A 56,787-nucleotide genomic window follows, 5' to 3' on the forward strand; every position below is an offset into this window, starting at 1 on the left:
CAAATGCCTCTGATTTCAGTTCAGGCAACGTCAGCATGACAGCAGATGCGGTCAATTTCTGTCCTCATTTCGAATTACACTGTGTGGGTGGAACATCCCCCATCCGCCAGGCTTCTGAAACTCCTCGCCCTGCTGCAACAGCACCGGGTGTGCCCTGGCCCTCTGCTCTCAGAGGAACTGCACGTCAGCAGGCGCACCCTCAGGCGGGACGTGGAAAAATTGCGCCAGCTTGGTTACGGCATCGAGGCCAACCCCGGACCGCTCGGCGGGTACCGGATGGTTTCCCGGGACCACCTGCCTCCACTGCTCTTTGAGGAAGACGAAGCAGTGGTGATCGCGGTGGCCTTGCTGGGCACCCTGATGTCTGGTGGAGACCTGTCCGACGCCTCCCTCAGGGCCTGGTCGAAACTTCACCCCCTGCTGCCCGAAGAAACGAAACGTAAAGTGTCCGCCGTGCTGGAGAGCACCCTCACCTGGCGTGACACCCCGGCCCTGCAGACCCACCTGGGCACCCTGGGGGTGCTGGGGGCGGCCTGTCGGAGGGCGGAAGTGGTCCGCTTCGGGTACCACAAACCAGAAGGCAGTGTTGCTTCCCGGCGTGCCGAACCTTTCAGGCTGGTTCACCTGTACGACCACTGGTACCTGGTGGCATTTGACACAGAGCGGGACGGGTGGAGGATCTTCCGGGTGGACCGCATCCGTGACGTGGTGGTCACCCGGCAGCGGTTTGAAGCACACAAAAGGCCTTTTGAGGACCCGGTGTCCTTTGTGCTTCAGTCCCTGCAGCAGGCCCCTCAACCTTACCAGGGGGAAGTCATCATCAAGGCGTCCCTGGAAACCATCAGAGCAAGGCTCCAGGGGGTCTTGCCTGGACGACTGGAACCGCTGGGGGAACACCGGTGTCGCCTGACGTACTCCAGCCCTTCTTTGCAGGGTGTGCTTCACATGCTGGTTTCACTGGACGCAGATTTTGACCTCGAAGGTCCTGAAGAGCTTCTCTGGGCCGTGTCCCAGCTGGGCTTGCGATTCACTGCCGGAAGTCAGCCATCCCCCTGACCTGTGTGGGACGCTGTGAGCAATGGTTCATGGCGGGCAGGGTCACAAGGGCAGATCGATGTGTTGCCTCAGACCCAGCATGCTCAGCACTGCAGGGTTGCCGTTGTCCTGCCAGACCAGCTGGTATGTGGTCTGTGCGTTTTGAATGGGCAAAACCTTTGTTCCCAGTGTGGACCTCTGACCCATCCCTGCAGTCACGATGGCCACCCCGATTCCGGCTTCAACGAGGCTGAGGGCAGCCTGTTCGGACATCACCACCTGCCTGAGGTCCTGCTGGCGGTGTCCAGCCGGGACCACCTCATCAATGAAGGTCACCAGTTCCGGGCAGTGCTCGGGATCAAACCCGATGATCGGTTCAGAAAGCAGGTCAGATGTCTGAAGATGGCCTTTTTCAGCGAAAGGATGGTCCGCTGGAAAGACGGCCACCAGAGGCTCATGCTTCACCAGGATGTGTTCTGTGGGCGCAGGGAAAGACAGCCCCACAAGAATTCCAGCATCAATTTGCTGGTTGTTCAGGGCTTCAAGTTGCTCCAGCGCAGTCATTTCCCTGAGGTGAAGCCTCAGGTCCGGGAATTCCCGGTTGCAGATGCGCAGCAGGGCAGGGAGCACACTGGCCGTTGCACCCGGCACGTACCCCACCCGCATGGCCCCGGCCCCCCCCTGGGACACCCGCTGGGTGAGCAAAATGGTCTCTTCAAGCTGGGTGAGCATCGCCTGAGTGCGGGTGTAGAACACCTGTCCTGCCGGAGTGAGTTCCACTTTTCTGGAGGTGCGGTGAAAAAGTTGCACGCCGAGCTGGTCCTCCAGCCGCTTGATGGCCTGACTGAGGGGCTGTGGAGCAAGGTGAAGTTCTTCTGCGGCACGCGCAAAATGCAGTTTTTCAGCCACGGTCACGAAGTAGCGCAGCAGGCGGGTCTCGATCATCATGTAGATGATACGTGATGATGCTTCAGGAAAATAGTGATGGACATGCATGATGATGCTGTGTACTGTGGAGTCACTGAAGAAGCGAGGAAAAATCCCTTCCAGAAAGGACGACACCATGACCTCTCACCTCCCCCTGATCGTTGTGGGCTCAGGTCCCGCAGGCCTCACGGCAGCCCTTTACGCAGCCCGGGCCAGGCTGAACCCTCTGGTGGTTCGTGGCCCCCTCCCAGGAGGGCTGGTCACCACCACAGAGCAAATTGACAATTTCCCTGGTTTCCCCGATGGCATCAGCGGCTTTGACCTCGCCATGCAGATGGAAAAACAGGCAGAAAAACACGGCACCAGGTACCTCAATGCTTATGTCACGCAGGCAGACCTGTCTGTGCGTCCATACAGGCTTTCCACAGACGATGGACAGACTTTCACCTGTGACGCCCTGATCATTGCCACCGGAAGCACCCCCAGAATGCTCGGGGTTCCTGGTGAACTCGAATTCCAGAATGCTGGCGTGGAGCACTGCGCCACCTGTGACGGTCCCCTTTATGCCGGACAGACCGTGGTGGTCGTTGGAGGAGGCAACACCGCACTCACCGATGCCCTGCAACTCTCCAGATACGCTGAAACGGTGCTGCTCATCCACAGGTCCGGGACTTTCCGGGCAGAACAGGTGCTTCAGGAACACGTCAAAGCCACCCCGAACATCCACATCCTGTACCACACCCGCATTCTGGAGATTCTGGGGGCAGATCAGGTGGAAGGGATTGTGATCGAGCATCTCTCCACCGGAAGAAAAGAAAGGCTGGAAACTTCGGGCGTTTTTGTGTGCATTGGCTCTTTGCCCAACACCCAGCTTTTTGCAGGACAGCTTGACCTGACCTCCAGCGGTCACATCGCCACCGATCCACGCAAACGCACCAGCAAACCCGACATTTACGCTGTTGGAGACGTCACCGACAGCCCCTACCGTCAGGCCATCATCAGTGCCGCAGAAGGGGCACAGGCCGCACTTGAGATCATTCACACCCTGAAGTTGCACAAGGAGACCACCCCATGACCCAGATTGCCCAGCAGACCGCACCCACCTTCGAACTCCAGTCCAGCCACGGTCCCGTGAAACTGGTGGATCACCGGGGCAAAACAAAAGTTCTCCTGTACTTCATGCGGGAATTCAACTGCCCCCTGTGCATGCGCAACGTGCTGGCCCTCAGTCGGATGCAGGACACCCTGAAACAAAAAGGGGTGCAGGTGATCATCATCGGTGGAGGAGATGAAAAGTCTGCCAGTGCTGTGGCACAACGGTTCCAGTTGCCCTTCCCGGTTGCCGCTGACCCGGAGCGCAGCGTCTACCGCTCATACAACCTGGAAAAGACCCTCGGGTTTCTGCAGTGGAATGGCACCATCCTGATCGACCCTCAGGGGAAGATCATCTACCGCAAAGTCTCCCAGAGGCCCGGGGGAAGCTTCGACCAGCAGGAACTTCAAGCATTGTTGTGAAATTCCGATGCCACTTACAGAATGGGAGGCGTCGTCCAGCAGTTCATCCCAGTGTCACAAAGGGTCAGGCCACGGGTGAGCGGTCCCAGTATGGGTCTGGGTCACTATCGCAGTGACCTGAGCCTCAACCGCACGTTTTTCACTTCGTCCTCGGTCAACTCCACCTGCCTGAGGCTTTTCAGGCGTGGCCCGAAACTCTCCCAGGTCATGAGTTTCACCCCAATAAAAGTCCATTCTCTGGGGTGGTTGTGGTCGGTGAAACCGTCTCTGGCTTCATCGGCATCCACCAGTTGACGGTGCAGCATGATCCCGGTGACCTTGCAACCCACAACCCGACCAAGGTTCTGGGTGGTTTTCAAAATGGCCTCGGCGACCCGGCTGAGGTTCTCTCCTTCGATCACCAGACGGTAACGGTAATGGTCCACCACCCCGTAGTGGCTTTGCGGGAACACCACGAACACCCCATGCACCGACAAAAATGCATACAGGCCTGTGAAGTGCCCAAGTTGCACCCCCTCAATCACCTCCCATTCGTCTCCAAGAGAATAAAGGGCTTCTTCGAACCTGGAGGTGCGGGGCAGGTTCTGGGCACTCAGCAGGGGATGGCGTTCGGCGTCACTTCCAGGCATGGGGGGCTCCTTGACGGGGGCAGTTGAGGCTTGTGAGGCAAGACAGAAAAGACCCGGAAATGGCAGACACACGGTCAGGTGAGCTGCCCTTGCCGGGCGCAGGAAAGGGGGAGAAGGAAGAGGAGAAGGTGTTCAGTTCAGCACAGGGCTGTCAGAACCAGCAATAAGGTCAGGGTGGGTTTCAGGCCCCGACCAGATCGGAAGCGAGGTATTCGGCTCCGGTGGCGTACTTCATGATGTTGTCCTGGGTGATCTCCTTGCCGCTGACCTCACCGACAATTTCGCCTTCGCGCATCACCAGCACCCGGTCCGAGAGGCCAATCACCTCGGGGAGTTCACTGCTGATGCAGATCACAGCCACCCCTTTTTCAGCGAGTTCTCCCATCATGCGGTAGATTTCGCTCTTGGCCCCCACGTCCACCCCACGGGTGGGTTCGTCGAGGATCAGCACTTTGGGCTGAATTTCCATCCAGCGGGCGAGAAGCAGTTTCTGCTGGTTTCCACCGGACAGGTCCATCGCCAGGGATGCAGGACTGCTGACTTTGAGGGCCATCGACTGGATGGCGTCGCGGGTGAGTTTCTCCAGAGCTGCGAAATTCAGCAGGCCAAAGTGGCTGTGTTTGTCGAGCACGTTCATGCCGATGTTTTCCAGGGCGCTCATCTGCAGGAAAAGCCCCTGCGATTTGCGGTCCTCGGGGAGGTAGCCGATTCCGGCCCTCACAGCGTCCTGTGGGGAACGGATGTTCAGTTTTTTGTCGTTCAGCCAGATTTCCCCGCCACTTTTGGGGTCTGCCCCGAACAAAAGCCGCATCAGTTCGGTGCGTCCTGCGCCGACCAGCCCTGCCAGGCCCAGGATTTCACCAGATCGCACTTCGAAGGTGCTGGGTTGCACCACCCCTTTGCGAGAGAGGTTCTTCACCTTGAGGACCACCTCGCCAGGACGATGGTTTTTGTTTCGCTGGTAGAAGTCACTGAGTTCCCGACCCACCATCATGCGCACAATGCGGTCCGGGTCGATTTCGTGTCGCTGGAGGGTGCCCACGTAGGTTCCGTCGCGGATCACCGTCACCCGGTCTGCAAGTTCGTACACCTCGGGCATGCGGTGGGAGATGTAGATGATGGCAATGCCCTCAGAGCGCAGTTGCCGGATCAGGGCGAACAGCCGCTCGGTCTCCCGGTCCGAGAGGGTGGCGGTGGGCTCGTCCATGATCAGCACCTTGCTCTTGTGAATCAGGGCGCGGGCAATTTCCACGAGTTGCTGCTCGGCAATGGAGAGCTCACTGGCCATGGTGTGGGACGTGAAGCGCGCACCGAGGCGCTCGAGCACCTTCTGGGTTTCGGTGTGCATCAGCGCGAAATCCACGAAGCCCAGGCTGTTTCTGGGTTGTGAGCCCATGAAGACGTTTTCGGCGACATTCAGGTGGATCGCGATGGACAGTTCCTGGTAAATCAGGTTGATGCCTTCCTTGCGGGCCTGCACCGGGTTCCGGACGTGCACTTCCCGCCCGTCGATTTTGATGCTGCCGGTGTCGCTGGAGTACACCCCGGCGAGGATTTTCATCAGGGTGCTTTTCCCTGCGCCGTTCTCACCCATCAGGGCGAGCACCTCACCGGCGTAGGCCTGCAGCTGCACCCCTTTCAGGGCATAAAAGTTGCCGAAGCGTTTGGAGACATCAAACATGTCCAGTGTGGGTTGGGGTTTCATCAGGGGGTCCTTTGATCTGACGGCTTTTTGATTCCAGAAGCGGCTTCTGAAACCGTGAAGGCGTGAGAGGGTGAAGGGGGATGACGGGCAGAGGAAAGTGCAGGGTCCGGCCTTTCAGGGCGACCTGCATGCTGGGTTGTGGGAGGTGAGGCTCAGACTGTGCTTGTGCTGCCATTGTGGCACACCTGCTGCAAGATGGCAAGATCTTGTCTGCAAATTTGCAGAAAATTGCAGAAAATCTTTCATTGCAACAACTGACCGGAGCCCCTCAATCCAGCAAAAACCCCCTCTGGAGGCCAGAAGGGGTCAGAAAGGCACTGTTTGAGTGCAAAAAATCAGCGGGCGCGGTCGGTGGACCCCCGCACAATCAGCTGTGTGGGAAGTCGGATGTTCAGGGGGGGCAGCACAAATTCCCGTTGCAGGTTCTGCATCAGGATGCCGCACGCCACCCTTCCCATCTCGTAAGGGGACTGGGCCACCACCGTGAGGGGAGGATTCATCACCTTCGCCCACGGGGGATCATCAAATCCCACCAGCGACACATCACCCGGAACCTTCAGTTTCAGGTCCTGCAGGGCAGAAAGCGTCCCGATCATCATGTCGGAATTCCCAACAAAAACCGCAGTGGGACGGGCATCCTTTGGCAGGCTCATCAGTTTGCGGGTCACTTCATTTGCGCCAGATTCCAGCCCGTACCCATAAGTGACCCACCTGGGGTCCCTGGGAAGACCCGCGAGGGCGAGCGCCTGCTGGTAGCCTTCAAGGCGCTCGGTGGTGCTGCTCATCTCAGGAGGCCCCCCGATGAAAGCAATGCGCCGGTGACCCAGAGAAATCAGGTGATCAATGGCCAGCACCGTCCCACGCACGTTTTCCGCCTGCACCTGCCCCACACCCGAGAATCCAGATGCACAATCAAGTTCCACCACCGGCAGGTCTCCCATTTCCCGCAGGTGCGTGAGGGTCCCCCGGGTGGGCACAATCAAGAGCCCCTGGATTTTCTGCTGCAAGGCGAGTTTCAGGAAGCGTTCCTCTTTCAGTTCATCTTCCTCGGTGTCGTACAGCAGCACATTGCACCCGTGTTGATCGGCCACCGCCTGCACCCCCTTGGCGAGGGTCGCATAAAAAGGATTCTCAAGGTCCGTGACCAGCAGGGCAATGGGGGTGGCTGCCTGCTGCTTGACCTGCCGGGCCTGCTGGATGGCCTGATAACCAAGCTGGTGGGCGATGGCCAGAATGCGGTCGCGGGTGTCCTGAGAAACCATGTCCGGACGACTGAGTGCCCTGGACACGGTGCTGGGGGACACGCCAGCTTCTTTTGCCACATCTTCAATCGTCGCCATAACGCCTACTTTCAGATTCTAACCGATATTTTGTCGATGTGAAGGGGGTTTTTGGGGGTTGGGGTGGGACAAGGCCGAGGGCCGAGGGCCAAGGGCCAGGGGCATTTGAAGATGATGGAATGAGATCAGGCAAGTTTTCCAGGAAGGTTTTTTGACGCCTGAGCGTTGAAGTTTGTCTCAAAAAGGATTGGGAGTGAGGAGGTGGAGGCATTTCGATGGTTTTGTGTGGTTCTGGAAAAATCTGCTTTGAGCAGGGTGTTTGTGCAATGCCCTCGGGCTTGCAGGGATATGACAACCTACCCGTAGGACTGCACTTTTTGCCCTCAGCCCTGTCTTGACCCTGATACGCGCTTGCAGGACGGCCTGCTTCTTGACGCAAAGATGTGCTTGCGGGGCGGAAGGCCAAGCACACTGTCGCTTTGCACTGGTCGCTCGGCCCTCGGCCCTCGGCATTCCTTCTCACAGCTGGTGCCTCTTCTTCCAGTCTTCTGCCGTGAAGGCTTTGAGTCCGGTGGCGAACTCCATGATGTGCTCGTGGGTGAGGCTTTCTCCCCGTGCAGGATCGATTTCACCGACGAGTTCCCCTTCCCTGAGGACCAGCACCCGGTCCGCGATCTGCACCAGTTCGGGGGTTTCGGAGGTGATGTAGAGGATGGTCATGCCTTCACTGGCAAGCCTGCTCAGCGTCCGGTACAGGTCCAGTTTGGCTGAGACGTCAATTCCGGTGGTGGGTTCATCCAGCAGAAGCACTTTTGGTTTCAGGCTCAGGTAGCGGGCCAGCAAGAGTTTCTGCTGGTTTCCGCCTGAGAGTTTTTCCACTGCGGTTCCCAGGGTGGAGAGTTTGATGTTCAGGTGGGTGACGGTGTTTTTCACCTGTCGGGCCACCTCGGGGAAATTGAGGAGCCCCAGGCGGGTGTGTTTGTCCAGCACCCCGATGGCGATGTTCTCTGCCACAGTCATGCGGGTGAAAAGGCCTTCTGAGACGCGGTCTTCTGGCACATAGACCATGCCTGCCCGAACCCCGTCTCTGGGGCTGTGGAGATCCAGCAATTGTCCGTCCAGAAACACCTTCCCTGCTTTCAGGGGCTGTACACCAGCAATGAGTCTGGCAAGCTCGGTGCGGCCCGAGCCCACCAGTCCCGCCAGGCCCACGATTTCCCCCTGCCTCAGGGACAGGGAGGTGGGCTTGATTTTTTTGCCGTCGGTCACCCCAAGCAGTTCCAGCACCACCGGACGGTGCGCGGGTGGTGGAGGGGCTTTCTGGAAGTCCTGCAGGGACTGCCCGAGCATCATCTGCACGAGTTTTTCCGCGTTGATGCCTGCCCTGCGGGGGTCCACCGGGGAACGGCTGGGATCTTCCGGTCCGCGCTGCAGGGTGCCGATCAGTACACCATTTCTAAGCACACTCACCCGGTCCGCCAGGGCGTACACCTCGGACATGCGGTGGGAGATGTAGACGATGCCAATCCCCTGCTGGCGCAGGATTTTGATGATCTCAAAGAGGCGCTGGCTTTCGGTTTCACTCAGGGCAGAAGTGGGTTCGTCCAGCACCAGCACACGCGGTTTGAAGGCGAGCGCACGGGCGATTTCCACCAGTTGACCTTCTGCACGGGAGAGGTTTCGCACCAGGGTTTCCGGTCCAAAAGTTGCCCCCACCTCCTGCAGGACCCTCAGGGTGGTTTTGCGCATCTCTGAGGCGTTGAGCAAACCCCACTGGGTTTTTTCTGCACCCAGGAAGATGTTCTCCTGCACGCTCATGTGCTGGGCGAGGTTCGGTTCCTGGTAGATCAGGTGGATGCCCAGGGCCCGGGCGGCACGGGGGTCTTTCATGCGCACCTGCTGCCCATCGATGAAAATCTGGCCTTCAGAGGGCTGGTAGGCCCCGACCAGCACTTTCATCAGGGTGGATTTCCCTGCGCCGTTTTCCCCCATCAGGGCGAGCACCTCGCCGGGGTACAGCACCAGGTTCACCTGATGGAGGGCCTGCACGCCAGGGAAGTGTTTGCTGATGGCTCGCATTTCAAGAAGAGGAGGCTGGACCTTGGTCATGGGGTTCTGCCCCATTATGGCAGAACTGCAGCAACCTGCAGCAACAGAAAAAAGGAGGTGTAAGGAATGTGCTTTGCCTCCTATTGTACCCTGAGGACATGATTTCAGAAGCGCTTCCAGTCTTGCAGAAGAAGAAAAAACCACCAGTGGCGTGCTCGATACAACCTCATGCCAGCTGATGGGGCAGCTGGTTTTGCTGGAGTTCGATTTCCGGAATGGGGCGTCGCTCCAGAAGTGTTTGATCGATTTCCCTATAAACAATCAGTCTGGTGGAAGCTTTTCCGTGCAGAAATTTCAGCCATTGCAAGGAGGTTTCTGCAAATTGCAAGGTGACTTTGCAGTCAAAACTTGCAAAAAGGTTCTGCAAACTTGCTGCAAGGAGATTGACCTGTGGCCATTCATCCTGTAAAGTCCAGATCAGGACCGCAACAACTTCAAACACAAGCCGTGCAAAAGACCTGCACACCTTGCCGGGTGTGAACGGTTCGTTGTGCGGTCCCCAGGAGAGGAAAAAACCATGAACATCAAACGTCTGTCTGCCCTGTCTGTTCTCATGACCGCCACTGTTGCTTTCGCTGCCGACCAGCCCATCATTGGCCTGATCACCAAAACCGAAACCAACCCCTTCTTTGTGAAGATGAAAGAAGGTGCACAGAAAGCGGCAACCGCCAAAGGTGCCAAACTCCTCACCGGCGCTGGCAAAGCCGACGGGGACAACGCCGGACAGGTGACCGCACTCGAAAACATGGTGGCTGCTGGAGCCAAAGCCATCCTGATCACCCCCAACAACGCCCAGGCCATCATCCCCGCCATTGAGAAAGCCCGCAAGCAGGGCGTGATGGTGATTGCGCTCGACAGCCCCACCGATCCCCAGAGTGCCGTGGACGCCCTGTTCGCCACCAACAACTACAAAGCCGGACAGCTGATCGGCAAGTACGCCAAGGCCGCTTTTGGCAAGAAACCCGTGAAAATCGCCACCCTGGACCTGTTCCCCGGTCACCCCGTGGGCATTGACCGCCACAATGGCTTCCTGAATGGCTTCGGCATTTCCAGCGACAAGGACGCCCGCGTGGTCTGCATGCAGGACTCCTACGGGGACCAGGCCAAAGGCCAGACCGCCATGGAAAACTGCCTGCAGAAAGACCCTGAAATCAACCTGGTCTACACCATCAACGAACCCGCAGCTGCAGGTGCCTATCAGGCCCTCAAAGCCATTGGCCGCGAGAAAGACGTGATGATTGTCTCTGTCGACGGGGGTTGCACCGGTGTGAAAAACGTGGCTGCAGGCATGATTGCCGCCACCTCCCAGCAGTACCCCCTGAAGATGGCTTCTCTGGGTGTGGAAGCCGGAGTAAAATACATCAAGACCGGCAAAAAAGTCTCAGGCTACACCGACACGGGCGTCACCCTCATCACCGACAAGAAGATGAAAGGTGTGACCAGCAAGGACACCAAATTCGGCCTCGACAACTGCTGGGGCGTCAAGTAAGCCTCGGTCCACAGGACAGACGTTATCGTCAGGAAAAGAGGCTCAGGTGAAACCGCTTTTGACTGACAACCAAGCCCACCAACACAGGGGAGAGGGTCACAGACCTTCTCCCTGGAAAGGCCTTTCACCATGACCGTACAGAACCCCGCCAATGCCCGGACCCGCGAGGCCAATTCGCTCCTCAAGCGCCTGAACAGCACCAACCTGCTCGGGCCCATCATCGCCCTGATTCTCGCCAGTGCTTTTTTTGCCACCCAGTCCGAACGTTTTCTGACCGGTCAGAACTTCTCCCTGATCCTGCAACAGGTGATGGTGGTCGGGGTGATGGCCATTGGCCAGACGTTGATCATCCTCACTGCAGGGATTGACCTGTCGTGCGGGATGGTGATGGTGCTCGGCACCATGGTGATGACCAAGCTCGCCGTGGAATCCGGCATGAATCCTTTTGTTGCCATTCTGGCAGGCACCCTGGTCTCCACCGCTGTGGGATTTTTAAACGGCCTGCTGGTCACAAAAATCAAACTGCCTCCTTTTATCGTTACGCTGGGCACCTACAACATTGCTTTCGCCATCACCCAGATTTACTCCAACGCCCAGACCCAGACCGGTCTGCCTGAAGCCCTCACCTTTTTCGGGAACACCTTTCACATCGGGAACACCGCCATCACCTACGGCACTGTGCTGATGCTCCTGATGTACGTTTTGATCTGGGTGTTTCTGACCCGCACCGCACCGGGCCGCCACATTTACGCGGTGGGCAACAACCCTGAAGCAGCAAGGCTCACCGGCATTCCCACCAACAAGGTGCTCCTGTTTGTGTACACCTTCGCTGGATTCATTTACAGCATTGCTGGCCTGTTGCTCGTTGCCCGCACCGGAGTGGGCGACCCCAACGCCGGAGCCACCGACAACCTGGACACCATCACCGCAGTGGTGCTGGGCGGAACGAGCCTCTTTGGTGGGCGCGGCCTGATTTACGGCACCCTGCTTGGTGCTCTGATCGTGGGTGTATTCCGCAACGGCCTCACCCTGACGGGGGTGCCCTCGGTGTACCAGATCCTGATCACTGGCATCCTGGTGATTCTGGCGGTGGCTGCAGACCAGCTCACCCGCAAGAAGGCCTGAGGTGCTGAGAGGCATCGACCCCCTGCTCTCGCCAGAGCTTCTCAAGATCCTCTGCGAGATGGGGCACGGAGATGAACTGTATGTGGTGGATGCGAACTTTACCGCATCCACCCTCGCCAGAGGCCGCCCGATTGTGCGTCTGGACGGGATTTCCCTGCAGAGGGCCTGTGAAGCCATCCTGTCGGTGTTTCCCCTTGATCCCGCAGAGCGACCTGTGGGCTACATGAAGGTGTGCAACACGCCAGAAGGCCACCTGAACGGGGCGCAGCAGGATGTGCTGAACGTGCTTGCCAGACTGGACATCCAGCCAGAGCACTGTGAACCCACCGAGCGTTTCGCGTTTTATGAGCGCACCCAGCGTGCCTACGCTTTTGTGGTGACCGGGGAACTGCGCACCTATGCCAACTTCTGCTTCAAAAAAGCCGTGGTGAGCTTCCCTGCCCAGCCTGAGCGTGAACAGGCACCCGTCTGAGGTGTTCTGGAGGGCCTGGAGACCTGCGGGGCAACGCCTGAAAACAGGATTGCTTATGCAATTCCTTGCATAATAGACCAGATCTATAACAATGCGTCCACAGAATACTGCTCTGAATAGGGCCTGAATGTCAGGCTGCATTTCGGAGCAGTGAATTTTTATGAAGAATTTTGAATTTTTATGCTTGACAGTTCTGCCTCAACAGACTATGCTCAGGTCACACCCTTCAAAACCACCCTGAACAGTCCCCGTCCAGCGGCCTGCCTCCCTGTCCTTTGTCTGGAACAGGTCAACCCTGCAGGTCTGTGGTCTCTTATTGAACATGGTGGCTGGTGCAAGAAAGGAACCCCTGATGACCCCCAGAACCCTGAAGTCCTGTCTGCTGCTTTCCCTGGGCTTAACCCTCAGTGCCTGCTCCTCGGTGACCGTCCCCCCACCGGGAGGCTTTCAACCCCCCTCCGCCCGCTACAAAGAACAGTGGCGACCCCAGTTGCACTACACCCCGGCGCGCAACTGGATGAACGACCCCAACGGCATGGTCTACCACGACGGCGAATATCACCTGTTCTACCAGTACAATCCTTTTGGCATCAAATGGGGACACATGAGCTGGGGACATGCGGTGTCCAGGGACCTCGTTCACTGGGAAGAGCTGCCTGTCGCCATTCCTGAAGCTGAAGACATCGCCATCTTTTCGGGTTCAGTGGTGGTGGACAAGAACAACACCAGCGGCTTTGGCACCACCACCAGCCCTCCACTGGTGGCCCTTTTCACCGGAGCAAGGCATTCGGATGGCAACCAGTCCCAGTACCTGGCCTACTCGCTCGACAGGGGACGCACCTGGACGAGGTACGGCACGGCTCCGGTGCTGGACATCGGCAGCAAAGAGTCCCGCGACCCCAAAGTCTTCTGGCATGCTCCCACCAGCAAATGGATCATGGTCTTTGCCCGGGCAACCGACCACAAAGTGGCTTTTTACGGCTCCACCAACCTCAAAAACTGGACGTACCTCAGTGACTTTGGCCCCCTGGGGGCAGGCACAGGCCCGGGTGACCTCTGGGAGGTCCCGGACCTGATTCAACTTCCGGTGGACGGCAACACCGCAAACCAGAAGTGGGTGATGCTGCTGAGCATCAACGGAGGCACCCTGTGGGGTGGATCGGGGATGCAGTACTACACAGGGTCTTTCAACGGGACCACCTTCACCCCTGATCCCCTGCCAGCGGTCAACGAACCCACCGGAACCCTCTACGCAGACTTTGAAGGCAGCACTTACGGTTCCTGGACCGTCACAGGAACAGCCTTTGGTTCAGGCCCAGCCAGGGGAACCCTCGCAAACCAGCAAACGGTTACCGGCTACAGGGGCACGGGTCTGGTCAACTCCTACCTGGGAGGGGATGTGAGCACCGGAACCCTCACCAGTCCAGACTTTGTGATCACCAAGCCCTACATCAGCTTTCTGATCGGTGGAGGAGACCACCCCGGTGAAACCGCCCTGAACCTGATCGTGGACGGCAAAGTGGTGCGCAGTGCCACTGGCCGCAACGAAGAGCAACTTCGCTGGAGTGCTTTTGATGTCACGGCCCTGCAGGGCAAGACGGCCAGACTTCAGGTCAAAGACAGCCATACCGGGCAGTGGGGCCACATCAACGTGGACCAGATCCTGCAAAGCGACAATGCCTTCACTGAGCAGGACAACAGGGTGTTGTGGGCGGATTTCGGGCGGGACTTCTACGCCGCGTCCACCTTCGACAACCACCCCACCGGAGACAAAGTGTGGATTGGCTGGATGAGCAACTGGCAGTACGCCAACAATGTCCCCACCTATCCCTGGCGCAGTGCCATGTCTCTTGTGCGCAAACTCTCTCTGAAATCCACCCCAGAAGGGGTGCGTCTGGCCCAGGAACCTGTGGCTGCGCTGGGCACCAAAAGGGCTGCCACGGTGAGATTCAGCAACCTTCCCCTCTCCCAGGTCCGGCAGGGCCTGATCAATGCCGGGGTCAGGGGCAAAACCCTGGATGTGGTGCTGGAAGTGGACACCTCCGGCACGGGCAGTGTGGGCCTCAAATTCCACCAGGGAGGTCCAGAAGAAACCGTTTTGCAGTACAACCCCATCACCCAGAAGCTGTCTCTGGACCGCATCCGCTCGGGGGATTCCAGTTTCGATGCTGGCCTGTCGGAAGTGCATGTGGCGACGTTGCGCAACACCGGAACCCTGAAACTCCGGGTGGTGCTGGACACCTCCTCCATCGAGGTTTTCGCGCAGGACGGAAAACTGGTCTTCACGGACATCCTGCTTTCCAGCCCTGGCAGCGATGGCATGGAGATTTACAGCAGCAGTGGTGATCCCCTGGTCAAGACTTTTGAAGTGCACGAACTCAAATCCATCTGGAACCCCTGATGCCTTTACAAGAGAGGAAAACCATGTTCCATTTTCACAAGACCCTCCTGGCCTTTGCCGCACTTTCCCTGATGTCCTGCGCCCAGTTGATTCCTCCCCAGACCCTGCAGGAAAACCCCCTCGGGATTGACAACGCGGCCATCCAGATGGGCAATGGAGGCACCATCGATTACACCGCTCCAGCCTTTGGAGATTTTGTCCCACAGGGGGCCGCGCCAGATGAGGTGGAGGTGTCCATCGTGATCAGCAAAATCACCGTGAACGCCTCCTGCCTGACTTTGCCAGACACCTTCACCGTGACCCTGAAAGACATGCGGGTCAAGGTGTGGGACCGCCAGGACACCTTTGCCCTGAAGGCCACCGAACGGGGCACCACCGAGAATCCCATCACGGGCACCGTCTCTGCTCGGGTGCTGCGTCCAGAGCTTGCAGTCTACGCTTACAGGCTTCCTGCCCCGAAAACCATCCGGCTGGTTTTTGACCGTCAGCTTTACAACCTGGTGACTTCAGGAGGGGACAACCTGGCCCGCCTGACTGGCGTGATGGAGGTCTCGGATGCAAAACTGCTGGGCTGCCGGGTGGGGGCACTGGTGGACAGCAACTCCGTCACCCTGCGGAAATTCAACTGAAAGAAGAAGCACAAACAGCCCCACACCACCCCAGATCAGGCCCCTTTGTGGGGTCTGGTCGAGTGCTGTCCTTTGGAAGGGAGAGTTGAAAATCATGCAAAAAATTGCATAAAAGTTCAATCTTGGATCTGAACTTGGTATAAATAAAATAAAAATCTGCGAACTGAAAAGAAAACAACACAACCAGCTGTTTGCATTAAAATTCGAGAATCTTGCATGGTCTGGTTGACAAGCTGCGACCCTCTGCATAAGCTCAGATCAGGCCACCACAGCCCAACCTTCCAGAAACCTCAGGGCACTTCTGACACATGCAACTTCTGCGTGTGAAGCTGCTGTTCTGCTGGATTTCTGGCCCTGAAAGGACACCCCATGCAAAGCACGCGAACCTTGCTCCTCACCCTTGGCCTCTCTGCCGCCCTGTTCAGTTGTGCCACCACCAGTGTCACCCCACCCCCTGGTTTTCCCCTCCCCAGGGCCACCTATGACGAACAGTGGCGTCCACAGGTGCACTTCACCCCACAGCGCAACTGGATGAACGACCCCAACGGTCTGGTTTACCTGGATGGGGAGTACCACCTGTTTTACCAGCACAACCCTTTTGGCAACACCTGGGGACACATGAGCTGGGGGCATGCGGTCTCAAAAGACCTCGTGCACTGGGAAGAACTCCCGGTGGCCATTCCAGAAGCTGAGGACATCGCCATTTTTTCAGGTGCTGCAGTGTATGACAAAAACAACACCTCTGGACTGGGCACGGCAGCAAACCCTCCACTGGTGGCGATTTTCACCGGGTGGAACAAGAGCACGAACAACCAGTCCCAGTACATTGCCTCATCCACCGACAAGGGGCGCACCTGGACCAGGTACGGCACGGCTCCCGTGCTGGACATTGGCAGCACCGAATCCCGCGATCCCAAGGTGTTCTGGCATGAACCCGGCAAGCAGTGGATCATGGTCTTTGCCAAGGCCAAAGAACACAAAGTGGCGATCTACGGCTCAAAGGATCTGAAAAACTGGAACCACCTGAGTGACTTCGGTCCTTATGGCAGTGAGGGGGATGTGTGGGAGGTCCCGGACCTGATTCAACTCCCGGTGGATGGGGACCCCACAAAGAAAAAATGGGTGATGATCGTCAGCGTGAATGGCGGCTCCCTGTATGGTGGGTCAGGCATCCAGTACTTCCCCGGTGAATTCAATGGCACCACCTTCACCCCTGATCCCCTCCCTGTGGTCTCAGAGCCTACAGGAGTGGTTTTCGCAGATTTTGAGGGTCCCACGTACGGGGACTGGGTGGCCACTGGTGACGCTTTTGGCACTGGACCTGCACAGGGTGCCCTCCCTGGACAGAGTCCTGTCACGGGATTCAAAGGCAAGGGTCTGGTGAACACCTTCCTGAATTTCGACCAGGGCACCGGAACCCTCACCAGTCCAGAATTTTTGATCAACAAGCCCTTCATCACCTTCCTGATGGGCGGTGGAAACCATCCTGGTGAAACCGCAATGAACCTCCTGGTGGATGGCAAAGTGGTGCGCAGTGCCACTGGACAGGACTCTGAAGCCCTCAGGGCAAAGTTCTTCGATGTGGCAGACCTGAAAGGCAAGAAAGCCAAATTGCAGATTCTGGACACCCACACCGGAGGCTGGGGTCACATCAACGTGGACCACATCATGTTCACGGATGCGGTGGTCAATGAGATGGAATTCAAAACCTTGTGGGCTGATTTTGGCAAGGACTTCTACGCTGGAGTGACTTACGACAACCTGCCGACCGATGAAAAGATCTGGATTGGCTGGATGAGCAACTGGCAATATGCGGGTGCCCTGCCCACCTACCCCTGGCGGAACGCCCAGTCCATTCCCAGAAAGCTCTCCCTGAAAACCACCCCGGAAGGCTTGCGTCTGGCCCAGGAACCCATTCAGGCCCTCAAAACCCAACGTGGGGTGAATTTCAGTGCAGGCAACCTGCCGGTTTCCCAGGTCAATGAACGCCTGAAAGCTGCAGGCGTCAGGGGCAAGACCCTGGAGGTGCTGCTGGAAATCGATGCAAAGGATGCAGAAGCCCTGGGCCTGAAGCTTCACAAATCCAGCGCTGAACAGACGGTGATCACCTACAACCGGGCAGCAGAGCGCATTTCTGTGGACCGCACGCAGGCAGGGGAGGGGAGTTTCTCAAATGGCTTCCCGGAAGTGCACGCTGCACCCCTGAAAAACGTGGGCGACACCCTCACCTTGCACGTCATTCTGGACACCTCCTCCATTGAGGTCTTTGCCGAAGATGGGCGGGTGGTGTTCAGCGATCTGACCCTCTCCAGCCCGAGCAGCGATGGCATTGAGCTTTTCAGCACCGGAGGAGATCCGGTGGTGCGCAAGCTGGAGGTGTTCGAGCTGAAATCCATCTGGAAGAAGTGAGCATGAACCTCTGGGCCTTTCCCTGCAAACTGCTGGTTTGTGGGGATTTTGTGTCCAGAGGCAAACCTCAGGGTCAGATGTTGGAAGGAGTGGGTCGTGAATGGGAGGTCCTGCAAAACCAGCGTCTGGCATCAAGGTTTCATGCATTGATGCAAAAAATTGCATAAATTATACTCAGATTAAAAAGAAAAAGTCAGTCCAGAACGGTAAAAAGCCTCATGAAAGTCTTGACATGTTTTGCATAACTCGGTATGATGAAACCACTTCAAAAGGAGCAAAGCATCCATGACCAAGCGGGCCACCCTGGCTGACATCGCCAGAAAAGTGGGGGTCTCAGAGTCCACGGTCTCCAGAGCCCTTGCCGGAAGCGATCTCATCTCAGACGACACCAAAATCAGAATTTCCCGGGTGGCAGAACAGCTGGGATACCAGTTGCCCGCACTGGCCAGGGCGATCAGAGGGTCCAGGACCCAGGTGGTCCTTCACCTCACCGAAAGCCCCACGCTGGACTTTCATGCAAGACTTGCACAGGGCCTGCATGAGGCCTCCCTGCGAAACAACCACCTGCTCGTTACCCACCAGTCGTTTCTGGACCACTTCACCGAAGAGCAGTACCTGCAGATCCTTGCCCCTCTGGCCCCTGCTGGTGTGGTGGTGACCCCCACTTCCAGCAACCTGCCCCTGCTTCGTGCCATCGCTGAAAAGTACCCCCTGATCACCCTGGACCGGGATGTGGAAGTGGGCCTGCATGCGGTCCTGCTCGACAACAAGCAGGCCATGCGGCAGGGCATCGAACACCTCGTGGAACTCGGACACACCCGCATTGCCCTGCTGGTCGGCAAGGACCCCATGACCGTGGGTTTTGAGCGCCGCCAGGGCTACCTGGATTCCCTGCGTGCCCTGCATGTGCCCATTGACCCCTCCCTGATGGTGCGTGAAGACTTCACCGAGGCCGGAGGATACCGCGCTGCCAGAGACCTGCTGGACCACCGAACGGAACACCACTTCACCGCCATGATGGCCACCAACGGAGACATGACCATCGGCATGCTGCGGGCCATCCGGGACGTGGGCCTGAAAGTCCCCCAGGACCTCTCGGTGATCGGGTTTGACGATTCCCGCTACCACACCCTGATGGACCCGCCCCTCACGGTGATCACCCAGCCAGCATTCGAGATGGGGGAGTACGCGGCAAACCTGCTCTTTGAGCACCTGGAGCACCCCACCGAGACCTCCTCACGGGTGAGGCGCATGCCTGCTTCATTGCTTCTTCGCCGCTCCACCACTTTCCTCAGATAATCCTGCCCCATGTTTTCACCCCTGATCGAGAAAGATCAGGAGGCTTCACACACCCGAAAACCCCCTGAATTCAGCCCTCACGTTCAAAGGAGAGAGACATGAACAAGAAGATCCTGACCGCCCTGCTCGTTTTGACTGTACCCGTAAGCGCTTACGCAGATCCGATCACCATCAACATGTGGCGACATGAAACCGGTGACGATGAAGTGAACGCCAACCGGGCCGCCATTGAGCGGTTCAACAAAAGCCAGGACAGGTACCGGGTGGTGTACGAGAGCCTGCCCAAAGGCTCCTACACCCAGGCGATCACTGCAGCCGCCCTCGCAGGCACCCTGCCCTGCATCTTTGACATGGACCAGCCCACCGTGCCCAACTTCGCATGGTCAGGCTACATCCGGCCCCTGGACACCCACCTGGACGCAAAACTGCGGAAAACCATCAATGCAGGGGGGAAAGGCGAATTCAAAGGGAAACTCTACTCGGTCGGGCAATTCGATGTGGCCCTCGGGATTTTCGCCCGCAAATCTGCACTGACCAGAGCAGGCATTCGCATCCCCACGGTCAGCAAGCCCTGGACCCTGGAAGAATTCAACGGTGTGCTCGCCACCCTCAAGGCTTCAGGGGACTGGGAGTACCCCATCGAGATTCACAACGGTTACGATGGCGAATGGTGGACTTACGCCTTCAGCCCCTGGTTGCAATCCTTTGGAGGCGACCTCCTGAACCCGAAAGACCTCACCCAGGCCGATGGTTACCTGAATGGTCCTGCCGCCGTCAAATTCGGGCAGTGGTTCCAGGGCCTGTTCACGAAAGGGTACGCCAACAAGAAACCCGCAGACGATCAGGCTTTCCTGCTCGGACGGGTGCCCCTCGATTACACCGGAAGCTGGGCGTATGGCGATTTCTCGAAAAAGTGGGGCAGTGACCTGCTGGTGCTCCCCCCACCGAACTTCGGCAAGGGACCGAAAATCGGGGCGGCCTCCTGGCAGTGGGGGATTTCGAGCAGTTGCAAGAACCCTGAAGGGGCTGCAGCCTACATCAACTTCATGATGTCCCCGAAAGAAGTCGCCACCATGAGCGACAAAACCAGCCTGATTCCCACCACCACCGGGGCTGCCCCCCTCACCAGGGATTACCACAGCAAGGGCAAAGCCCGCTTCTATTACGAGTTCAGCAAACGCTTTGCGGTCAGCCGCCCACCCACCCCTGGTTATCCCTTCGTGACCAGCACCTTCGAGAAGACGCTGCGGGCCATCGTGCAGGGCGCGAACGTGCAGGACACCCTCGATGATGCCGTGGACCTGATCGAACGCAACATCAAAGACAACAAAGGGTACGGCCTGAAGTGAACGTCCGGTCCGGGCCAGAGGCGAGCCTCCTGACCCGTGAATCCAGGCCATGAAAGGTCAGATCGATCAATCAGGGCGGGTGAGGGCACACCTCACCCTGCCCATCCAGGAGGGAACATGTCCAACCCCACTTTTGAGAGGCGCACTCTGGGCCGCCCCGCACAACACAAGAACGAACAGCAGGACCTGAAGAGCGCCGTGTGGATGACCCTCCCGGCCTTTCTGGGCCTGCTGTTTTTCATCGTGCTGCCCTTTTTGCTGGCGGTGGTGTTCAGTTTTTCCAACCAGCGCCTGATGTCCCCCAACCCCACCGAATTTGTCGGTCTGCGCAACTATGACCGCCTGCTCAGCGTTCGGATGATCCCCATTCCTGCCGAAAAAGACAGTGCAGGACAAATCATGCTGGATGAGAACGGCCAGCCAACTTACCCCAGAACCCGCACCATCCTCCGAGCAAAACCCGCCTTGGAGGAATTCAAGGAACTGCAGACCTTCAACCTGTTCGGGGGTCGGTATGCGCTGATCGCCAAGGACGCCCTCTTCTGGATGGGGATGCTCAACATCCTCAAGTTCACCCTGATGGTGGTCCCCCTGCAGTGCGGTGTTGCCCTGCTGCTGGCCGTGCTGATCAACCAGAAACTGCCCGGCATGACCTTCTTTCGCACCGTCTTTTTCAGTCCGGTGGTCACCTCCATGGTGGTGATCTCCATTGTGTGGACGTTCCTGTACGACCGTCAGGTGGGGCTCATCAACCAGATCCTCTCCACCGTCACCTTTGGGCACTTCACCCCCATCGACTGGCTCGGAGACCCTCAGGTGGCCCTGCTCTCCATCGTGATCATGTCCGCATGGCAGGGGATGGGATTTCAGATGGTGATCTTCCTGGCGGGACTGCAAAGCATCTCCGAGGAACTCTATGAAGCGGCGGAACTCGACGGAGCAAGCACCCTGCAGAAGTTTCTCTTCATCACCTGGCCTGGGCTCAGGAACACCACCCGTTTCGTGCTGACCACCACCACCATCGGAGCCCTCGGACTCTTCACCCAGGTGGACGTGATGACCCAGGGGGGACCCAACAACTCCACCCTCACGGTGATGATGCACGCGGTGCGCTCCGGGTACCAGGAGCAGGACATCGCCTACGGTTCAACCATTTCGGTGGTGCTGTTCGTGATGGTGCTCGGGATTGCCCTGGTCCAGCGCCGCCTCAGCATGGGAGGACAGAAATGGGCCTGACCGCCAGCACCACAAACCACACCTCCAGAAAGACCAGCAAGACAGTGGGCGCACTCCTGACCTACCTTGTGCTGCTGTTCTTCTCTTTCCTGTTTGTTTTTCCGGTGCTCTTCATGGTGGTGTCCAGCTTCAAGGACACCCCGGGCATCTTCTCGGACCTTCGCTCCCTGAGGGCTTTTCTGCCCGTCGGGAACGTGAGCCTGGAGAACTTCCAGTACATTTTCGAGCGGGGCAACATCCTGCTGTACTTCAAGAACTCCTTGATCGTCTCGGGGGTCACGGTGGTGCTGTCCGTGCTGGTCAACAGCATGGCCGCCTTCGCACTCGCCCGGTTGCGCTGGAAGGGGAGAGGGGTGCTGCTGGGCTTCGTGATCTCCCTGATGATCGTTCCCTTCGAGGCCATCGCCATTCCGCTGCTTTTGCTGGTCAGCAAATTTCCAGCCTTGCAGATCGGTCCGGACGGCATCCACCTCACTGGAACCTGGCTGAACTCCTACACCGTGCAGATCGTGCCCTTCATTGGCAGTGCCTTCAACATCTTCCTGTTCTACCAGTTCTTCCTGGACATCCCCCGTGAACTGGACGAGGCTGCCTCCATCGATGGGGCCACACCCTGGCAGATCTACTGGAAGATCGTGATGCCCATTGCCCGCCCGGTGATCGCCACCTGCGCCATTCTGGGGTTCCTGGGGATGTGGAACCAGTACCTGTGGCCGATCATGACCGTGCAGGGGGCCAGTGCCCGGCCTCTGCAGCCCGGCATTCAGGAGTTCTTCGGACGCACCACCCAGTGGGGACAGGTGCTGGCCTACACCTCACTCATCACCCTGCCGATGTTGCTGGTCTTCCTCACCTTCCAGAAATGGTTCGTGAAGAGCGTGGCCACCAACGGACTGAAAGGATAACCCGTGACCCAGTCTGCTTTCACCCCTGAGGACACCTTCAAGATCCGGTCCCGTTTCCGGGGGGACCGCTTCCGGCCCCACTACCACTTCATGCCCCCACACAACTGGATGAACGACCCCAACGGCGTTGCTTTCGTGAACGGTGAATACCACGTGTTCTACCAGCACAACCCCATGGAACCCACCTGGGGCAACATGAGCTGGGGCCACGCCCGCAGCCGGGACTTGCTGCACTGGGAAGACCTGCCGCACGCCCTGCTCCCCACCCCAGGCAGTGCTGACGAGGACGGCTGTTTCTCGGGTACCCTCTTCAGCGAACAGGGAACACACACCCTGTATTACACCGGATACCACTTTGACCGCCAGACCCAGTGCAGCGCCAGCAGCACCGACATGGTGCACTTCGAGAAACACCCCTCAAACCCCATCATCTCCCACGCCCCGGAGGGGGTTGGACCCAATGACTTCCGTGACCCGTGGGTGTTCGAGCACCAGGGGCTCATTTACATGCTGGTCGGGGCTTCCATTGATTCGGAACTCGGGGCGGCCCTGCTGTACGCCAGACAGCCGGACCAGAGCTGGCTGCACCTCGGAGAACTTTTTCGTGCCCCCAACCGCAAATACGGCTCGATGTGGGAGTGCCCGAACTTCTTCAGGATCGGCGACAAATGGGTGCTGATCGTGTCCATCTGGCCCAAGCTGAAGGTGCACTGTTTTGTGGGGACCTTCCAGGATGGCCGCTTCCACCCGGAGTGGGACGATGACCTGGATGCAGATGCCAGCAGTTACGCCCACCTCAGCTGCAAAGACGACCGGGGTCGCTACATCAACTGGGGCTGGATTGATGAGCAACGGGACCGGGACCTGATGCAGGCCGCCGGATGGGCTGGAGTGCTCAGCCTCCCACGGGTGCTCAACCTGGATGAACACGGTCACCTGAGCCTTGAACCTGCACCAGAATTGCAAAAGCTCAGGCAAAACCTGCGCATGGATGCTGGAACCCTTGCCCCTGCCGCACACACAGAACGGCCTGCTTTCAAGGCCACCCACTCCGAAATCCAGGCCCGATTCGAACTGCGCGACCAGAAACCAGTGGGCCTGTGCCTGCTGACCGCACCGGATGGCAGCGAAGAGACCCGCCTGACCTACGACCCGCTGGCCCGCAAGTTGCTGCTGGACCGCTCAAAATGCTCCCTGAACCCCAAGACCTCCCGGCAAAACCAGTCGGTGCCCCTCTACCTGAAACCCGGTGAAACGCTGGATTTGCGGGTCTTCATTGATGGCAGTGTGGTGGAGGTGTACGCGAATGGCCGCGTTTGCCTCACCAGTCGCATTTATCCCACCCTGGAATCCAGCGTGTACAGCAAGGTTCATGCCCAGGGGGAAACCACCTATGAGCTGCAGGTGTGGGACATGCACAGCATCTGGGAGTGAACGCCTCACGCCCTCACAGCAGTTTCTTTCCCTCTGCCAGTCGCGCAAGGATCTCATCCATGCGCTTCTGGCGGGTTTCAGGTTTGCGGGCCGTTTGCAGGCGGTGGTAGATGGCAAACAGGTTGCTGCGGTTCAGGGTTTCATAGGTCTGCTGCGCCTGAGGGTTTTTTGCGAGCGCATGGAGAAAATCCTCCGGGATCTCCATCTGTGCGGGTCCAGCATACGCCTGCGCCCAGCGGCCATCCTGACGGGCGGCCTCCACATGCACCAGACCGGAAGGCTGCATTTTTCCTTCTGCAATCAGGCGCTCTGCAATCTCACAGTTGCGCCGGGACCAGTTGGATTTCGGTCTGCGTGGCGTGATGCGCTGCAGAAAGGACACCTCATCCAGCGATTTGCGCTGCCCGTCAATCCAGCCCCAGGCGAGGACCACTTCCACCACATCCTCCCAGGTGACACTCGGGATGCCCGTGCCTTTCCTGTGCATTTTCACCCACAGTTCCGTGTGGGTGTCATGGTTTTGACTGAGCCAGTGATCGAGCAGTTCAGGGGTTTCAAATGAAAGTGGGGTCATGTTCAGGTGTCCTGTGATGGTGTGAAATGGGGGCTCAACAAGCCGTGACAACACAATGAAGGGGAGATCCCTTCCCCAATCCTTCACTGACATGATCGTGCATTTGATGTGCTTTTTCCACAGGGGACCGAGAACGACATCACCAGATCGTGTTTTGCGTTCGCCCAGTGGCCTGCTCGATGGTTTCCCTCAGGCGGCCCATCAAGAGGGCCCGCAGGGTGATGCGTTCCTGATGCAGGAGTTTCCCCAGTTTTTCTTCCACCTGCACTTCAAACCGGTCCATCTGGGGCAGCAGCTCAAGGTAGAGTTGCATGTGAACCTGCTCGGTGCCCTGCCTGTTCAACATACCTGCAGGGACATGTGGCTGCACCTGAAAGAGCTGCACCTGCATGTGTAAAAAAGACAGTCGCTCAGGGGTGATGCTGCGTCCCCGTCCCATCACCCCACCTCCGGTGAAGTGTCTCCACCTGGCATCTGATAGGTGCTGGCCACCCACTGCTGGTGTTCCTGTTGCAAATCCAGCAGCAGCTTCATGCAGACGCCCCAGCAGCGTTCAATCTTCAATGCCAGGGCAGCCGTGAGAGGTTCGGTGCCATCCAGCACCTGCCTGAGGTGTTCTTCGGGGCACGCCAGGGTTTCAGAGAGTTGAGATAAGGTTTGTTGTCTTGCCTGCAATTCCAGGGTCAAATACTGACCGATGGACACGGGAGCTCCGTGCCGACTGAACATTGGGTTTTTCATGTGGAACCTGGACTTTCCTGTCACGGGGCTTCGGGTGGACCCATGGGCCAGATGGCCCGTGGGGTGGAAGCATGCCTTGGGAGTCAGAGAAAGAACAGGGTTCGTTTCAATGTTCTGGAAAGGAAGACACCTGGTTCCATTTTACACCTTTCAGAGGAGGGGAAGGGGCAGACGTGGTAAGAACGAAAAATAATTAATTCACAATCGTGTGTTCTATATCCACTGATTCACATTCAGGTTCCTGCCAGAGACCATCCAGAAACAGAAGGTTCTTGTCGTCCCGCTGCCACCTCTCCTTGTGAAAGGGAATGATGCGTTCTTTCTGGTCCACGTCTCTTGGCACATCGTGACCGATCAGGAGCACCCCTGCATCTGGTCGTCCGGGTGCATCAGGTTCAGCCAGGTGAGCCGTTCGGCTTCCTCAAAGGACATCCCAGATACCAGAGCAGGGAAGGGCCATAAGAGGTCATCCTCTGGCACAGCACGGTGAAGACCAACAAGTCACCATGCTCTGGGGTGGACGTCCTGGAGGGCATCACCCTGCTGCAAGTCCAGCACCTGTTTGCCTCTCAGGTCTGCTGCGTTGCAACCGAGGTGTGCAACCAGGCGTTTTCATTCAAGTGGGTGATGATGTTGATTTGGTGGTCGAGCAGCAGGTCACCACTGTGCTCGACCAGGCTTTGCAGGTGGCCCATGGTTTGCTGGTGCATCTGAAAGGCAAAGGGTGAACTTGATGGCCTGGTGAAGCTTGAGTTCAGGGCACCAGACCCACATGGACCCTGAAAGCCACATCTTCACGGCATCAACATCAGGAAAACCCCTGCTTTGTGGTCTGCCACGTTCTCATCACCTCCAGGGTGTAAGCTGAAGACAGGTGTCTTACCTTTAAATTGAACGGACATTGGCATTGTTCCTTCACTGCTCTTTTAAGGCATGCTTCCATCCCTCTGGACATGAGGCCTCTGGGTTCACCCGAAGCCCCGTGACAGGAAGGACCAGAACGCCATGCACAATTCAGAACCCGAAAGGCACGGTGTCCCCGTGTCCATCGATCCGTGTTTGACCCGGAGAGCCCACCCCGGGAGCACCCCTCCCCTGACAGATGGTGATGCAGGAGTGGAGAAATGACCCCTTCCACCGCTGTTCATCGAAGGCTGCATAATGCCTTACCCTTCACACCGTCCTCTGGGGGTACACTGTCTTCATGCCCCCCATCCAGATCAAAGATGGACACCTGCCCGTCTTCCAGGTGCTCTCCAGGATGGGCATTTCACGCCCTGCACAGTTCTGGAAACAGTTGCTTGGCCACTTCGGGGATGCGCGCATTCCCCACACCCGCATGCAGTTTGAGATGGCCGATGGCCGCAAGAGCCGCATGGTCCCCGCCATCCGGCAAGAAGACCTGGGAAGCCTTCTGGAACGGGTGCGCGAGATGAGTGGGGAAGGGCAAACCGAGTGGTTCTACCTGCCTGCAGAGCGCTATGTGGTGGACCTGCTGACCGAGGCCTACGCAGACCAGCAACCAGAAAGTCCCTGCGTGGTGCAGGGGGTGAGGGTGGATGTGTATTTTCACAGGTGCAAAGTTGCCGTGATTTTCGCGGCGGCCAGAGAGGCACAGAGCCTGCACATCCAGAACCTCCAGCAAGATCGTGGCGTTCGGGTGGTGCACACCAACGTGTACCACAAGGATTTCCGGCTTGGCGCACTGGTCAGGGAGGTCCGCAGCATCATCGACCTGAAAACCTGACTGCCAGATCTGAACCCACTGGGGTCTTGGATTTCAGGTCAGAAACTATAAAATCATTTTTTCACAATTAAAATACAAATGCATTGATATCACAACCTGATCCCTCACACCAGAATCCCCTTTTTCATCTCAGTTCACCCTGAAACTGTGCTCTGAACCAGAGCACAGTTTCAAAACATTGGTCTGGAAGTGTGGCATTCATCCCCCTGCATGCAGCGTACAGGGGGATCTGTGGGTTGTGGAATTCAGTGGTCCCGGATGGAGAGCACCAGCCTGGCACCGAAAGCGGCGAACATGGTGCCTGCGGTGCGGTCAATCCACTTGACGGCTTTCTGGTAGGCCTGCTGGGGTGCGGGGAGGGAGAGCACCAGGGCGACCACGCTGAAGAAGGCCAGGGTTTCGAGCATGACCAGCATGAACATGCTGACTTTGAGGCCTGTGCCCATGCCCGGAGTGATGAAGGTGACGAAGATGCTGCTGAAGTAGATCACGGCCTTGACGTTGGCGAGGTTGGTGAGGAGCCCGCTTCGAAAGGCTGCAGCATTGCTGGATTTGAGGGGTTCGGTGGTGGATTCGCTGGAGGCCGTCTTTTTCAGGGAGCCTTTCCAGAGCAGGAACCCGAGGTACAGCAGGTACAGCCCTCCGGCGACTTTGAGGGCGGTTTGCAGCCACACCACTTCCTGGAAGAGCACCTGCAATCCGATCAGGGCGAGGCCTGCCCACAGGGCGTTGCCGAGGGTGATGCCGAGTGCGGCGTACAGTCCGGCTTTGCGGGTGTTGCTGACGGCGAGTCGGGCGACGAGCAGGCTGTCAGGTCCGGGGGTGAGCAGGGCCAGCAGGTGAACCATGAACAAGGTGATGAGGGTGGTCATGCTGAAGTGTATCCAATCTGTTCCTTGAAGGTGAAGGGGGTTGCCTAAGGGGGCGAGATTCTGGGTTCTGGGGGGATACAGAATCACCTGGGAGCTTCTGGAGGGGCCTTAAAATCGATTTTAGTGCACGAAGTGTTTTTTGTCGTCCTGCATGGTGTTGTTGGGTGGCCTGTCCAAAAAAGTCTGGTGGTTGGATCATCACCGCAAGAAAAACCAGAGAATTTTACGATAAGATTGTTTATCGTAGAGAAGACCGATCCACCAGAAGAAACGGACAGCACCCAACCCTCATGAGATCTCGGGAAAGCACTGCCTGATTTCTGGCAGCGCAACACCATCAATCTGGGCATCCGCTTCAGCTAAACTGGAGCAGTGCCCAGATTTCAAATCTCTTATGAAAACCGCAAAACCAGGGGCTTGCCAACGAAACCCACCAAAAAGGATACCGAGCCAACAGGCCCCTACACTCCTGAAAACATCCGCATCATCAATCGAATTGAAATGGTGTTGGAAAGGCATCACATGTACACCCCTGAGACCACCCTCAGAGGCATCCTGAGGTACTTCGATCAGAATGTTCTGGCTTACCTCTTTGAACAGCAAAAGAACACGTTCTGGTCCCGAACAAACCAGAAGAGAGGCGGAGTGTACATCAACATTGGACCTGAGTGGTATGGCTTTCTGGACTTCTTCCGGGAAAAAACCGGTCAGAACTTGCACCATCAAGCCGACCTCAGCGCCCTGACCGACTCCGATCAGGAACTGGCCCAAAAGATGACTGATCTGTCGGATGAATACTTCACCTGGCTCGAAGATTTCACTGCCAATGGCCTGCCTTGTACGGACTCTCGCTACCACACCACTGCTGTTTTCGCAGAGGACATCAATGAACTGGTGCTCAAACACCCGTACTGCTTTACACTGACCGGTTCATTTCCAGAAGCCTTTGCTTTCCTGGAGGGCATCAACTCTGACAGAGATCCTGACCATTTGCCCCACTGGGTCGAGCGGTGGTGGACGTTTGAACAGGGGCTCAGGGTCAGACCTCGCACGCTCGATGGCATCCGGGACTTTGCGGTACACCTGTATCAGACCCTTGGGGATCAGGGGGCGCTGGCCGAACTCTTGCACCTGTACCAGACGTTTGAACCCACCGATTGGGAGGGAAATCCTCTGTTGCCATGACTCCCATTCATCCAGGGCGTACGGGCATGGAATGGGGCCAATTGGACCCGATAGGGTCTCCTCTGTCCCGACCCGAGACTTGTTTCAACCCGAGCTTGAAGTCAGTAGGATTCTGGTATCCACAGGTTGAACTTGATGACTGCCGTGCCCTGGAATCTGGAATTTCTGGGATTCCAGAGAGGTTCTCAGCATCAAAACAGAATTTGTGAGTTAATATATTTTGAAATTGTTTTGTGAATATTTTATCTTTCTACGGTCAAGATGTCCTCCGCCGAGCTTCTGACCCTTTATGCCCTTATTTGCACTGAATAACGTAAGCGCTTTATGCAGGCGACACCCTCACAACCCTCTGTTTCATCTTCTGTTCCATTGAAATTCTCATTTCCACAACCAGATCCGAAAGAACTTCAGAGGGGATTAGGTGAATTCCCCGATTTTCATGCACAGCCAAAATGGTTATTGTGGACCATCTTCAAAAATTCAACGGGCGCACCGCCCACCCGCCAGATGGCAGCACTCCGCTGTGGTCTGGTGTTCCAGGAGGACTTTCATGAACCGAGTCACTTCCGCAGCTCTACTGGCCCTCACCCTGGCCCTGGCTTCCTGCAGCAGCAACACCCCGCAGGATGCTTCTATACCCATGCCTGACCAGAACAACACCGTCAGTGCTGCTCCCATTTATGGCAACAGTGAATCCGGTCAGTACATTGTGGTGTTCCGCAAGACGGCCACCGTGCAGGGCCAGAGCATCAGCAAACTCAGTGCAGGCCAGATGGTGCAGAGGCTGGGGCTGGACCGTCAGGGCGCGCAGATTCAGGCGGTGTACACCGAAGTTCTGGATGGGTTTGCAGCGAAACTCAGTGCCAGCAACATTCAGAAACTCGCCTCTGATCCACGGGTGGCCTACCTGCAGGCCGTGCAGACCTATTACGCCACCGACACCCAGAGCAACCCTCCATCCTGGGGTCTGGACCGCATCGACCAGAGGGACCTGCCCCTCAGCAACTCCTTCACCTACAGTTCAAATGGAACGGGTGTCACCGCGTACGTGCTGGACACCGGACTGAACACCACCCACACCAGCTTTGGAGGCCGGGCCTCCATCGGGTATGACGTCATCAATGACGGCCAGAACGGCAGGGACTGCCAGGGGCACGGGACGCACGTCGCGGGCACCATCGGCAGCAGCAGTTACGGGGTGGCCAAGAACGTGAAACTGGTGGGCGTGCGCGTGCTGGGCTGTGACGGCACCGGCAGCAACCAGGGGATCATTCAGGCGATCAACTGGGTGGCCCAGAACGCCCAGAAGCCCGCCGTGGTGAACATGAGCCTCGGGCCTCGCAGCAGAAGTGTCGATCAGGCGATGGATGACGCCATCAACAGTGCCATCGGCAAGGGCATCACCTTCGTGCTGGCCGCCGGGAACTCCAACGATGACGCCTGCTATTACAGCCCTGCCCGCACCCCCGCAGCCATCACGGTGGCGAGCAGCACCCGCACCGATGCCCGTTCCAGCTTCAGCAATTACGGCAGTTGCGTGGACATTTTCGCTCCAGGAAGTGACATCGCCTCCACCTGGATTGGCAGCAACACCGCCACCAACACCATTTCCGGGACCAGCATGGCCAGTCCTCATACCGCAGGTGCTGCAGCGCTGGTGCTCTCCGCGAACCCCACCTTCACCCCGCAGCAGGTGCGGGACGCCCTGGTGAACACCGCCACCCTGAACAAGATCACCGATCCCAAGGGCACCCCCAACCGTCTGCTCTTCGTGGGTCAGGGCACCACTCCCCCACCCACCACTGACCCTTGCAGCGGCACCAACTGCAGCAAGTACACCGGAAGCCTCAGCAGTGGACAGAGCGCCTACCAGCCGAACGGCACATACTTCAATTACGCTGGTGGAACCCTCAAGGGATGGCTGAAAGGCCCTGCTGGGAGCGATTTCGACCTGGTGCTCTACAAATGGAATGGCAGTGCCTGGCAGGCGGTGAGCCGTGCGGAAACCTCCAGCAGCGATGAGAGCATCACCTACAATGCTGGCAGTGGATACTACACCTGGGAAATCGTGGCGTACTCCGGCAGCGGCAGTTACAGCTTCTGGATGCAGAAGTAAGCAGATTCCACATGAGGGGCAGCCTGATTTTCAGGCTGCTTTTTTTGATTGGCGAGAAGTTGATCCCTTTTCATGTCTCTCAGCCTTTCCTTGATCCTGTTTTCAGCTGAGCCTGCTGTTCTGGCACAGGCTGAGTTTTCCCACAGAACATAGGAAATGCATGAGGTCTTTTCATCTCCAGAACACTGAATTTCTCATTTTACCGTGAGGGGTTGCAGGGTACCATGACCCTTGAACACAGTCCCCTTCTCCCCTCCTTCCTGTCCGTTGGCAGGCAAGGTGGTGGCTCTGTTCGCAGGAGGAACCACCATGAAAAAATGGATGTCCATTCTGGGCGTGGCCACCCTGGCCATGGCCCTGGGTCAGGCCAGTGCAAAAGGCATCACACTCACCATCGCCTGTGGCGCGGTGGGGCAAGAACTCGAGATGTGCAAGAGTGGGGTGGCGGCCTGGGCCAAGAAAACCGGCAACACCGTCAAGGTTTTTGAGAGCCCCAACCTCACCAACGACCGGCTCGCCCTCTACCAGCAGCAACTTGCTGCCAAGAGCGGCACCATCGACGTCTACCAGATCGATGTGATCTGGCCCGGCATCCTCTATCAGCACTTCGTGAACCTCAAAGGCAAAATCCCTGCTGCAGAAGTGAATGCCCACTTCCCCGCCATCATCGGGGCCAACACCGTGGGAGGTCAACTGGTGTCCATGCCGTGGTTCACCGATGCGGGTCTCTTGTATTACCGCAAAGACCTGTTGCAGAAATACGGCTTCAAGTCTGCCCCCAGAACCTGGGACGAACTGGCCAGCATGGCCGTCAAAATCCAGGCCGGAGAACGCAAGAGCAACAAGAGCTTCCAGGGCTTTGTGTTCCAGGGCAAGGATTACGAGGGTCTCACCTGCAATGCACTCGAATGGATTGCCTCTTTCAAGGGTGGATCTGTGGTGGACAGCACCGGTAAAGTCACCATCAACAACGCCAATGCTGTAAAAGCCCTGACGCAGGCCGCTTCCTGGGTGAAGAAAATCAGTCCAGAGGGTGTGACCACCTACGCTGAAGAAGACGCCCGTGGGATCTTCCAGTCGGGCAACGCTGCGTTCATGCGCAACTGGCCTTACGCCTGGGCGCTCGGTCAGGGCAGTGAATCCAAGGTGAAAGGCAAGATCGGCGTGGCCCCCCTGCCCAGAGGTGGAGCTTCCGGTCAGAACGCGGCCACACTGGGCGGCTGGCAACTGGCAGTCAGCAAGTACAGCAAGAACCAGGCAGCGGCCATTGAGCTGGTGCGTTACCTGACGGGCAAAACCGAACAGAAGCGCCGGGCCATCAAAGGGGCCTACAACCCGACCATCAAGAGCCTGTATCAGGACAAAGAAGTGCTGAAGGCGAACCCCTTCTTCGGAAGCCTTTACAGCGTGTTCACCAGTGCGGTGGCCCGTCCTTCTGGGGTGACGGGGTTGAAGTACAACCAGGTGTCCCAGGCTTTCTCTGGCGCAGTGCATGATGTGCTGACCGGACAGAAAAAAGCTGCCGATGCACTCAAGACCCTGGAAAGTGACCTCAACCGGATCAAAGGTCGCGGCTGGTAACACCCAAAACCTTTCAACCCTCTGTCCCGGAGAACGTTTTGTGTTCTTCGGGATTCAACTGTTCAGGTGCGTTTCCAGGACGGTCAGGTAAAAACGGGCCTGCATGTGAAGGAGGTGTTAACAACTTGTTCACAAGTTTTACGCATCATGGAGTGGGTTCCTGTGCCCCTGAGAGGTCCAAACATGAAAAAATGGCTGAAACTGTCCCTGCTTTCCCTGCTTCTTGCCGGGTGCAGCACCCAGATGAAAACCCCAGAGCTTCCCACCCTCCCGAACCATTCCCGTCTGCTGGAAATCCAGTTTGGTGGTGTGGGCACCTCCAGCATCACCAGCCAGATCCTGCAGGTGGGCGGGACTGCGTCCATCCACAAGCAGGGCATGACCGAGGCCAGCGGGCTCTCCTTCTCCTACCAGGGGGCAGAAACCTTCACCAGCAAAGATGGACTCACCCGGTACATCCAGGTGCACTACGAGGTCACCAACACCAGCGGGCAAACGTACCACAATCTGGGCTTTCTGCCTGTGGTGGTCAGTGACACCGATGGGGACAGCAGCAACAACGCCACCACATCCACCATTGCAGGAACACCCTTCAAGCATGTGAAACACTATGACGGCACAACTGCACCAGACAGCACTGCACAGGGACTGACCGTCACCTACGCCAAACGCTTCAACACGGAAGCCAACGCCTTGCAGAACCTGACCACCACCTCCACCTACCGCAGTGGTCTGGATGTCACCGGCTTTGAGGTCACCGACCCCACGGGACTGGAAGTCACCGAAGTGAAGAATCAGGGCTGGAAGTTCCAGAACAGCCTTGCCAGCGGGGCAAGTGCCTTGATGACCTTCAGCGTGTCTTTCCCCATTCCAGCCGACAAAAAGCTGGCCCCTTTCAGCTTCTCCCTGATGGTGGCCTACACAGAAGGCATTCCTGATGCGGATTTTTATGGCAATGACCTGACCGTGGACCCCACCCGGGGCAACAAGCATCCGGACATTGTTCTGGACAGTTCTGGAGCGCCCATCGTGGTGTGGGATGAAAGCCCACACGGCACCCACGCAGATGTTCTGGTGAAACGCTGGAATGGCCACACATGGGAACAGCTGGGTGGAGTGGTGGGATTCACCAACTGGAGCAGTTACACCGATCCCGCCATCGCCATCAACGGGGCAGATCTGCCCGTGGTGACCTACACCGAGGGCTCCACCACCTTTGTGAAACAGTGGAATGGCACCTCCTGGGTGCAACTGGGAGGTGCACTGACCACCGACAACCAGGTGTACTGGCAGGATGTTGCCATCAACAGCCAGGATCAGGTGCTGGTGGCCTACGAGGAAGGCAGGGATGGGTTCCACACTTATGTGAAGCAATGGGACGGCACATCCTGGACGATGCTGGGGGGCAGCTTGCGGGTGAATGCTTCTGGGTTTTCAACCGACAATGCCATTGCCATCGGTCCGGACGACCGTCCGGTGGTGGCCTTCTTGGAACTCGTATCAGGGCAGAGCTACAACCTTTACAGCAAGCAGTGGAATGGGAGCACCTGGGTGCAGCTGGGGGGTGCCCTGGATGTGACATTGAGCAACCCCATCAATGAATTGGATGTCGCCGTTGACGGCCAGAACCGCCCGGTGGTGACGTGGGTGGAGAACGTTGTCGGGCAGTCCAACAATGTTTACGTGAAACGCTGGACTGGAACGGCCTGGGAGCAGCTGGGGGCGGCTCTGGATGTGAGCCTCACGGCCAACCCCGATTACCCCACCGTCAAAATCAACACGCAGGACCAGCCGGTGGTGGTGTTCGTCGAAGATGGAGTGATTTACAGCAAAACCTGGAATGGCACAGGCTGGGTCCAGGGAAGCACCCCTTACAGCTTCGGAACCGGAGGAGCAGACATGCCTGCGTTTGCGCTGGATGGGGACACCCCGATTGTCACCTGGGTGGAGAACAACAAAACCTACGTGAAACGTTGATTTGCAACTTGAAGGGGGAAGGGTTGACCTCCTCCCCCTTCATGGACTTTCGACGGGCATGGAACGCGCCAGACGGAATCCCAGGTCATCCACCTGAAATGTCGGGTGGCTCTTGCGGCGGCATGAGGCCCTCAATCCCCTGGGTTCATCGAACCACCCTCCACCCCGGAACACCCGGTAAGGTCCGTACACCTCCGGGTCGAACACATCCCAGCACCATTCCCACACGTTGCCGATCATGTCATGAAGGCCCCACCCATTCGGGGCTTTCAGGCCGACTTCCCTGACGCTGCCCCCAGAATTCTCCCGGAACCACGCGATGTCCTCAAGTTTCCCATACCGCACCCCAGTGCTCCCGGCACGGCAGGCATGCTCCCATTCTGCTTCGGTGGGAAGACGGAAACCATCTGCAGTCCGGTCCCACAGCACCTCATCACCAGAAGTGGTGTAGCAGGGTTTCATGCCTGCAGCTTCAGAAAGAAGGTTGCAGAACCGAAGGGCATCAAACCATGAGATCTGCGTCACAGGCCGTTCGCGGCTGTTTGCACCTCCACAAAAAGCTGCAAACAGCCGCTCTGTCACTGGAACGCGGGCCATCCAGAAGGGCTGAAGCTGCACGGACCATGCGGATTGGGTTTTTTCGTTGCGCAAGGTGATCTCCCCTGCTGGAATCGGGACCATCAAGTCGAAAATAGCCTGCAAAAATGCTGGGCTGGGATGTTCAGGATGTGACATGGGACACTCCTTGAGTTGAAAAAGAGCCAGAAAGTGATTGGGATGAATTGCATGTAGATTGTGAAATTTTTATTCTTTTAACAGGAACATCGTTGAGCCTGGGTGGAGGCAAAATTGACCCTGATCGGAAAGCCTGCATCCGCAGCCAGAACGTTTTCGGGCATGCAGGATTCGGTGTTGGAATGGCTGAAATGCATGAAGCCTCCTGTTGACCTGCATCAGGTCCCAATCACCATGCCACAAAAGAAAGGGCATCACATCCGCCATTTGATGCACCCCGACCATGCTTTGCCTGGGCGTTTTCTCTTCCAGGTCAAAGTCCGGTCAGGATTCTTTAAGAGGTCATGGGAACTCAGAAGCCAGACCGAAGCCATTCAAAGCTTCGGTCTGGCTGTTCCCCACAGTGGCAAACGGTGGTCAGGTCAAACGGTTGCAGGGGTTCGGAGCTGGCAGAATTCTGGCAGCCACGCCTGCTCTGCTTCCAGCAGTTCGCGGGTCATCTGTCTGAGTTCATTCAGGGTCAAAAGGGCACTGCTGAGGGGATCAAGGGCAATGGCGTGATACACGTGATCCAGATTCTCCTCCAGAGCGGCCAGGACCGCCAGTTCCTGTACATTGATGCTGGTGCGGTTCACAGCAGCCAGTTGAGGAGGGAGTTTCCCCAAATGGGTGGGCTGCACGCCACTGCGGTCCACCAGGCAGGCCACTTCCACGCAGCACCCCTCTGGGAGGTTTTCGATGAGTCCTGTGTTGATCACATTCCCGTAAATCACCGATGGGGTCCCGGTTTCCATGCTGTGAATGATGGTCGCCCCGTATTCGATGGAGGGTTTCAGTTCCAGCAGCAATTCTTCCAGAAAGCCACTCTGGTCGTCGTGGGCCGCTTCACAGCAGATCTGGTAATAGTCCCAGCGGTGGGTGATGAAAGATCGGGACAGGTCCTGGTTTTTGCGGAAGTACGGCAAATATTCACTGGCATGGTGGCTGGATTCGGTGTGAAAGTACCCGAAGTGTTCCATGATGCTGGTGCGGACCTGTTCCTGGCCCCCTTCGTACACGTTGCCTTCCTCGAGGAGCTGGCTGTGGTTGCCGTCGTCGGTGGGCAGAGGGCCAACCTGCTGGCGTCCCAGGTAGCGGTCTCGCATCACCTGCCGGATCTGGGGGTAGAGGTCTTTGCCCTGGTGGGTGAGGGACAGGAGCCACGCCTGGTGGTTGATGCCTGCGCTCTTGAAGACCAGTTCGCTGTAGGGAACCCCCACCTCACGGGCCAGCATGTGGGTGGTGCCCTGCACGCTGTGACACAGCCCCACCGCTTTCACGCCAAGGCTTGAGAGGTACCAGGTGGCCATCGCCATCGGGTTGGCGTAATTGATGAGCTGGGCCTCGGGGCAGAGTTCCAGCATGTCCTGTGCGATGCTCTTGTAGGCAGGTGCACTGCGAAGGAAGCGCATCACACCCCCCGGGCCGAGGGTGTCTCCAACCGTCTGGTCGATGCCGTACTTTCTGGGAATCTCCACATCATGGCGGTAGGCTTCCAGGCCCCCCACCTGAAAGGTGATGATCACGTAATTTGCGTCTCTTAAGGCTGCACGCTGATCCGTGGTCACCTGCACCTGGGTGGGCAGCCTGTGGTGGGAAATGAGTTTCTGAACGTGTCGGGCCGTGACGGAGAGGCGCTCAGGGTTGATGTCCATCAGGGCAAGGGTGCTGTTTTGCAGGGCCGGGAAGCTGAGGATGTCCGCGACGAGCCGCAGGGGAAAGGCATGTCCGCCCGCCCCAATGATTGCAATTTTCACCATAAAGGTCCTTTCTGGTCCGTCCTTCCTTGCAGCTCAGGCAGAATGAATCCAGCGGGTGTTGTGTTTCCTGGATGATGTTCAGGTAAAATCAGTATAAAAGTGTGGGGGTCCATGGACAAGCCGAAAGTCGCCAGTGATATTGCACAAAACGCCGCATCTGCAAAGCATGAGGCTTTTGGTGCCCCCCTGACCTTCATCGGAACCTACCGTGTGCGTGAGGGGGCACCCTTCCCCGCCCACCATCACTCTGGACATGAGGTGATCGTCTGGCACACCGGGCAGGTGGAACTCGGATGGCAGCAGCACGGTGAAACCCACCACCTGCTCACCCACCCGGGGATGGTCACTGTCATGCCAGGAGGCACCACCCACTGGGACACCCCGCGCAAAGGGTACAGCCACCACTTCGCGCTTTTTGAAGGGAACTTTGCATGCCCTGGCTTCGAGCAGGCCCGGCATTTTCTGGACGACAGCACGGGCAGCATGGAACGGCTGCTGCTCGCCCTGAACGCGGAATTCAACAACCACCAGCCTGAGCGCAATGAAATGCTGACCCTGCTCCTGAAACAATTCGAGGTGTGCCTGCTGCGTCTGGACAGCCGACAGACCCTGAGTGCCGCCGAAGCCCTGGTGCAGCGAGCGAAACACCTGATCGAGGAGCGTTGCACCGAAAACCCGTCCGTTCAGAGCATCGCCCGGGAACTGGGCACCTCGGTTTCCCACCTGCGGGCCCAGTTTGCAGTGCACAGCCAGGGATCACCCAAAGCACACCTGCAAAAAGTGCGCGTCAAACGGGCCATTCAGCACCTGAAAACCTCTTCACTGTCCCTGGAAGCCCTGGCGTCCCTGCTGGGCTATGCCTCTGCAGGGCACCTGTCACGGGAGGTGAAACAGCTCACCGGCTTCACCCCCGGGCAGATTCGCCGTCAGCGCTGAGCATCATCGGCAGCAGAACCTGTCCCAAACGGGCCTCACCCTTCCCGATGCAGGTCATTTAAAGACATCGGGACCTCTCCCCTTTTCAGGTCTCCGGCCATCTTCAATCCCTGGGCGAAAATCAGGAATTCCAGGATGGTGGTGGCAATTCCGTAGAAATCCCAGGCTTCCTTCTCACCCAGCGCAGGTCCAGCGAAAGGCACTCCCCAGATGCGGGTGATGACATAGAGCACGGCAATGGCGAAGTTCCCCCAGGCTCCGGCCTGGTAAAAAGCAGCTTCCCAGGTCACCACACCCGCGCGGGGGTAAGGGTCATTCAGGGCCTCTTTGGACTCCCAGAATTTGATGAGGGCCAGGGCTCCCCAGAAAGCCTGCAGAATGGTGGACACCAGAAAGAAAATGCCGTACCCCACCCACTCCTCAAAATGGGCTCCGGTGACCCCACCGTGCAAACCCGCTGCTGCAAGACTCATCACCCCAACAGCAGGGATGGAGGGGTGCAGGAAGGAAAACTTGCGGTCCCGGTCCACCTCGGGAGGGCGGAACTCGAAAGCAGGAATTTCGGGTTGGGGGTCGTTGCTCATGGGGCCACACTATCCCCTGAAGATGAAAAACAAATGTGCAGCAGGTCGGGACATTTTTCCCGTGCAGGCAGGTAAAGTAAACCTGTGATCGTGCTCCTGTTTTTCCTCAGCGGTTTTGCTTTCGCCCACACCGGACGACCTGTGGGAGGCGAAGACAGCCTGCTTTTGCAGATCCTGCTCGGGCTTGGCTTGCTGCTCAGTGGCTGGGGGATGGTGCATTTCTCCAGCCTGGCCTTCAAATTGCCCAGAAGGGAATTCAGGCCCAGAGGGCAGCGTTTTCTGACCTTTGCCGTTGTGAGCACCCTGCTTTTTGCCCTGCTCTCCTGGTATGCCGTGCAGCCCCAGAGGCCCGCTGCGCCCCTCCTGATTCAGGAACGGGGACGCTGGGAAGTGCATCAGGTGGAGGGCCTGCATTCGGAAAGCACCCTGCTCCTGCAGGCCGAAAAAGCACAGCCTCTGGAGATCCAGAGTGAACAGGACATGCTTTTCGAGATCCCTGAACTCGGGGTGAAAGCCCGCCTGCCTGGAGGGAAAGCTGTTCGGGTGTCCCTTCCTGCTGCTCCAACCGGAACATATTCCACCAGCATTTCGGGACTGGTGGTGCAGGTGCTGCCCCCGGAGATGTACCACCTGCTGCTGGAAGGGAACCATCAGGATTGAACACGTTCCCTTTTGCTGTGGCATGAATTTCAGACCTGAATTCAAACCCTGGGTGCCTGTGGCTCAGGGTTTTCATGCACGGCTTCGAAATCACAACATATCGCCCCAATCAGGTGAATGGGAGGAGAAGATGCAGGGGAGTGCAACCGGGAAGATCTGTGCTCTTTCCTGAGGTCCATTGTATGGCCTGAGTAAAATCCATGGTAAGCGGTTACGCACAGCAGGATGGCAAGTGAACCCGGTACAGACGTCCCAGGCCAGTGGGAACTCAGAGGCCCTGTTCGCCTGAGGGCCTGCTCCTTCCATGCAGGTGAAAATCCACCAGTTGCTCTGCCTGGATCTCGTGGGGTGGGAGGTCCTGGGGCAGCAGGCGTTGCCCGAGCCGCATCACGATGATCGGACCGAGCAGGGTGGCCAGGGTCTGAAAGGGGAATTCTGGCTTGAGTTTCCCTTCCATCTGGTAGCGCACAATGATCTGGCCTGCAGTGAAAATCAGGCTCTTGGGACCTTCAAAAACCTCCATGAGTTCCGGGTGTCTGGGAAGCTCGGAAAGCATCATCGGGATCAGGCCAGGGTGTCTGGCGGTGAGGTCGAGGTAAGCCCGGGTGATGCCGATCAGGTCCTCCCGGAGGTTTCCGGTGTAATGAAAGCCCTGGGTGGCAACCATTTCAGCCTCCCGAGACAGCACCGAGCGCAACAGGTTGGTTTTGTTGCCAAAACGCCGGAACAGGGTCACTTCATTGACCCCGGCTCTGGCAGCGATGGCTTTGGTGGTGACGCCTGCAATCCCCAGTTCGATCATGCACTCAAGGGCGGCGTCCAGGATTTTGCTTTTCAGGTCAGTGTCGGTCATGGTGGGCTCTGCAGATTCATGTGGCCTGCAATCTTTCCTACTCTATCAGCTCTCGTGGGGCTGTGAAGGGAAAACCTCACAGGGTCTTGCGAAAGCGGGTGGAGGCCACCAGAATCACCAGCACCGCAAAGACCGCCAGGCTGACAAATTGCGTCCACAGGCTGTCCAGTCCGGCTCCACGCAGCATCACCCCACGCATGATTTCCAGGAAGTACTTCAGGGGGACGATGCCGCTCAAAGTTCGGAAGAAGGTGTTCATGCCTTCCACCGGAAAGAGCATCCCTGAGAGGAAAATCGAGGGGAACATGATCGCGAAAGTCCCAAACATCGCCTGAATCTGGGTTTTCGCGACACTGGAGATCAGGATGCCGATGCCCTGTGAGACCAGCACGAACAGAAAGGCGGCCAGGGCAATGAGCCACACACTGCCAACCAGCGGAATCCCGAACACCCAGTGCCCGATGATGAGCGTCAGGGCAGCGTCAAAGAGGCCCAGCACAAAGTAGGGGGTGATTTTTCCAAGGATCACTTCTGCCGGGGTGATGGGGGTGGCGATCAGGGATTCGAGGGTGCCCACTTCCCGTTCACGCACCACCCCGATGGAGGTGAGCAGCGTGGTGATCATGGCGAGGATCAGGCCGACAATGCCGGGAACCATGAAGACAGCAGTGCGGTTGTCCGGGTTGTAGAGGGTCTCGAAGGTGGGTTCCACCGGAGCGGAAATCTGCCGGGTGAGGGCCTGCCCGGCCAGGGCCCTTTTGGTGAAATCCTGGATGGCGGCACTGGCCTGGGCACGGATCTGTGCGGTGGCCTGCGGGTCCGAGCCGTCAATTCGCAGGGTGAATTTGAGGGGTCTGTCTCCCCTGAGGGCACTCAGGGCCCCTTCCTGCACTTCCAGCACTCCGTGGCTTTTCCCGTTGCGCACCTGTTCCAGGGCCTCATCCACAGTTGCGGCAGGAACCAGTTTGAACCGGTTGTCTTTCTCAAAATAGGACAGGAAGATCTGGCTGGCCCGGTCTCTGGAGTGGTCCACCACCCCGATTTTCATGTTTTTCAGGGAGGTGTTGAGGGCAAAACCAAAGAGGATCAGCAAGATGACTGGAAGCAGCACAATCAGGCGAATCAGGATCGGGTCGCGGCGGATCTGCAGGAATTCCTTGCGGGCAAGTGCGCTGATGCGGCTCATTTCACACCTCTGGCCAGGGTCACGAAAACATCTTCGAGGGTGGGGGGAACGGTGCGGGAACGGGCTCCGAGGTGCTGGAGGTCCTGTTCAGGGATGGGACGACTGCTGCTGACTCGAAGGCTGGACCCGGTGATCCATGCATCATCCACCCCGAGGGTTTTGCTTTGCTGCAGGGCGGCCATCAGATCGCGGGGTTCAAGTTCGTAATAGTGCCCCCTGAGGTTCTGTTTCAGCTGTTCCGGGCTGCCCTGCGCGAGGATGTTCCCTGAGTGGATCAGGGCGACCTCATGGCAGCGTTCAGCCTCATCCATGTAGTGGGTGGTCACAAAAACCGTTGTCCCTTCGCGGGTCAGGTCGTAAATGGCATCCCACAGTTCCCGTCTGGCGATGGGGTCAAGACCTGCGGTGGGCTCATCCAGAAACACAATTTTCGGGCTGTGGATGATGGCGGTGCCAATCGAGAGCCGTTGTTTCCAGCCACCTGACAGGGAACCCGCCAGACGTTTGCGGTACGGTTCGAGCTTCAGGAGCTCCATGGTGCGCTCCACAGCATTTTTGACCTGGGCGTGCTTGAGGTACATCCCGGCTTTGAAGCTGAGGTTTTCTTCCACGGTGAGGTCGGTGTAGACGCTGGCCGCCTGATTGGCGTAGCCGATTCTGGCCTTGATCTGCTCGCTGTTTTTCAGGCTGACCCCGGCGATGGTGGCCCCTCCACTGCTCGGGGGGAGCACCCCGCAGAGCATGCGGATGGTGGTGGTCTTCCCTGCCCCGTTGGGCCCGAGGTAGCCGAAGACCTGGCTGTCTTGCACCGTGAGGTTGAGATTGTTGACCACGGTGTGGTTCTTGAAGGCCCGGGTGAGGTTTTGGGTTTCGATGACTGGCATGTGCCCCTCCAGAATGCAAGTAAGTACTTGCTTTCAGTATGGTCTCATGCGTCTCAAATGTCAATGTCTGAAATCACACCCTCAAATCACACCAGAAAACGGATGCCTGCGGTGTCGTCCTCTATCGCGTCCCGGGCACCGTGAACAATACGTCAAGTGGCTCAGTGGACCCGGGACAGGGCGTGTTAGATTGTGCCTATGTCCATCACTTTAAGCCCCTTACTGACGGCCACCACCATCGACTGGCCCAGCGTCAAACAGCGTGTCGAGGCCCTGCTGGAGCAGGACCTCAACCAGGACAACCTCACAAACTTCCTGCTCCAGTGGTCTGCCCTGGAAAACGAATTCTGGGAGTACCACAACACCCTCAGCCTGCAGTCCGACCTGAACACCCAGGACCAGGACATCCAGGACCGTTACAGCAACCACCTGCAGACCACCCGCCCCGAGTGGGACCGTTACTCTGCCCTGCTGCGAAAGAAACTGCTGGCTGCGCCCCGCGAGTGGGTCCCGGAAGATGCCCGCCGTGCCGTGATGCGCTTTGAGGCCGAAGACCGCATCTTTACCGAGGAGAACCTGCCTCTGCTCTCCGAACTGGCCCAGTGCAACCAGCAGTACAGCCAGATCACCGGTCAGATGATGATCGATTACCGGGGAGACAGCATCACGGTTCCAGTGGTGGAGCAACTCCTGCTTTCACCGGACCGCACGGTGCGGGAAGACGCCTGGAAAGCCTGGCAGAAAGCCCGCCTGGAGGTCGCCCCGAAACTGGACGAGCTGTTTTTAAAGCAGCTGAAACTGCGCCGTCAGGTTGCAAAAAACGCTGGTTTTGAAAATTATCGGGATTACATGTGGCTCTCTTACCACCGCTTTGACTACACCCCCGAAGACTGCCTGCGCTTCCACCAGACCATTCAGGAGGAAGTGGTGCCTTTCACCTTAGAACTCCTGGAGCAGCACAGGAAGGGCCTCGGGGTGGAAGAGCTCAAACCGTGGGATTTCTACTGGAGAAGCCAGATGGACCCCGAAAGCCGCCCACCGCTGAACCCCTTCACCGACGTGGATGAGCTGGAAAAGAAAACCGAACAGGTGTTCTTCAAACTGAACCCGCAACTCGGAGAGATGTTCCGCACCCTGCGGGAAAGCCGCGCAATGGACCTGGGCTCCAGACCCAACAAGATGAGTCACGCCTACTGCACCACCCTGCCCATCAAGCAGGTCCCGTTCGTGCTGCAAAATGTGGTCGGAACCGATGGGGACGTGACCACCACCCTGCACGAGTTTGGGCATGCCTTCCACGCCATGTACAGCATGCAATCCCAGCGTTTTCCCTGGAATGTCTTCTCCTCCACCGAATTTGTGGAAGTGCCCTCGATGGGCATGGAATGCATCGCGCTGGACCACCTCTCCCCTTTCTACTCAGAAGAGGAAATCCAGCGGGTGAAAGTCGCCCAGATCTGGCGTCAGGTGCACAGCCTGCCCTGGATGTGCTTCATGGACGCCTTCCAGCACTGGCTGTACGCAGAGGCCCCTCAAGACGTCACCATCGAGGTGCTGGATGCCAAATCCCGCGAACTGGTGGACCGTTTCCAGCCCCAGCCCAGCTGGGAAGGTTTTGAAGCCGAGAAGGGCAAGGTGTGGCACTACTACCACATGTTCAATTACCCCTTCTACTACATCGAGTACGCCCTCAGTGGTCTGGGTGCCATTCAGCTGTGGCACAACTTCCAGCAGAACCCACAGCAGACCCTGGATCAGTACGTCTCGGCCATGAAACTCGGCAACACCCGCTCTGTGCCTGAGCTTTACGAGGCCTGCGGTCTGAATTTCCGCTTTGATTCCCAGACGGTGCACGGGCTCATGCAGTTTCTGCGCAGCCAGCTGTAAAAAGCACCCCTTCTGAACTGCCCTGCAGGGCAGTTCTTTTTTTGGCCTGGTTTTTGCATGATGCTTTGTTCACGTTCGGGTCAGTGCCTCCACATCTTGCACCCCCACAATGAATGCACAGGTTCAGAGTTGGACCTCCATGAATTTCTCTTTGAAGGAGCACCCCATGAAAAAACTTCTGCCCCTCACATTGACTGGCCTGCTTTTTGTGCTGCCTGCCATTGCCCTCGCCGATGACACCGCCAAATCCCAGCCTTCCCAGGTGGGCCAGGAGCAGGAACAGGACAACTCTGGCAGCAGCCCTGCCATTTACGGCAACGGGAACGCCACAGACAGTGAAGCCACCGAGAACACCACCTCCGGTAAGAAGGAATCCGACACGGGGACCGTGCAGGATGACACTTTTGGTGGAGATCCCAGCACTTTTGCCTTGCTGGCCCTGGGGTCACTGGTGGTGCTTTTTGGGGCCAAGTCAGCCAGAAGACCTGCTGTCCAGATGTCCTGAAATAGTACATGTGCAGCATCCTGCAGGTCCATGCAGGATGCTCTTTTGTGTGCAGGCTGAAACACAGCTGCTTCTTGTGCTGGGATGCCGGACGCTGCTGTCCCTGTCCCTGAAGGGTGGGGTAAACTGACGGTGCCCGGGTCCTGAGGCCCTGGATTGAAAGTCACCCATGAAAAAGAAACATGCTCATTTCACGCCAGCACAAACCATTGCCCTGTCATTTCTGCTGGGCATTGCAGTCGGCACCTTCTTGCTGTCCCTTCCCATCAGTGCAGCCCCCAGCCACCACATCTCGGTGGTGCATGCCCTGTTCACGGCCACCAGTGCCCTGTGCGTCACCGGGCTCGCGGTGGTGGACACGGGAACCTCATTCAGTGCTTTTGGTCAGGGCGTGATTTTGCTGCTGATTCAGGTGGGAGGCCTCGGCATCCTCACCTTTGGGACGGCCATTGCGCTGGTGGCCGGGCGCAAGATCACCGTGGAGGAACACCTGCGCCTTGCAGCGCAACTGAACATCCTGCAAACGGGAGAGGCGAAACAGGCCCTCAAGAAAATCTTCATGTATGTGCTGGTGGTGGAGGCTGCAGGGACGCTCTTGCTGTATGGGCATTTCTATGGGAACGTCAGGCGCTTGCAAGCGGTCAGCTGAATTTCATGCAATTGACTTTTGAGGCGTTCAGTGCCATCTGCACGGTGGGCCTCTCGATGAATGCCACAGGAATCATTTCTGAGCCCGGCCATTTGATCCTGGCAGCGATGATGTACCTGGGGCGCATTGGACCCCTGACCTTCGCCCTCGCCCTGAGCACGCAGGCCACCCAGGGTGCCGTGAGGTACCCTGCCGACAAAAACATCATGATTGGGTGATGCAAGAGACATGGGACTTTTCAGGGAGTGGTTTACCGCCTGATGTCCTGTTACATTCACCACTTGGTGTACGTAATACACTGAGGAAGATACCAGGGGAACAGCTTTGTGATCGCTCACCCAGTTCCCTGGCACTTCACTTTCAGGAGGTCTCATGTCATCGAAACTTGAACAACTCAAACAGCACTCTGTGGTGGTTGCCGACACCGGAGAAATCAACGCCATCAAGGAATTTCAGCCCCAGGACTGCACCACCAATCCCTCACTGGTGCTCAAGGCTGCACAGCGCCCCGAGTACGCCCATCTGGTCAGCGAATCCATTGAATGGGCCAGAAAACGTGGAGGAGAAAGTGTCACGGTGGATGCCATTGATAAACTGGCCGTGCGCATCGGGACCGAACTGACCCGGCTGGTGCCCGGTTATGTCTCCACCGAGGTGGACGCTTCCCTCTCCTTCAATGCAGACGCCATGCTGGAAAAAGCCCGCAAGCTGATTGGCCTCTACGAAGAAGAAGGGGTGTCCAGAGACCGCATCCTGATCAAGATCGCCACCACCTGGGAAGGGGTGCAGGCTGCCCGCATTCTGGAGCAGGAAGGCATCCGCTGCAACCTGACCCTGGTCTTTGCACTGGAACAGGCCATTGCCTGTGCCCAGGCAGGCGTGACCCTGATTTCTCCTTTCGTGGGCCGCATCACCGATTGGTACAAGAAAGCCCAGAACGTCTCCAGTTTCGAGATCAGCGAAGATCCTGGCGTCAACAGCGTGAAAACCATCTACCGCCACTTCAAGGACCAGGGGTACCAGACCATCGTGATGGGGGCCTCGTTCAGAAGTGCCGCCCAGGTGGAGGCACTCGCTGGCTGTGACCGCCTGACCGTGAGCCCACAACTCCTGAAAGAACTCAGCGAAGACCAGGGGGAACTGAAACGCAGTCTGGACCCTGCCGCTCGGGAAGGGGTGCAGAAAGACCCAGTCATGACCGAGGAGGCGTTCCGCTGGGGCCTCAACCAGAACCCCATGGCCACCGAAAAGCTTGCTGAAGGCATCCGGCAGTTCCACGCCGACTACGAAAAACTCAAAGCCCTGATTGAAGAGCAGCTTTCCGTGGTCAGCGCCGACTGAGCAAAAAGGTGGAAGGGGCCTTGTGGCCCCTTCCTGACATTTGAATCCGGTGCTTCAATTGCGCAGACGAACCATCACCGACTGTGGACCACTTGCAGGCACATGATAGGTCGTGTTGTTGCTCTGGTAGGCCATCTGCACCTGTAGGGTAAACTGCTTGATCGAACCGGAGGTGGTGTAGCTGAAAGGTGCGTAGGCCGCTCCAGATGGCGTGGTCAGGGACACCCCGTCTGCCACCAGGTAAACGGCAGCGTTGCTGATTGCATTTGGAGCAGCTGGAGCTGTGCCATTGCAGGCAGTAAAACCGGTTGCGTCTTTGCAGACCACAGAACGGTACTCCCGAATCACGCTGGTGTTGCTGTCTGCCCAGCTGTCTGTGGTCTTGAAAGCCGCATCCAGGGTGCTGCGTGACTCCAGCCTGTACACCAGCATCAGGTAAGTGTTGATCTGGTACATGTTGGTGGTCACTCCGGTCTGGGAGGCGGGCACCAGCACCCCGAAGCAGGGATTGGTGGTGCTGCTGATGGAACACGACTGACCATTGACCGTCATGCTGGTCTTCACTTCCTGGGCCTGGCGAACCATGTCGCTGATGTAACCCGTGGCTTCTGCCAGGGAGGTGAGCTGGGTGGACATTCCCTGCTGCCGGGTGCTGAATTTCATGGTGGTGGATTGCACCGAAATCAGCATGGTGATGATGAAGCCCAGGATCAGCATGGTGATCAGGGTCTCAATGAGGGTGAAGCCCTGGCTGCGTGTCATCAGGGCCTCCCAAATTCGGTGATGAACACAGAATCGGCCCAACCTGTGGCCTTGCAGGTGAGGGTCACCCTTTTGCGCACAGCCACACCACTTGCAATGTTGTCTGGATCACTCACAGCAGCAGTGCAGGTGAAACCTGAGGCCAGTGAAGCGGTGTCAGGCAGCGTTCCGGCGTCAAAGGTGGTGCGGGTCTGCCAGTTGCTGGACACGGACTCCATGTACTGTTTCACACCCAGGGTCAGGGTCTGCTGGGAAAGGGCCTGACGGTTGATCTTGCTGAGGGGAATCACGTTCAGGGTCATGGTGGCCAGCAGCAACAAAATCACCAGGCTGACCAGCACCTCGATCAGGGTCAAACCTTTCTGAAGGGTCTTTTTCATTTCACAATCACCTTCCCGATCAGTCCGACCACCGTGACGGTTCGGCTGTGGTTGTTGTTCGACAGGGTGAAACTCTGGGTTGTCGGGTCCGCCGTTCCATTCTGGGCGATGGTGGTTCCGTAGGGAGGATAGAAGTTGACGGTTCCTCCGGTGCTGAAGCGCACCCCGGAGGGCAGGGTGCGGTTGCTGCCTCCTGCGGTGTACGTGGTGGCCTGTGCCACAACGACCACACTCTGGGTGGTGTTGGTGCGCTTGGCATTGAAGTGCTGGGCCTGCAGGTCACGGGCGAATTGCTCTGCAGCTTCTTTCACCTGCATCTGGTTGCGGTAGGTGCTGTAAGAACTCGCTCCGAGGGCCAGCAGCACAGAGAGCACGGCCAGCACAGCCAGCATTTCCAGCAGGGTGAAACCTGCAGTTCTGCTCTGGTGACTTCTCATTGCTGCCTCCAGGTTGCTGTGACCGCACTGATCCTGGACACAGCCAGGTGGCGTCCACGCTGGAGGAACACGTTGGGATCGTAATTGATGGTCATGGTTCCCTTGACCTTGGTTCCAGAAGTGTAGACCTGGCCTTCAACGACCACAGCTCCATTGATGGTCGAGTTCCCCTGATTGCTGAAATCCCCCATCACGTAAAGCAGGCCTGTGAACCCACTGTTGCAGGTGCCGTTGAGGGTCAGGTTGCCGGTGATGATGAGGATGCCTGTACCACAAAGGTCGTTGATGCTGTAACTGTTGCTGTTGGTCGTTGCACTTCCTGAAGGTCCCACCCAGTTCACCTGATCCAGCACCATGGCTGGGGGCAGGTCATAACGTGTGGACAGGTCATAAACATCCTGTTTGGTCTTGCCACTGAAGGTCTGGGAGAACAGGCTGGAGCCTGAGAGAATGCTGCTGTTGTGGGCTGCTCCACTTGGGAAGAGGTCTGAAGATCCAGTGCCTGAAATGCTGCCCGCAGAGGACGCACCTGGAACATAGCGGCTGATCCCGGTGCCGATGTTGATGGCCGTGACCGCAGAGGCACTGGCAGCAGTGGTGCCGGTCATCGTGGAGCCCACCGCTGTGGCGGGGTATTTGATGTCCAGGTATCCACTGGTCAGGTCTGCGTCGTTGGTGTAGCCTCTGGCCGTCACCTGTGCCGAATACATGGTGCTTCCAGAGCGGAAGTAAATCACGTCATTGACATAAAAGCCCGTGGGGTCACTGATGGGAATGCGGGCCGTTGTGGAGGTGACACTGGTGGGCGCACTGCGCACTGCAAACTGTACAAGGTCCACAGTTGATCCGCTGGTGGCAGAAGGGGTACCGTTGGCCACCACTCCCCCTGGAACCTGGGTCACATTGTATTTTCTGTTGGTGCTGGTGTAGCCGCTGGCTTTTCCAGTGACTTGCATGGTGTAACCATTGACCCGGACGAAGCTGCCTGTGTCAAGGTAGCTGTCATCTGCCACTGTGATGGTGGGTGAACTGTTGTGGTTGAAACCTGTGGTGAGGGTGGTGAGCCCGGGCAGAATGCCGTTGTTGGCGCTGGAAAGCACTGAACTGTTGCTGCTCTTGTCGTAGGGGGCACCATAAATCTTGCCGTTCCCCCCAAGATCAATGGAGGGATTGCTGGTGAGGGCTGCGGGGATGGAAATGTTGGTGGTGGGCGGACGGGTCACCAGAAAGTCCTGCAAGACCACCTTGCTGGTTCCATCCGATGTGGTGCTGGTGGACCTCACGGTGATGGAAGATGCAGTGTTGTTGATCGCCACCACTTCCACCTGGACGGTGTTTCCATTGGAAAGGGAATAGCTGGGAAGTTGTGCAGTGTAAGTGCAGGTTCCTGCGCTGGTGTTGTTGCTGGCCCGCGTTCCCTGAACAAAGCAGTCGATGTTGTCCACCTTGCCGGTGTACTTCTTCAGCTGCACACGTGCTGCGAAACTGTTGATGCCAGCATCCGCACCCAGCAGGTTGCTGTAAGCCAGTTTTTCATATCCGCTTCCCTTGCGTGTCAGCAGGGAAGTGCTGGAAATGAGCGCAATGACGGACCCCATGATGATCAGGGACATCAGGAGCACAATGATGAGGGAACTGCCAGCTGTTTTACCATGCATGAAGACACCTTCCGGACACAAGGGGAGTGAAACAACCGTTCGATTGATCGAGGTGGGTCAGACACGAGGAGTGTAGCGGCTGAGGCTGACTTCAAGCTGACCAGAGCAGTCAGCCAGACCATGACAGCAAAAAAAATTCTACGTTCCATACGTAGAATTTTCTATTGTAATTTTAGTGTAACAGATCAATGATGCTTTGCACTCCAGAAAGCACCTTCATGGTTTTTTCAGCTCTGCATCAGAAATTCGTTGTGCCTTCAGGTCTGGTGGTCTTGCAGTGGAAATGCTGGATTCCACAACCAGCCTGGCACAGATTCCTTTGGACCAGTAGACATCAGGAGATCCCGCACCCGAACCCACAAAGAATGCTGCAGCTGTCCAACCCGCCCGATCAGGCGTGAAGCCAACTGCACCTGAGACACCCGTTTCTGGCGTTGCGCCCTGAAAAGACCGAAAGCCAGAGAGAAATTTCTGTGTTGTCCCAGAAGCCTGGCCAGCAACACAGCATCCTCAATGCCCATCCCTGCACCCTGTCCCAGATTGGGCGTGAGGGCGTGGGCGGCATCACCGATCAGCATCACCCGGCCTTTGCCCCAGTCGGGTCGGGGAAGCTCGTAAATGTCCGTGTGAATGAGGGGAAACGCAGAGGACAGACGGTCCAGAATCCCATGCTCTGCCCCCCTGAATTCCCTGAACAGGTCAGGCAGGACAGGATGATGTGTGCTGGAGGGAGGGGCATTCAGGGTCATGTACACGTACATGCGGTTTCCTGTGAGCGGGACGAGTCCAAGTCTGCGACCATGCCCCCACATCTCACTGGCCCCGGGCAACCCAGGTGCCTGTTCCAGGACAGCACGCCAGCTGGTGTAGCCGCTGTAGATGGGTTTCGCACCTCCGCAGTGCGCTCTGACATTTGAGCGCAGGCCATCTGCTCCCACCAGGGCATCCACCTCCATGTGTTCTCCTGAATCCAGCAGCACCTTGACCTGGCCAGAGGTCTGCTGGTGGCTGTGAACCCCTTTTCCAAACTGCAGGTGAGGGGTGAGGCCTTCTTGCAGGATGTGCATCAGTTCTGCCCTGTGAAATGCCAGCAGCTGTCCTGCTGGCCCGGGAAGCCGCTGGAGGACCCTCCCCCTGGCATCGGTCAGCTGGTTGAAGGGCAATTCCTGGCCAGAGGCTTGCAACTGTTTGCCCATTCCGAGGTCCTCAAGCAGCGGGGTGACATTGGGGGCAAGGATGATTCCTGCTCCTGCTGCACGCATTTCAGGTGCCCGTTCCAGAATGGTGAACTCCACTTCAGGGGCATGTTTCATGAGGGCATGTCCGAGGGTCAGCCCTGCAATGCCTGCACCAGCAATCAGCAGGCGGGTCATGCTTTCACCAGTCCAGTCCAATGCAATTCAAAAGCCTGATCCAGCCGCTCCAGTCCCTGCTCTACACTTTCTTGTGAAGGCAGCCACTCCAGCAGCACCATCATGTAAATGCCAAAGAAGTTGCGCGCAGCCTGCCGCACGTCCAGTCCTGGTCTGAGTTGACCCCGTTCCACACCCTGCCCGAGCACCTGGGAGAGGGTCAGTGTGAACAGGTCTATGTTTTTCTGGGTGGCCTCGCTGGCCTGGCCTCGCAGCACTTCCACCAGAAAATGCCTTGCCAGATCCCGGTGCTGTTGATAAAGATGCAGGGGGCCAGAAAACAGGGCTCTGAGGGCGTTCCGGGGGTCTTCTGGCAGAGGGCTTGCAGGGCGGGTGACCTCCCTCAGTGCGCTTTCCATGGCCATGACCAGCAGGTCTCCTTTGGTGGAGGCATAGAGGAAAAGCGTTCCTGTGGCGATGTCGGCGGCTTCTGCCACCTGTCTGGTGGTGACTTTCTCATATCCATGTTTCTGGAACAGCTCCCAGGCCACCCGGGAAATGCGTTCATGTTTGTCGTGTTTCTTCTGTTGCATGCGGGTCATGAAATGAGCGTAGTCATAAATGAGCATGCTCATTTTATTGGTCTAGACAATTTTGGTTCAGAGGCCATTTCGTTGAAACCTCCGCTTGATGCTGCAAGCAAGGTGATGCGCGTTGAAAGGTCATATTGGGGGCATAAAAAGGCCTGGGATGCTCTGCTGAACAGCCTCAAATGCGCTTACAGCAACGGACCTGTGGGGGCAGTCAACCGTTTGAATGGCATCAAACGCCAGATGTATGGTCGCACCAAATTTGGTTCGCTATGTTTAAAGGATTTATATAAGACTTAAAAAGGCATATGCTGAAAAGAGTCATTATGTCATGTCGCGCCTACTTTATTTACATTCTGGATGGCAGCCGTTACGTAGAAGCACCCCGTTATGGTGGGCTGGATGTTCCTGGGCATCTGGCCAGAGGTGCAGAATGGCATTTTGCACGGATGATGCGTTTAATGGAGAGCCAGGAAGCCAGAAGCCTGATGCACAGCCTTGAAGAAGGAAATCCTTCTCATTGGCGCAGTTTCTATGGTGGGTATGTGGTGGATTTTGATCACCAGACCGTGACCATCTGCTCCATCACCGGGGACATTGAAGAAAAATTGGAGGACACCTGGGTGGTTCAGTTCGAAAAACAAGCGTTTCTGCGCAGCAATTTGAATGTGGTCTTGTCACCATACTGGAAAGGCTGGCAGCTGAGATGGACTTCACTGGGAGATTTCAATGCCCTCCTCTCTGGTCACACAGAGGGTTTAGACTTTCAACCGCTGGAGTGTGATGATGCAGCAGATCAGAATCATCCTGGGGTTACGCTCCTTGCCCTTCAAAAGCATTACCAGAGGTTTTTAATTAGAACGCGGTCTGTTCCTCTGGACCCTGACCGGTGGGAACCACAAGTCGATCTTTAAATTTCTGGGAATTTGACCCGATAGATCTTTGCCAATGTGCTGAATGTCCTGCTGCTGTCCTGACCTTCTTATTCGCTTCCCTCAGCCTAAAGGTCTGTACAGGCCTTTACGCAAGAACACATCAGGTGTGGTTCCCACGAAGGTGAAAAGCCAGGAATGCTCCACCAAAATTGCGCCTGAATCAAATTCAACTGGACGAAATCCCATGCGTTTTTGTCAGGACCTCCTGGGTGCCGCACGGCATTCGCACTGTTGCTCTGGCAATCCCCCTGATAAGGCAAGTCCAGGAATCCCTGTGCAGCAGGTGAAAAAATCCACTTTATTCACAATGCCTTAGAGAATGGGACGTCCAGGAGCAACCCTCAGCAACTGGTGCGGTTCATGTCCAACCAGAATTTCCGCCACACGCGGTCCCTCCCGCAATCCAGGTCTCCAGGGGCCGCCAGCACCTGATGGATCTAGAAGAAAGGGGTTTGTTGCGCAGCATGAAGGAACGTATTTTGTTGACCTCACCACCCGCAGAGACTTAAACGGTAAGTTGAACCCATGCGTGTTTTCTTTGCGGTTTTGTGCTGCTTGATGTCCTCTGCCCTGGCCACCACCTGTGCTGGGCTGAGCCCCTTTGTCGACATTGCCCCCAGAGCATCACTGGTGGTGCAGGCAAAAGTTCTGAGGCACATTCTGGTGTCAGGGGACCCTGGACGGCCCACAGCCATGGTGGTGCGGGTGGAGCAGGTCTTCCGGGGCAGCACGAAGCTGCAGGAAATCACAGTGTACGGAGAAGATGGAATGACGGCCAGACCCGACATCCCCCTGTTTCCGGTGGGTTCCCACTGGTTGTTCCCACTGGTACAGGACTGGCTGCCGATGGAAGTGAACCACAAAAAGACCGACTTCGCCCTGGTGCGGTGCTCGGTGGGCGGACTGGTCGTGCTGGGGGACCAGTTGTACGGGATGATCGACGGACCCTACAACAGCATCCACCCGGTAAAAGACATCCCTGCCTTGCTGAAACGTCCACCAAGTCCGTACTGGTTCCGCATTGAACCCCAGCAGAAATCCACTCCCAGAAAAGGAAAGCCCTGAGGTGGGCATGAAAAGGCTTCTGATTTTCTTCCTGCTGGTGTTGTCTTGCACAGTCAGAGCAGACTGGGGGGTGTGGCCCCAGTCCAGGGCATTGATGGCTCAGGCAACCTTGAGCCCTGAACGCCTCATCCTCTCCCCGTGGATTGTGAAGGTGAGCCTGAGGAACACCAGCACCAAACGGGTCTCGGGTTCCCTCAGCCCCTGCCCTCTGGTGTATGTGATCCGTCAAAAAGGAAAGACCCTCTACACCTACCCTCTGAAGCAAAAGTTCCAGCGTCCAGAAACCTGCACCATGGAGTTGATTGAGTTCACCTTGCGGCCAGGAGAAAGCCAGGAAGTGTACTTGCAGCATGTGTTCTCCAGGGGAGACCCACCCATCCGGGTGCCAAAAGGCACCTACCGGATTGTGGGGAGGCTGTTTGTGATGGCCGGGAGTGGAAAGCCCACCCCTCAAACCGTGCCATTTGACAACACCGTGGTGGTTCGGTGAGGTGGTCCACCTGGCCACATGACATGTTTGCTTCTGCCATCGCCTGGTTGTTGGTCAGGTTTGTCTGAAACGGGAAAAACCATCCACTTTGTCCTTGACCATACGAACTTCCAGCCCTGCAGACCCAGGGGAAGTGGTCAGACAACCTGTTCCTGAATCATATTTTGCCGTTGTTTCTGCAGTATCAAAGCTTTAGATTTTCAGAGCTTCAAAAATCCATTTGAATACCGGGGTGTCTTTTGAGGTCTCAGTAAGGCGAAAGGGGATGGTTTTTTCTGCGTGCTTCCAGACCCTCAAGCAGCAGTTCGAGCCCAAAATCAAAGTTGTCGCGGTACCCCTGCCCAATGATGTTGCGCACCACCCGATGAAAATGGGGAAACTGCTCTGCAGGAAGGTTCTGCAAAAACCCTGTGGCCACCTCATCGGACTGGGCCTGGTCGAAAGGAAGGTTGAGTTCCTGCAGGGTGTAGCCATAGATGAAACTGTCCATGGTGTGCCAGGCATCGACAGCGAGATCTTCCGAGAAACCTGCTTCCAGCAGCCAGCCCAGCGTGAGGTCCACATAACGCAGCATAGAGGGACCGAGACGCAACCTTGACCCCATCATCACGGTGGCCCAGCGGTGACGCAGCAGCACTTGATGTGCAGAGATGGCCCTGGCGCGCATGGCTTCCTTCCAGGTTGCGGCCTTTGCCGGGATTTCGATTTCTCCCACCACCAGATCGGTGATGCCATCCAGCAGGTCGTCTTTGTTGCTGACATGTTTGTACAGGGACATGGCTTCCACCCCGAGGGCCTGTCCAAGCCGCCTCATGCTGAGGACCTCAAGGCCTTCTTCGTCGGCCATTTTCAGGGCTGCGAGAAGCACCCGTTGCCGATTGAGGGGTTCTCGGCGTTCTGCACTGCTGCTGGAAGGTGGGGTCATGGGCACTCCTGATCTGCAGCCATTCTAATGCATCAGGAGGGTGTGTTCGAGCAGCCCTCTTGACAGGCTTACAGCGTAAGCTCAAGATTACAGTGTAAGCCTGAACTGTGGACACCTGTGGTGGTCCAGCAGGAAAGCCTTGCGCTCTTCCCTCAAAGGAGATTCACATGAACAAAACCTTCCCCTCAAACACGTTCCTTGCAGGAGCCACCGGCATGGGCCTGCTGCTGATGGCCTTCCTGGGTTTTTACGGCGAAATGTTCGTTCGAACCCGCCTGATTCAGAGCACAGACCTTACGCTGACCCTGCAGAACCTGCAAGCGTCCCCTGCCTTGTTTCGCAGCAGCATCGCCACAGATCTGCTGGTGGTCCTGCTGGATGTGCTGGTGGCGCTGGGCCTTCATCTGGTGCTGCAAAAACATACACCTCACCTCAGCCTGCTCGCGGCAACACTGCGGGTGGTTTACGCTGCCATTTATGGTGCAGTCGTGGTTTTCCATGTGATCCTTGCACAACTGCTCTCTGCCCCAGAAGCAGCTTTGCAGGCCCCTCTCATTTCCATGCTGTTGACCGGATACCGCTCTGGATGGCAGTTTGCTCTGGTGTTCTTTGGGTTCCATCTGTTGGCCCTGGGTGTGGCCTTTATCCGGGCTTCCCAGTTGCCCACCTTCCTGGGCCTCCTGCTTGGTGTTGCCGGCCTCTCGTACCTCGCAGATTCCCTGGCCCACCTGCTTCTGACAGATCCTGCCCCGGTGCGGGCACTGCTGCTCCCTGTGGTGGCCCTTTCAGGTGTGGTGGGAGAACTGTCCCTGTGCGGATGGTTGCTGGTCCAGTGGCGCAATGGCTCAAGAGCCCTGAACATGAGAACCCCCTCAACCCAGCCCTGAAACCAAAAAAACCTGTGGCCTGCCGGGAGGAGGACAGACCACAGGTTTTTCCTGTCAGCGGAGGTTTGTTCGGATCAATGAAAGGTCAGCAGCCATCTCCCGAAACGTGACAGCCTCCGTCTTTTTCTGGAGGCATTTTGGGGTACATCGCGAAACTGGTGGTCAGGGTGCCGCACAGCAGCACTGCAAGAAAAGTGGCAATGATCTTCTTGATTTTCATGGTTTCTCCTTCTGAAGCAAAACCCCCAGCCCCAGCGAGGAATGGCTGGAGGTTTCACTTCGAGAAGCAGCTTAGAAAAAAGGGTGTGACCCTCCTGTGACCGGGTTTCGGCAAGGCCGGCCATGAAGATCACCACCCCAGAAAAAAACGGAACCCAAAAAATCACCCCTGAAGTTTTTGCATCAGCACGGCTTTTTGCACCACACCGACCATGGACTCCACCATGCGCCCCCCACGAAAGAGCATCAGGGTCGGGATGCTGCGCACCTGAAATCGCCCCGACAGCCCGGGATTCTCGTCGACATTCACCTTGACGATGCGCACTT

At 57.3% G+C, this 56,787-nt stretch carries 56 protein-coding genes (1 of these 56 only partly in view); 31 read left to right on the forward strand and 25 right to left on the reverse strand.

What is annotated here, in order from left to right; translation table 11 throughout:
* Positions 1-87: 87 nt before the first annotated feature.
* Positions 88-1,056 (forward strand): helix-turn-helix transcriptional regulator, encoded by a 969-nt coding sequence (locus tag DC3_RS23190; RefSeq protein WP_186816210.1) that lies wholly within the window; start codon positions 88-90, stop codon positions 1,054-1,056.
* 42 nt (positions 1,057-1,098) lie between these two features.
* Here DC3_RS23190 and DC3_RS23195 read toward each other — a convergent pair whose 3' ends face one another.
* Positions 1,099-1,980, reverse strand: a complete 882-nt coding sequence (locus DC3_RS23195; RefSeq protein ID WP_186816211.1) for a LysR family transcriptional regulator — start codon at positions 1,978-1,980, stop codon at positions 1,099-1,101.
* Between the two features lie 118 nt (positions 1,981-2,098).
* On the opposite strand from DC3_RS23195, the gene DC3_RS23200 reads away from it, so the two are divergent.
* Entirely contained in the window at positions 2,099-3,037 is a 939-nt protein-coding gene (locus tag DC3_RS23200; protein WP_146888985.1) for an NAD(P)/FAD-dependent oxidoreductase, read from the forward strand.
* A complete protein-coding gene (locus DC3_RS23205) occupies positions 3,034-3,477 on the forward strand; it encodes a peroxiredoxin family protein (protein ID WP_146888988.1) in 444 nt (147 codons plus the stop codon). The genes DC3_RS23200 and DC3_RS23205 overlap by 4 nt, the downstream gene beginning before the upstream one ends.
* Positions 3,478-3,581: 104 nt before the next feature.
* Here DC3_RS23205 and DC3_RS23210 read toward each other — a convergent pair whose 3' ends face one another.
* From DC3_RS23210 to DC3_RS23225, 4 genes are all read right to left on the reverse strand, one after another.
* A complete protein-coding gene (locus DC3_RS23210) occupies positions 3,582-4,106 on the reverse strand; it encodes a hypothetical protein (protein ID WP_146888991.1) in 525 nt (174 codons plus the stop codon).
* Positions 4,107-4,287: 181 nt separating this feature from the next.
* Complete coding sequence (locus tag DC3_RS23215; protein WP_222594821.1) at positions 4,288-5,811, reverse strand: sugar ABC transporter ATP-binding protein; 1,524 nt, start codon at positions 5,809-5,811, stop codon at positions 4,288-4,290.
* A 335-nt stretch (positions 5,812-6,146) separates the two neighbouring features.
* Positions 6,147-7,151, reverse strand: a complete 1,005-nt coding sequence (locus DC3_RS23220) for a LacI family DNA-binding transcriptional regulator (RefSeq protein ID WP_146888994.1) — start codon at positions 7,149-7,151, stop codon at positions 6,147-6,149.
* A 459-nt stretch (positions 7,152-7,610) separates the two neighbouring features.
* Positions 7,611-9,200, reverse strand: coding sequence for a sugar ABC transporter ATP-binding protein (locus DC3_RS23225; RefSeq protein WP_222594822.1), 1,590 nt, complete (start codon positions 9,198-9,200; stop codon positions 7,611-7,613).
* A gap of 517 nt (positions 9,201-9,717) precedes the next feature.
* Between DC3_RS23225 and DC3_RS23230 the strand changes: the two genes are divergently transcribed.
* From DC3_RS23230 to DC3_RS23280, 11 genes are all read left to right on the forward strand, one after another.
* Complete coding sequence (locus tag DC3_RS23230; RefSeq protein ID WP_146889000.1) at positions 9,718-10,689, forward strand: sugar ABC transporter substrate-binding protein; 972 nt, start codon at positions 9,718-9,720, stop codon at positions 10,687-10,689.
* Between the two features lie 129 nt (positions 10,690-10,818).
* Positions 10,819-11,814 carry an ABC transporter permease gene (locus tag DC3_RS23235; RefSeq protein WP_146889003.1) on the forward strand — a complete coding sequence of 332 codons (996 nt, stop codon included), beginning with the start codon at positions 10,819-10,821 and terminating at the stop codon, positions 11,812-11,814.
* Between the two features lies 1 nt (position 11,815).
* Positions 11,816-12,286 carry an RbsD/FucU family protein gene (locus DC3_RS23240; protein WP_146889005.1) on the forward strand — a complete coding sequence of 157 codons (471 nt, stop codon included), beginning with the start codon at positions 11,816-11,818 and terminating at the stop codon, positions 12,284-12,286.
* Positions 12,287-12,638: 352 nt separating this feature from the next.
* On the forward strand, positions 12,639-14,687 hold the full coding sequence (locus DC3_RS23245; RefSeq protein WP_186816212.1) for a glycoside hydrolase family 32 protein: 2,049 nt from the start codon (positions 12,639-12,641) through the stop codon (positions 14,685-14,687).
* Positions 14,688-14,710: 23 nt separating this feature from the next.
* A complete protein-coding gene (locus DC3_RS23250; RefSeq protein WP_146889011.1) occupies positions 14,711-15,316 on the forward strand; it encodes a hypothetical protein in 606 nt (201 codons plus the stop codon).
* Between the two features lie 369 nt (positions 15,317-15,685).
* Positions 15,686-17,725, forward strand: coding sequence for a glycoside hydrolase family 32 protein (locus DC3_RS30025; RefSeq protein ID WP_146889014.1), 2,040 nt, complete (start codon positions 15,686-15,688; stop codon positions 17,723-17,725).
* 285 nt (positions 17,726-18,010) lie between these two features.
* Positions 18,011-19,024 carry a LacI family DNA-binding transcriptional regulator gene (locus DC3_RS23260; protein WP_146889017.1) on the forward strand — a complete coding sequence of 338 codons (1,014 nt, stop codon included), beginning with the start codon at positions 18,011-18,013 and terminating at the stop codon, positions 19,022-19,024.
* Between the two features lie 98 nt (positions 19,025-19,122).
* A complete protein-coding gene (locus DC3_RS23265) occupies positions 19,123-20,373 on the forward strand; it encodes an ABC transporter substrate-binding protein (RefSeq protein ID WP_146889020.1) in 1,251 nt (416 codons plus the stop codon).
* A 117-nt stretch (positions 20,374-20,490) separates the two neighbouring features.
* Positions 20,491-21,609 (forward strand): carbohydrate ABC transporter permease, encoded by a 1,119-nt coding sequence (locus DC3_RS23270; RefSeq protein ID WP_246130782.1) that lies wholly within the window; start codon positions 20,491-20,493, stop codon positions 21,607-21,609.
* Positions 21,600-22,514, forward strand: coding sequence for a carbohydrate ABC transporter permease (locus tag DC3_RS23275; protein ID WP_146889023.1), 915 nt, complete (start codon positions 21,600-21,602; stop codon positions 22,512-22,514). Before DC3_RS23270 ends, DC3_RS23275 begins: the two co-directional genes overlap by 10 nt.
* Positions 22,515-22,517: 3 nt before the next feature.
* Entirely contained in the window at positions 22,518-23,948 is a 1,431-nt protein-coding gene (locus tag DC3_RS23280; protein ID WP_146889026.1) for a glycoside hydrolase family 32 protein, read from the forward strand.
* Positions 23,949-23,961: 13 nt separating this feature from the next.
* Here DC3_RS23280 and DC3_RS23285 read toward each other — a convergent pair whose 3' ends face one another.
* The 4 genes from DC3_RS23285 to DC3_RS29340 form a co-directional block, all read right to left on the reverse strand.
* Positions 23,962-24,522, reverse strand: a complete 561-nt coding sequence (locus DC3_RS23285; protein WP_146889029.1) for a YdeI/OmpD-associated family protein — start codon at positions 24,520-24,522, stop codon at positions 23,962-23,964.
* Between the two features lie 139 nt (positions 24,523-24,661).
* Positions 24,662-24,961, reverse strand: coding sequence for a hypothetical protein (locus DC3_RS23290; RefSeq protein ID WP_146889032.1), 300 nt, complete (start codon positions 24,959-24,961; stop codon positions 24,662-24,664).
* A complete protein-coding gene (locus DC3_RS23295; protein WP_146889035.1) occupies positions 24,961-25,263 on the reverse strand; it encodes a hypothetical protein in 303 nt (100 codons plus the stop codon). Before DC3_RS23295 ends, DC3_RS23290 begins: the two co-directional genes overlap by 1 nt.
* Before the next feature lie 569 nt (positions 25,264-25,832).
* A complete protein-coding gene (locus tag DC3_RS29340; RefSeq protein WP_186816213.1) occupies positions 25,833-25,973 on the reverse strand; it encodes a hypothetical protein in 141 nt (46 codons plus the stop codon).
* A gap of 494 nt (positions 25,974-26,467) precedes the next feature.
* On the opposite strand from DC3_RS29340, the gene DC3_RS23300 reads away from it, so the two are divergent.
* Positions 26,468-27,010 carry a hypothetical protein gene (locus tag DC3_RS23300; RefSeq protein WP_146889038.1) on the forward strand — a complete coding sequence of 181 codons (543 nt, stop codon included), beginning with the start codon at positions 26,468-26,470 and terminating at the stop codon, positions 27,008-27,010.
* A gap of 245 nt (positions 27,011-27,255) precedes the next feature.
* Here the strand turns inward: DC3_RS23300 and DC3_RS23305 are convergent, their stop codons facing one another.
* Positions 27,256-27,882, reverse strand: a complete 627-nt coding sequence (locus DC3_RS23305) for a LysE family transporter (protein ID WP_146889041.1) — start codon at positions 27,880-27,882, stop codon at positions 27,256-27,258.
* A 372-nt stretch (positions 27,883-28,254) separates the two neighbouring features.
* Here DC3_RS23305 and DC3_RS23310 point away from each other — a divergent pair, with 372 nt between their 5' ends.
* From DC3_RS23310 to DC3_RS23325, 4 genes are all read left to right on the forward strand, one after another.
* Positions 28,255-29,067: a hypothetical protein gene (locus DC3_RS23310; RefSeq protein ID WP_146889046.1), complete on the forward strand. Its 813-nt coding sequence runs from the start codon at positions 28,255-28,257 to the stop codon at positions 29,065-29,067.
* 550 nt (positions 29,068-29,617) lie between these two features.
* Positions 29,618-31,183, forward strand: coding sequence for a S8 family peptidase (locus DC3_RS23315; RefSeq protein WP_146889049.1), 1,566 nt, complete (start codon positions 29,618-29,620; stop codon positions 31,181-31,183).
* A 309-nt stretch (positions 31,184-31,492) separates the two neighbouring features.
* Positions 31,493-32,764 (forward strand): ABC transporter substrate-binding protein, encoded by a 1,272-nt coding sequence (locus DC3_RS23320; RefSeq protein WP_146889051.1) that lies wholly within the window; start codon positions 31,493-31,495, stop codon positions 32,762-32,764.
* 183 nt (positions 32,765-32,947) lie between these two features.
* A complete protein-coding gene (locus DC3_RS23325) occupies positions 32,948-34,741 on the forward strand; it encodes a PLL family lectin (RefSeq protein WP_146889054.1) in 1,794 nt (597 codons plus the stop codon).
* A 39-nt stretch (positions 34,742-34,780) separates the two neighbouring features.
* Here DC3_RS23325 and DC3_RS23330 read toward each other — a convergent pair whose 3' ends face one another.
* Together DC3_RS23330 and melA are read right to left on the reverse strand one after the other, a co-directional pair.
* Positions 34,781-35,476: a formylglycine-generating enzyme family protein gene (locus tag DC3_RS23330; protein WP_222594823.1), complete on the reverse strand. Its 696-nt coding sequence runs from the start codon at positions 35,474-35,476 to the stop codon at positions 34,781-34,783.
* 422 nt (positions 35,477-35,898) lie between these two features.
* Positions 35,899-37,275: an alpha-galactosidase gene (melA, locus tag DC3_RS23335; protein ID WP_146889057.1), complete on the reverse strand. Its 1,377-nt coding sequence runs from the start codon at positions 37,273-37,275 to the stop codon at positions 35,899-35,901.
* A 111-nt stretch (positions 37,276-37,386) separates the two neighbouring features.
* Here melA and DC3_RS23340 point away from each other — a divergent pair, with 111 nt between their 5' ends.
* The gene (locus tag DC3_RS23340; protein ID WP_146889060.1) at positions 37,387-38,211 is read left to right on the forward strand and encodes a helix-turn-helix domain-containing protein; all 825 of its coding nucleotides are present in this window, start codon (positions 37,387-37,389) and stop codon (positions 38,209-38,211) included.
* A 35-nt stretch (positions 38,212-38,246) separates the two neighbouring features.
* Here the strand turns inward: DC3_RS23340 and DC3_RS23345 are convergent, their stop codons facing one another.
* A complete protein-coding gene (locus tag DC3_RS23345; protein ID WP_146889063.1) occupies positions 38,247-38,795 on the reverse strand; it encodes a hypothetical protein in 549 nt (182 codons plus the stop codon).
* Between the two features lie 84 nt (positions 38,796-38,879).
* On the opposite strand from DC3_RS23345, the gene DC3_RS23350 reads away from it, so the two are divergent.
* Positions 38,880-39,455, forward strand: coding sequence for a hypothetical protein (locus tag DC3_RS23350; protein ID WP_146889066.1), 576 nt, complete (start codon positions 38,880-38,882; stop codon positions 39,453-39,455).
* A gap of 268 nt (positions 39,456-39,723) precedes the next feature.
* Here DC3_RS23350 and DC3_RS23355 read toward each other — a convergent pair whose 3' ends face one another.
* The 3 genes from DC3_RS23355 to DC3_RS23365 form a co-directional block, all read right to left on the reverse strand.
* A complete protein-coding gene (locus DC3_RS23355; RefSeq protein WP_146889069.1) occupies positions 39,724-40,308 on the reverse strand; it encodes a TetR/AcrR family transcriptional regulator in 585 nt (194 codons plus the stop codon).
* Positions 40,309-40,384: 76 nt separating this feature from the next.
* Positions 40,385-41,494 (reverse strand): ABC transporter permease, encoded by a 1,110-nt coding sequence (locus DC3_RS23360; RefSeq protein WP_146889072.1) that lies wholly within the window; start codon positions 41,492-41,494, stop codon positions 40,385-40,387.
* Positions 41,491-42,378: an ABC transporter ATP-binding protein gene (locus tag DC3_RS23365; protein WP_146889075.1), complete on the reverse strand. Its 888-nt coding sequence runs from the start codon at positions 42,376-42,378 to the stop codon at positions 41,491-41,493. Before DC3_RS23365 ends, DC3_RS23360 begins: the two co-directional genes overlap by 4 nt.
* A gap of 198 nt (positions 42,379-42,576) precedes the next feature.
* Between DC3_RS23365 and DC3_RS23370 the strand changes: the two genes are divergently transcribed.
* The 5 genes from DC3_RS23370 (at position 42,577) to tal (ending at position 46,760) form a co-directional block, all read left to right on the forward strand.
* On the forward strand, positions 42,577-44,265 hold the full coding sequence (locus tag DC3_RS23370; RefSeq protein WP_146889078.1) for a M3 family oligoendopeptidase: 1,689 nt from the start codon (positions 42,577-42,579) through the stop codon (positions 44,263-44,265).
* Between the two features lie 166 nt (positions 44,266-44,431).
* Positions 44,432-44,770 carry a hypothetical protein gene (locus DC3_RS23375; protein ID WP_146889081.1) on the forward strand — a complete coding sequence of 113 codons (339 nt, stop codon included), beginning with the start codon at positions 44,432-44,434 and terminating at the stop codon, positions 44,768-44,770.
* A gap of 169 nt (positions 44,771-44,939) precedes the next feature.
* The gene (locus tag DC3_RS23380; RefSeq protein ID WP_246130784.1) at positions 44,940-45,419 is read left to right on the forward strand and encodes a potassium transporter TrkG; all 480 of its coding nucleotides are present in this window, start codon (positions 44,940-44,942) and stop codon (positions 45,417-45,419) included.
* A 5-nt stretch (positions 45,420-45,424) separates the two neighbouring features.
* Positions 45,425-45,637 carry a potassium transporter TrkG gene (locus DC3_RS29825; RefSeq protein ID WP_246130786.1) on the forward strand — a complete coding sequence of 71 codons (213 nt, stop codon included), beginning with the start codon at positions 45,425-45,427 and terminating at the stop codon, positions 45,635-45,637.
* A 154-nt stretch (positions 45,638-45,791) separates the two neighbouring features.
* A complete protein-coding gene (gene tal, locus DC3_RS23385) occupies positions 45,792-46,760 on the forward strand; it encodes a transaldolase (RefSeq protein WP_146889084.1) in 969 nt (322 codons plus the stop codon).
* 54 nt (positions 46,761-46,814) lie between these two features.
* Here the strand turns inward: tal and DC3_RS23390 are convergent, their stop codons facing one another.
* The 6 genes from DC3_RS23390 to DC3_RS23415 form a co-directional block, all read right to left on the reverse strand.
* On the reverse strand, positions 46,815-47,522 hold the full coding sequence (locus tag DC3_RS23390; RefSeq protein WP_146889086.1) for a PulJ/GspJ family protein: 708 nt from the start codon (positions 47,520-47,522) through the stop codon (positions 46,815-46,817).
* Positions 47,522-47,902, reverse strand: coding sequence for a prepilin-type N-terminal cleavage/methylation domain-containing protein (locus tag DC3_RS23395; RefSeq protein ID WP_146889089.1), 381 nt, complete (start codon positions 47,900-47,902; stop codon positions 47,522-47,524). Before DC3_RS23395 ends, DC3_RS23390 begins: the two co-directional genes overlap by 1 nt.
* A complete protein-coding gene (locus DC3_RS23400; protein ID WP_146889092.1) occupies positions 47,899-48,339 on the reverse strand; it encodes a pilus assembly FimT family protein in 441 nt (146 codons plus the stop codon). The genes DC3_RS23395 and DC3_RS23400 overlap by 4 nt, the downstream gene beginning before the upstream one ends.
* Positions 48,336-49,997, reverse strand: coding sequence for a hypothetical protein (locus tag DC3_RS23405; protein WP_146889095.1), 1,662 nt, complete (start codon positions 49,995-49,997; stop codon positions 48,336-48,338). The genes DC3_RS23400 and DC3_RS23405 overlap by 4 nt, the downstream gene beginning before the upstream one ends.
* 257 nt (positions 49,998-50,254) lie before the next feature.
* Positions 50,255-51,370 (reverse strand): FAD-dependent monooxygenase, encoded by a 1,116-nt coding sequence (locus tag DC3_RS23410; RefSeq protein ID WP_146889098.1) that lies wholly within the window; start codon positions 51,368-51,370, stop codon positions 50,255-50,257.
* Positions 51,367-51,951 (reverse strand): TetR/AcrR family transcriptional regulator, encoded by a 585-nt coding sequence (locus tag DC3_RS23415; RefSeq protein WP_186816214.1) that lies wholly within the window; start codon positions 51,949-51,951, stop codon positions 51,367-51,369. The genes DC3_RS23410 and DC3_RS23415 overlap by 4 nt, the downstream gene beginning before the upstream one ends.
* Positions 51,952-51,954: 3 nt before the next feature.
* Here DC3_RS23415 and DC3_RS29345 point away from each other — a divergent pair, with 3 nt between their 5' ends.
* The 4 genes from DC3_RS29345 to DC3_RS23430 all read left to right on the forward strand — a co-directional run bounded on the left by DC3_RS29345 (position 51,955) and on the right by DC3_RS23430 (position 54,429).
* Entirely contained in the window at positions 51,955-52,239 is a 285-nt protein-coding gene (locus tag DC3_RS29345; RefSeq protein ID WP_186816215.1) for a transposase, read from the forward strand.
* A 26-nt stretch (positions 52,240-52,265) separates the two neighbouring features.
* On the forward strand, positions 52,266-52,853 hold the full coding sequence (locus DC3_RS23420; RefSeq protein WP_146889103.1) for a hypothetical protein: 588 nt from the start codon (positions 52,266-52,268) through the stop codon (positions 52,851-52,853).
* A 579-nt stretch (positions 52,854-53,432) separates the two neighbouring features.
* On the forward strand, positions 53,433-53,939 hold the full coding sequence (locus DC3_RS23425; protein ID WP_146889106.1) for a hypothetical protein: 507 nt from the start codon (positions 53,433-53,435) through the stop codon (positions 53,937-53,939).
* Between the two features lie 7 nt (positions 53,940-53,946).
* The gene (locus tag DC3_RS23430) at positions 53,947-54,429 is read left to right on the forward strand and encodes a hypothetical protein (protein WP_146889109.1); all 483 of its coding nucleotides are present in this window, start codon (positions 53,947-53,949) and stop codon (positions 54,427-54,429) included.
* A gap of 247 nt (positions 54,430-54,676) precedes the next feature.
* Here DC3_RS23430 and DC3_RS23435 read toward each other — a convergent pair whose 3' ends face one another.
* Complete coding sequence (locus DC3_RS23435; protein WP_146889112.1) at positions 54,677-55,354, reverse strand: TetR/AcrR family transcriptional regulator C-terminal domain-containing protein; 678 nt, start codon at positions 55,352-55,354, stop codon at positions 54,677-54,679.
* Positions 55,355-55,521: 167 nt separating this feature from the next.
* Here DC3_RS23435 and DC3_RS23440 point away from each other — a divergent pair, with 167 nt between their 5' ends.
* Complete coding sequence (locus DC3_RS23440; protein WP_146889114.1) at positions 55,522-56,241, forward strand: DUF4386 domain-containing protein; 720 nt, start codon at positions 55,522-55,524, stop codon at positions 56,239-56,241.
* 85 nt (positions 56,242-56,326) lie between these two features.
* Here DC3_RS23440 and DC3_RS30030 read toward each other — a convergent pair whose 3' ends face one another.
* Positions 56,327-56,461, reverse strand: coding sequence for a hypothetical protein (locus tag DC3_RS30030; RefSeq protein ID WP_281292590.1), 135 nt, complete (start codon positions 56,459-56,461; stop codon positions 56,327-56,329).
* Between the two features lie 162 nt (positions 56,462-56,623).
* Positions 56,624-56,787, reverse strand: the final stretch of a protein-coding gene (gene trxC, locus DC3_RS23445) for a thioredoxin TrxC (protein ID WP_146889117.1). The gene runs 250 nt beyond the window's last position; 164 of the gene's 414 nt are visible here — the last part of the coding sequence; its start codon lies off the right edge, out of view — the gene reads right to left on this strand; its stop codon occupies positions 56,624-56,626.

The organism is Deinococcus cellulosilyticus NBRC 106333 = KACC 11606, assembly GCF_007990775.1.
Lineage (GTDB): Bacteria > Deinococcota > Deinococci > Deinococcales > Deinococcaceae > Deinococcus_C > Deinococcus_C cellulosilyticus.

Bases quoted from the DNA above. Each gene is read 5' to 3' on its own strand.
- DC3_RS23325 (WP_146889054.1), top strand. From the start codon at position 32,948: ATGAAAAAATGGCTGAAACTGTCCCTGCTTTCCCTGCTTCTTGCCGGG.
- DC3_RS23215 (WP_222594821.1), bottom strand. From the start codon at position 5,811: ATGAAACCCCAACCCACACTGGACATGTTTGATGTCTCCAAACGCTTC.
- DC3_RS23305 (WP_146889041.1), bottom strand. From the start codon at position 27,882: ATGACCACCCTCATCACCTTGTTCATGGTTCACCTGCTGGCCCTGCTC.
- DC3_RS23290 (WP_146889032.1), bottom strand. From the start codon at position 24,961: ATGGGACGGGGACGCAGCATCACCCCTGAGCGACTGTCTTTTTTACAC.
- DC3_RS23230 (WP_146889000.1), top strand. From the start codon at position 9,718: ATGAACATCAAACGTCTGTCTGCCCTGTCTGTTCTCATGACCGCCACT.
- DC3_RS23235 (WP_146889003.1), top strand. From the start codon at position 10,819: ATGACCGTACAGAACCCCGCCAATGCCCGGACCCGCGAGGCCAATTCG.
- DC3_RS30025 (WP_146889014.1), top strand. From the start codon at position 15,686: ATGCAAAGCACGCGAACCTTGCTCCTCACCCTTGGCCTCTCTGCCGCC.
- DC3_RS23400 (WP_146889092.1), bottom strand. From the start codon at position 48,339: ATGAGAAGTCACCAGAGCAGAACTGCAGGTTTCACCCTGCTGGAAATG.
- DC3_RS23200 (WP_146888985.1), top strand. From the start codon at position 2,099: ATGACCTCTCACCTCCCCCTGATCGTTGTGGGCTCAGGTCCCGCAGGC.
- DC3_RS23415 (WP_186816214.1), bottom strand. From the start codon at position 51,951: ATGACCCGCATGCAACAGAAGAAACACGACAAACATGAACGCATTTCC.
- DC3_RS23315 (WP_146889049.1), top strand. From the start codon at position 29,618: ATGAACCGAGTCACTTCCGCAGCTCTACTGGCCCTCACCCTGGCCCTG.
- DC3_RS23220 (WP_146888994.1), bottom strand. From the start codon at position 7,151: ATGGCGACGATTGAAGATGTGGCAAAAGAAGCTGGCGTGTCCCCCAGC.
- DC3_RS23420 (WP_146889103.1), top strand. From the start codon at position 52,266: ATGTCATGTCGCGCCTACTTTATTTACATTCTGGATGGCAGCCGTTAC.
- DC3_RS23320 (WP_146889051.1), top strand. From the start codon at position 31,493: ATGAAAAAATGGATGTCCATTCTGGGCGTGGCCACCCTGGCCATGGCC.
- DC3_RS23205 (WP_146888988.1), top strand. From the start codon at position 3,034: ATGACCCAGATTGCCCAGCAGACCGCACCCACCTTCGAACTCCAGTCC.
- DC3_RS23265 (WP_146889020.1), top strand. From the start codon at position 19,123: ATGAACAAGAAGATCCTGACCGCCCTGCTCGTTTTGACTGTACCCGTA.
- DC3_RS23410 (WP_146889098.1), bottom strand. From the start codon at position 51,370: ATGACCCGCCTGCTGATTGCTGGTGCAGGCATTGCAGGGCTGACCCTC.
- DC3_RS23380 (WP_246130784.1), top strand. From the start codon at position 44,940: ATGAAAAAGAAACATGCTCATTTCACGCCAGCACAAACCATTGCCCTG.
- DC3_RS23285 (WP_146889029.1), bottom strand. From the start codon at position 24,522: ATGACCCCACTTTCATTTGAAACCCCTGAACTGCTCGATCACTGGCTC.
- DC3_RS23435 (WP_146889112.1), bottom strand. From the start codon at position 55,354: ATGACCCCACCTTCCAGCAGCAGTGCAGAACGCCGAGAACCCCTCAAT.
- DC3_RS23355 (WP_146889069.1), bottom strand. From the start codon at position 40,308: ATGACCGACACTGACCTGAAAAGCAAAATCCTGGACGCCGCCCTTGAG.
- DC3_RS23330 (WP_222594823.1), bottom strand. From the start codon at position 35,476: ATGTCACATCCTGAACATCCCAGCCCAGCATTTTTGCAGGCTATTTTC.
- DC3_RS29825 (WP_246130786.1), top strand. From the start codon at position 45,425: ATGCAATTGACTTTTGAGGCGTTCAGTGCCATCTGCACGGTGGGCCTC.
- DC3_RS23260 (WP_146889017.1), top strand. From the start codon at position 18,011: ATGACCAAGCGGGCCACCCTGGCTGACATCGCCAGAAAAGTGGGGGTC.
- DC3_RS23370 (WP_146889078.1), top strand. From the start codon at position 42,577: ATGTCCATCACTTTAAGCCCCTTACTGACGGCCACCACCATCGACTGG.
- DC3_RS23225 (WP_222594822.1), bottom strand. From the start codon at position 9,200: ATGACCAAGGTCCAGCCTCCTCTTCTTGAAATGCGAGCCATCAGCAAA.
- DC3_RS23375 (WP_146889081.1), top strand. From the start codon at position 44,432: ATGAAAAAACTTCTGCCCCTCACATTGACTGGCCTGCTTTTTGTGCTG.
- DC3_RS23425 (WP_146889106.1), top strand. From the start codon at position 53,433: ATGTCCTCTGCCCTGGCCACCACCTGTGCTGGGCTGAGCCCCTTTGTC.
- DC3_RS29345 (WP_186816215.1), top strand. From the start codon at position 51,955: ATGAGCGTAGTCATAAATGAGCATGCTCATTTTATTGGTCTAGACAAT.
- DC3_RS23300 (WP_146889038.1), top strand. From the start codon at position 26,468: ATGCCCCCCATCCAGATCAAAGATGGACACCTGCCCGTCTTCCAGGTG.
- DC3_RS23405 (WP_146889095.1), bottom strand. From the start codon at position 49,997: ATGCATGGTAAAACAGCTGGCAGTTCCCTCATCATTGTGCTCCTGATG.
- melA (WP_146889057.1), bottom strand. From the start codon at position 37,275: ATGGTGAAAATTGCAATCATTGGGGCGGGCGGACATGCCTTTCCCCTG.
- DC3_RS23345 (WP_146889063.1), bottom strand. From the start codon at position 38,795: ATGAGCAACGACCCCCAACCCGAAATTCCTGCTTTCGAGTTCCGCCCT.
- DC3_RS23395 (WP_146889089.1), bottom strand. From the start codon at position 47,902: ATGAAAAAGACCCTTCAGAAAGGTTTGACCCTGATCGAGGTGCTGGTC.
- DC3_RS23430 (WP_146889109.1), top strand. From the start codon at position 53,947: ATGAAAAGGCTTCTGATTTTCTTCCTGCTGGTGTTGTCTTGCACAGTC.
- DC3_RS23270 (WP_246130782.1), top strand. From the start codon at position 20,491: ATGTCCAACCCCACTTTTGAGAGGCGCACTCTGGGCCGCCCCGCACAA.
- DC3_RS23295 (WP_146889035.1), bottom strand. From the start codon at position 25,263: ATGAAAAACCCAATGTTCAGTCGGCACGGAGCTCCCGTGTCCATCGGT.
- DC3_RS30030 (WP_281292590.1), bottom strand. From the start codon at position 56,461: ATGAAAATCAAGAAGATCATTGCCACTTTTCTTGCAGTGCTGCTGTGC.
- DC3_RS23275 (WP_146889023.1), top strand. From the start codon at position 21,600: ATGGGCCTGACCGCCAGCACCACAAACCACACCTCCAGAAAGACCAGC.
- DC3_RS23245 (WP_186816212.1), top strand. From the start codon at position 12,639: ATGACCCCCAGAACCCTGAAGTCCTGTCTGCTGCTTTCCCTGGGCTTA.
- DC3_RS23195 (WP_186816211.1), bottom strand. From the start codon at position 1,980: ATGATCGAGACCCGCCTGCTGCGCTACTTCGTGACCGTGGCTGAAAAA.
- DC3_RS23250 (WP_146889011.1), top strand. From the start codon at position 14,711: ATGTTCCATTTTCACAAGACCCTCCTGGCCTTTGCCGCACTTTCCCTG.
- DC3_RS23365 (WP_146889075.1), bottom strand. From the start codon at position 42,378: ATGCCAGTCATCGAAACCCAAAACCTCACCCGGGCCTTCAAGAACCAC.
- DC3_RS29340 (WP_186816213.1), bottom strand. From the start codon at position 25,973: ATGCACCAGCAAACCATGGGCCACCTGCAAAGCCTGGTCGAGCACAGT.
- DC3_RS23210 (WP_146888991.1), bottom strand. From the start codon at position 4,106: ATGCCTGGAAGTGACGCCGAACGCCATCCCCTGCTGAGTGCCCAGAAC.
- tal (WP_146889084.1), top strand. From the start codon at position 45,792: ATGTCATCGAAACTTGAACAACTCAAACAGCACTCTGTGGTGGTTGCC.
- DC3_RS23440 (WP_146889114.1), top strand. From the start codon at position 55,522: ATGAACAAAACCTTCCCCTCAAACACGTTCCTTGCAGGAGCCACCGGC.
- DC3_RS23360 (WP_146889072.1), bottom strand. From the start codon at position 41,494: ATGAGCCGCATCAGCGCACTTGCCCGCAAGGAATTCCTGCAGATCCGC.
- DC3_RS23390 (WP_146889086.1), bottom strand. From the start codon at position 47,522: ATGACACGCAGCCAGGGCTTCACCCTCATTGAGACCCTGATCACCATG.
- DC3_RS23340 (WP_146889060.1), top strand. From the start codon at position 37,387: ATGGACAAGCCGAAAGTCGCCAGTGATATTGCACAAAACGCCGCATCT.